The organism is Sphingobacteriaceae bacterium GW460-11-11-14-LB5 (assembly GCA_002151545.1).
Taxonomy (GTDB): Bacteria; Bacteroidota; Bacteroidia; order Sphingobacteriales; family Sphingobacteriaceae; genus Pedobacter.
In genome coordinates, this window is record CP021237.1 from 3,344,947 (window position 1) to 3,402,617 (window position 57,671).

The following is a 57,671-nucleotide window of genomic DNA, read 5'->3' on the forward strand; positions in this document are numbered from 1 at the left end:
TATACTGGAAGATTGCCTGCAGATGTTTTCGGAAACCGCTGAGCAAAAACAGATTACCACCCTATTGGAAAAGGAAAATCTAAAATCAGCCTTTTTATTATGCGATGCCTTTCAATTAAAAAAAGCCATTATTAACCTGCTGGCCAATGCCTACAAATTTACACAGAATGGCGGCCTGGTTAAACTCAGGATCAGCCAGACTTATCACGAGGTGACCATTACGATTGAAGATAACGGAAGGGGGATTTCGCAATCGCATTTAAACAAATTATTCGAAAATTACTATCAGGTTGCAGACCATGGTTTTCAAAATACAGGTTATGGTATAGGTCTGGCCCTGTCAAAAGCTATTGTTGAGCTTCATCAGGGTACGATTACGGTAACCAGCCGGTTGGAGACGATGAATGAGCCCGGACATACTTCCTTTACGATTTCATTACCGAAAAGACAAAAAGAAGCCTATGATTCGTTAGCAGCTTACAATGCTGAGCATACTTTCCCTGATCATGGGGATGAACAAACGCAGCATAAACCATTATTGCCCTTAACACAGGCTGATGAAAGCCAGAAACCAACCATTTTATTGGCGGAGGATAACCTTGAGCTTGCTACATTGCTGGATGATATCTTAAACCCTTATTATCATGTAATCATCAGCAGAAATGGAAAAGAAGCCTGGGAACAGGCAAAACGGCATATTCCCGATCTGATCATCAGTGATGTTATGATGCCTGAAATGTCGGGATTTGACTTTTGTGACCTGATCAAATCTAATGTGGCCACCAACCATATTCCTTTTATATTGCTAACGGCAAAAACACAGACCGAAGATGTAATAACCGGCTTATCTCATGGTGCTGATGTTTACCTCACTAAACCATTTACCCCGCAGGCTTTGCTGCTGCAGGTAAACAACCTTATTGTAGCCATACAGAACGTGCATACGCATGTTGGTCAGTTGCTGAACAAAAATTCAGAGCCGATTGATATCTTTAACCAGTTAATCCAAACCCAGCTTGGTACGGAGAGTAAGAAATTCATGAATCAATTGGTCGAAAACATCACAGCTTCCATAGAGAATCCTGAATTTGGTGTTAACGAACTGGCCAGGCTGATGAACATGAGTACGCCAATCCTTTACAAAAAAGTAAAATCGGTCACTGGTTCATCGGTAAATGATTTTATAAAAGGGCTACGCCTGAAAAAAGCGGCAGAACTACTGGAAACCAGGCTTTATACGGTTTATCAGGTTTCGTATATGGTGGGCTTTTTAGATAGTCGCTACTTTAGTAAAGAATTCAAGAAGTTCTTCGGGAAGTTACCTTCGGAGTGGATAGAGACCGACTAACACGAAGCTTAATGTATAGCCAGTAGTTACGCCTAACTACTGGCTTTTTTTAATTTGAATTGAAATCATTAAAAATCTACATGATAATCTTTGGAGAAGGGTTTTGCAGCCCAGGCTTTTTTCGAGGTCCATTCTGCCGCAGGTGCAGCCCAAAATTCATCGCTGGCCGGTAAACCCAAAGGAAGGAAGGATAAAGTAGCCATATACAGACTGCCTGTAGAGGTATAATAATCTGCTATTTCGGGATCATGCCCGCAAAAACCAAGCTGTAACCATCCTTTTGCATCAAAAGTTCCAGGGACATCATATATGTTCTGTTTAACTTTAGTTAAAGCAGAACGCACCTGAGCAGGCTGAATATTGGCCGGTAACTTATGCATGAGGGCAATCTGGCTTAAAGCCTGAAAAGCACCGGTACGGTAGGTAATTGAACGGCCAATTGGCGGATAGGTTCCTTCAGGAGAAATCATGCGCTCCTGCCCTACTACGTAACGCTGCATCCTTTTTACAGCAAGCTCATATCGTTCTTTTTTAATAAGCTTTTTATCCAGCATCACGGCAAGTGTATCCACCATCATCGGGTGAATCACAAAAGAGTTATAATAATCAAAAGCCATGTTTACGCCATCACCATACCAGCCATCGCCTTTATACCATGCGTTTAAGGTATCTACACCTTCATTTAATCGGGCTTCATCATGCGGTTCGCCAATCGACAATAAAAAGGCTTCTGTAATAGAACCGAATAACAACCAGTTATTTTTAAATGGCTTTCTATTTCTCAATGATTTAAACGAGGCAATAATTTCTTGCTTGGTTTCAGGTTTTAATGGCTCCCACAAAGCTTTAGGCGCCCTTAAAAAAGTTTGTGCCAGGTAGGCTGAATCTACAATCGGCTGATAATCTTTGCTAAAATTTAGTTTATCAGGACTGTTTTTTGCAAAACAGCTGTCCAATCCCTGAATGGCCTGTAATTTCAGCGTACTTCTTAAAACGCCTTCTTTTGTGGTATCATCAGGTAAGGAAAGCCAGGGCGCAATACCGGCATAGGTACGGCCAACAGCCTCCAAATAGGATACAGCAGGTGTTCTGGAGTCGAATTTTGGCGCCGTAACCACTGGCATATTTTTAATCAGTGTTCCATTGGCTAAATTGGAAACAACCGGGCTGGCAATTTTATATAGCAGTTTATACCAATATTCTCTGTCGTTTTTTGATTGGCCTTTTGCAGCATTATTAATTTTTGTTGCGGATAAAACTTCATTAGGATTAAATAACCCAAATACGCCAGTTAATGACAGCGCTCCTATAAATTTTCTTCTTTCCATTTTATGTGTGTTATAAATACCAGTTTTTATAGCGCATTAGCGCTTCGAGATAGTAATAATCGGCGTAACTAAGCGGAACGTCGACTTCCGATTTCAGTGGTAAAGCGCCAGTACTGTGCATGAGCAGAAAGCCACCATTTTCACCCAGTTTTGCACGATAGGTATCAGATGAAAGTGAAATAATCATTTTTTTTGCTTCGCTTACATATAATTTCTGCTCGCTTTTTGTTGCATACTGCCCTAATTCTAACAAACCTGATGCAATCACCGCCGCAGCAGAAGCATCACGGTAAGTATCAGGAATGTTCGGTGCGTTAAAGTCCCAATATGGAATCTGATCGGCAGGCATATTCGGATGATTGATGATAAATTTGGCGATGTTTTTTGCCTGATTAAGATAGTGTTTGTTTTTGGTAAAGCGGTACATCATCGTATAACCGTACAAGCCCCAGCCCTGGCCACGACTCCAGGCCGATTCGTCAGATGCCCCCTGGGCTGTACCTCTTCTCAGTACTTTGCCTGTAGTCATATCGTAATCTACCACGTGATAAGAGCTGTAGTTTGACCTGAAATGGTTTTTAAGCGAAGTATCGGCATGATTGATGGCAATTTTCTTGTATTTCGGATCGCCACCATGATCGGATACCCAGGCCAGTAACTCCAGGTTCATCATATTATCAATAATAACCGGGCCTTTCCATTGTTTACTGCTGTTCCACGATTGGATTACTTTAGCAGCCGGACGGTAGCGTGTAGCCAGCGAAGCAGCAGCCGTATCGATGGTTGGTTTATACAAAGCATTACCAGTTATGCGGTAGGCATTGCCAAAACTACAGAACATCATAAAACCTAAATCGTGGTTTCCGGTGTAATGTTTCTCCTTCTCTAGTACCGCAAGGCGTTTTTCTGCTTCTTTTAAGGTGCCGGAATCTTTTGTATACTCGTAAATATAAAGCAGCGAACCAGGATAAAAGCCACTGCACCACCATTTGGTGTCGCTCGTTTCCAGTTTATTATTTTTGGCATAATAGGTTTTTGGCATGCGGTCTGCCGGTGTATTTTTGGCCAGTAACTGATATTGTTTCTGTGCAAATGCAAACTGCTTGTCGAGCAGGTTTTTCATTGCTTTTTTATCATCAGCTGCCTGTTGTGCATTAGCCATTACTGCTGCAGCCAGAAAACATATGGCGAACAATAATTTTTTCATAGTTTAGGTAAATTTGTATTATTCATTTTGTGTTGAGCCTTAACATAGGCTTTGATGTTGGTTGCGGCAAATTTGTGCTTTTACAAGTTTAAAAGAGGGTGAAAATTATAAATGATAAGGTAGAAAATCTGAAATCAACTACCTTTTCAGGATATATTCCAACATCTTCCATTTTTAAGACCTCGTTTTTATACAGTCGACCGTTCTTTTTGAAAAAATACTGCCAACCAGATTTCTACATATTTTGAAATCCGTAAAAAAGGACTGTCCTCTCATTGAAGAACAGCCTTTTTGCAATCTCATCAATAGCCCTTAATCAGCTTGCTACATTCACTAATTAATCGTACTGGATTTCATGATTCTGATTTTGTTGTTGCCCTGATCGGCAATCAGGAAATAACCACCATAGGTATTGTATTTTATTGCCCAAGGGAGATTAAACCTGGCATTAGTGGCAGCGCCATCAACGTTTCCGGAAGTACCGGTTACCGCATTAACGCCGGTGATGCTATCGTCTGTACCCGATCCGGCCAGTAAACCAAATGTGGAATTGGTTGTTACTTCGCTTGTTACTCTTGCGATAGAATGTGCTTTCTCGCTACAAACAAAAATTACCCCTGCCTGGCTAATAAATATCCCTGAAGGATCGTTAAAATTGCTGGTTTTGGTTTGCTTTAATACAGTTCTCGCGCCCGACGAAACGGTCACCCTAAAGAGATAACTTTCAGTAGATCCGAAGGTATTTCCAAAGGCGCCTAAATAAAGTGATGTTTTATTCGGATTTAGGGCAATGGCATTTGGAGCATATATTGTAGCTGTACCAAGTGTACTAACCGTATTGGTATTTAATACTATTTTACGAATTCTGCCAACTGATGTACTTGCCGATAAATCTGACAGGTATAAGGCACCACCTGCTTCATCTAAATCAATCCCGCTAGGATTGGTAAATGTGGCCGCTGTTCCAACGGCATCTGCAGTACCTGCTGCACCACTACCTGCAATGGTGGTTACAGTAGCTGCCATATTGGTTGGATTAATGGTTATTTTCCTTACTTTATGACCTGAATATTCAGTTACATATAACTCGGTTCCAGCCTGGCTAAGTACCATCCCTTTTGGCTTGTTAAATGTAGCTGCTGTTCCGGTTCCATCTACGCTGCTGGCCGTACCACTTCCGGCTAAAACGGTGGTATTACCGTTTCTACTTACCCGTATAATGCGGTTGTTGTTCTGGTCGCAAATGTAAATATTGCCCCGCTTATCGTTTGCTACATCGGTAGGGGCGTTTAAACTAATTCCATTATTCAAAGTCAGTGAACTCACCATCAAATTCGAAAGTATGGGTTCAGGATAGGTTGCTGTTTTAAGCGTTAGCGGAAGACTAACCTGCTTGGCTGCCGAACCCGTATTTACTGCGGTAATGGATTTCGAAGCAAAATAAGTATCATTTACTACTTCAAATTTCATATCCCCAGAGAAACGTATCCGTACACTCAATTTTCCATTTTCATCGGTAACGGCAGTGGTATCTAATTTAAACGCGGTTTCGCCGGTAATTTTCGAACTCACATTAACCGTTACACCAGGTAAAATCTGATTATTTGCCTGATCGTAAACCAACACATCAACAGGGGCTTTGGGACTCAGTTTTTTCGATTTTAAGGTTACTTTTCGATTTTTTTCATAAGCCAGACGGGTAATTACAGAATCAGGGAAGAAATAAGAGGGATCTGTTGTTCTGATTTTCACCTCGCCTTCAAATGGAGCATTCAAAATCAACTTTCCATCGCTGCCGGTTGTGCCCAATAAGCCAATATCTTTAAAATCAGTTTCACCAGTCAGTTTTTGCAGAACGGCCACATCAATACCAGGCAGTAATGCATTATTATCCTTATCCAATACGGTAATCTCTAATGGAACGGTTAGGGGCTTAAGCCTGGCGATCAGATTTACAGCACCACCCTTCACATTTTTAAGCGTTGCCAAAAGTGTATCGGGAAAATACTTCATGGTATCGCCCACCACTACCCTTACCACATTTGGATAAGGTAACGATACCACCAGCTGTCCGTCAGTTCCTGCATGTTCTAAACCTCCGGTAGAAGTATAAGTGTCAGCGCCCGGTGCTTTGGTATCAATTAATAAAGGAAAGTTAGAAATACTTACATTTTGCTCATCCTTAACGGCTATGTTCAGTGGTGCCATACCAAACTTTGGGGTAGTGTGCAAAAGAATACTTGCAGCAGCATTAAAATAAACAGCCTGCTCACCTTTGTGATAATATGTGGTATCTACTTCTACCTTAATATTATTCGGATAGGGTAATTTTGTTTTGATCAGGCCGTCTTTATCGGTTCTAATGGTATCTACCTGCGTATAGGTGCCGGTTCCTGTAGTTTGGCGACTAATAATTACTTTAACCCCAGCCACTGGCAACTGGTCATCGTCATTAATCACTTTAATATCCAGCGTTTCTTTTGGTGTAGTGGTATCGTTCAGTGCTTCAGTGGCAAACTTTTTACAGGCAGCAAAGCACAGGGCAATACTCACAATGATGATATAGTATTTGTGTTTCATCTATATATTTTTTAGTAATGATGAATCTGCATAGCTAAAAAAGATGCAGATCCATCAATATTTATGATTTAAAATCTATTGTTGATTTACGGTTTATAAAATTCCACTTCGTAGAGTTTCAGCCACGATTTCCCGTTTAACTTCCATGAATCTTCTATATTAACCCCAAACCAATAAATAATCTGCGAAGCAATATCTGAATTGGAAACCGCCATAACCGTATTGCCTGATGGTGCAGTTGCGTTACATACCGGTTTTTCAAAGGCATTCCATGCGCCTCCATTTCCACTAAAAACAAGGTCTTTACCTGCCGCAACAGGTGCCTGATTAAGCAGCTTATTACCATTTACCTGTTTACAAGGCCAATACCCAATTAAATTTGGATCACCAACTGCAACACCATCACTACAGGTATAATTTTTAATTTCTGTATCTGAAAGGGCTTTATTGTATATGGCGATATCGTTTACGGCATATGATGAAGTATTTACTGCGGAGTTAATATTACCTAAAATCAGATCATAAGGTACCGTACCGATGTTCCTTCCTGTGATATCAACTGCTGTGCCTGGCACTCCATCCACATATAAAACAGCCATTCTTTTACCTGCATCTGTATAGATTTTTAGGGTTATGGCGTACCATTTATTCAGATCGAAATTAGCAGGTGCATATGCATAAATTAAGGTTGATGAATTATAGCCCATCACTACTCTAAACCTTCTGGTGGAGGTTGCACTCAGTTCTACCATGAACTCCCAGCCGTTAACAGTACCATATGAAGCGTTTAATTTCGACAATATCACAGCATGCTGATTTGCACCCGCAGTTGATTTTACCTGAGCTTTTATCTGAATGGTTTTATCGCCTGCGCTACCAATATCGTAAATGCTGGCATTAGCAGCACTTAGCACCGCCTTCACATCAGTAACGGCTTTAGCTGCCGGAAATAAAAAGGCATCAGTTAAAGACACATTATCTATTTCTACCTTTTTAAAAGCCGGGTTATAGTAAATATTGAAGGAGTTACGCTCCCGCTCCGTCTGGCTGGTAAAACCTTTGTTTATGCCACCATGATTGGAGGTAATGACCACTAACCATTCTTCATTCGCGTATGTTTTTCTGGCTTTAACAGCCTCCAGTAATTTACCAAGGTAAGTATCTACCTGCGCTACCGCGGCCTTATATTCTGGTACATCAGCAGAATAGCCATATTTAAGCCCGGCCTGGTTAACCTGGTTAAAGTTGACCACTATTAAATCGGCCTTATTAATCCCTATTTTTTTAACCGCCGTATCGGCTGCAGCGGCATCGTTGTTCACCGCAATCGGCTCATCAGCGTAAAGAAGTAAGCGATCAACCAGGGTGTTCCAGGGCGAAACCGCTACAGAATACCTCATTTTAGGGGTAGCCTGCAAACGTTCAATTAACGAGGGATACTCTACAACTGCATCGTGCTCGCTGGCACTTTCAGGAACGATAAAGGTACTATCCTGTATTTTATGGATGGTGGCGATCCCCGTCATGATATTTTTCCAGGTTCCGGCATCGCTTACGGGAGCATCGCTTCTGCTCTGCCATGAATATTTACTGTTGGGCAATATGGAAGCAATAACCGGAGGCATAATTTTTTTCACATCCTCTCCTGTAGCACCATCAATACCGATTAATAATACCTTTCTTTTTTTAACCGAAACAATCTCCTGTTTCTCGAAAACGGCCGGTGGATCATAATACTTTTTACAACCAAAAATAACGGCACAGAGCAGCAGCATGGTCAATACGCTGTATTTTTTTAAACAAAGTGAATAATTCTTCATTGTTGGTTTATTTTATTATTAACTATTATTTACTTGGATCAGACAACCAAACGGTTTCGGTTAGCAATGGATATTTTGCCTGAATTTTAGCTTTGGAAACCGCACTTACCGTAATCCCCCACTTGGTTAAAAAAGGCTCCATATCGGTTTTGGCAAACTCCGATAAACGTTCGTAAAAGAAATCGATCTTATCCTGGTTGTTGTTTGAGGTAAACCTTGCGTGCCTGGCTTCGGTAGCGAGGTAAGTGATAAAACTATATCCATAACGTTCCATCAACTGGATAAACATGCCTAGTTTAGCATCTTCTGATGCATTAGCGTATGATTTGGTACCAGTAGGTGTTACAAAAGCCAATGCAGCCGTCATCATGCGTTTATAATTACTGTGCTTATAACCATGGTACTTGGTTACCATTAAAGAAAAAATGTTGTTCGAAACCTCACCGTTACCGTCAAAGTTCCAGGTATTGTTCATCTGCATGTTGTGCCCCAGCTCGTGATAAGTACCCCAGTTCTGGCCCACCACCCCGCTTAACGTTACGGCCTGTGCGAAATAATTATCATTGGCCATTGCTACCACCGGGTAACCGCTATGCTGCGCCCCAACTGAAGGTTGGATGTCGTGTACAATTCGCCAGGGCAACATCGGATTTAAGTCTCTGGCATCAGCTGCATTTTCTGATAAACCATACCATTCCCAGTAGCAGTGTAAAATCTGCTCATCCCAGGTTTGCATTAAAGCGGTTGGACTGGCAATTGGGAATTTAGCCAGACGTGAAAGCGGCAAAGTAAAAATGATGCGTTTGCCACGCAGCTCGAAAAAAGGAACTGTTGTTTTGGCAATCATGGCTTTCCACTCTTCATCTGTGGTTTCGCCCAGCACAAAATCTGGCGATTTAACTGTTCCCGTGAAATAGAAATCTATTTTTCTGCCAAGCGCTCTTGGTGGAATGATATAAACCTGGCCACCATATAAATTGCGGATCAGGTTTTTACCTGGCGCAAGGTTATGGCGGGTGTAAATAACGGGGGCCCTTAACTTTGTCGTTAGGCTGGTTAAATCATCATCCCATGCTCCTATCTGGGCAATCATTCCATATTCGCCCGCCGGAACATCAATTTGGATGAGTTCGCCGGCAGGTGCATACATTCCCGTGCTGAACCATCCCTGCGGTGGTACAGAAATCCTGAGGTTGGCATTATTGGCATATACAAAATCAAAGTCGAGGGTTACCTTGGTATTTTTAATCCGAGGTTCAGAAATCGCCACCAAACCTGGAAAAACCCTCGCCAGGTTAAACTGTGTCCTATCAATCTTATATTTTGAGGTATCCAGGTCCTGGTTTCCAAAAGTATCTACTACTTCAGTTTTGCTATAGCCATCTTCAAAAGAGTAGCCATAATCCTTTTTACAGGATTGGGTAAGCAGCAAAAGAACTGCAAAAGCTGAGGTTAAGCCTATTATTTTTTTACTTCTCATGGCTCAGTTATTTTAAAATATTAGTGTAAATCGGTGTCCAAACTTTTCCATCGAGGTTAAAACCTGTTGCATTGATGTTCAGCCAGCCTAAAATAAATCGTGGTATATCGATGCCTCTTGGTACTATTTTATAAAGTTCTGGTGTTGGCTTGATACAGAATTTATTGTCGTAATCTTCAAAGCTCTGCCACTGGGTAGATTTTTGGAAAACAAAATCACTTTTCGATTTACTCTGGTCCTTAATCAGGGTCCCCGTGCCATCGAGTGCCGGCCAATAACCGATTAAATTGTTATAGTTGGGGTGTCTGCTATCTAAAAGCACCTGGCAGGCAAAATCTTTTATAACCGCATCGGGAACGGCGGCATTAAAAATCCTGATGTCGGTTATAAACTGTGTAGCACTATTGCCATATCCCGAACGATACCCGGCAACTAAAGGTTCAGTATTGTTTACATTCCTGCCCGTTATTACCGTTGGAGAACCAATTGGATCGCCATCCTGAAACATCTGCACATACCTCACGGTACCCACAAAGTAGATTTTAAAGCCTATATGATACCATTGATTAACTTCCATGGCTTTGGTGGTTGGGGTAGAGATCGCGGCAGAAGCCAAACCGCCCAGCCTCCAGGTACCATTCGATCCGTTATGGATAATCCACCAGCCAGTGGTTCCATTGGCCGGACTGGCTGTTTTAAAAAATATTGGTGCATTCTGTGTTCCGAAAGATTGAACTTTTAATTTAAACTCTACTGTATACTCGCCAGTGGTACCAAAATTATAGAGATTCGATTTGGCGGCATCAACACTGGCAATGGTATCGCCATTTAATTTTCCATAACTGCCTGAATAGGGCAATGAATTTAAATTAGCAGGTTTGTTATAAATGGTCGATTTGAAATTAGGGTTGTAAAGGATAACAAAGCCATTTAACAAGGGTTTACTATACAAGGTTTGATCCATTAAAGCCGGTATGACCGGGTAATCGCCCCCTTTGTTTGAAGCAATTACGATGAGCCAGTTTTCTTTGCTAAAATTAGGCCGTGCTTTGATGGCGGTATTTAGCTCGCCAATGTAAGTATCGATATTGCTTATGGCCGTTGCATATTGCGGTACACTGGCATCGTAACCATATTGTGCACCGGCCTTATCTACACCCTGAAATTCAGCCAGCACTACAGCCGCATCCTTATTGGCCAATTCGGCCAGTGTTGCTGTTTTTACGGCTTCATCGCTCGAAAATGAAGTGTTTACATCTGCGCTGGTAACCAGTTTGGTACTCAGTGCCGGAGATATGCTAAAAGCTGCTGTTCTTAAACTGGTATTGTCTTTAACCCGTTTAAAAAACATTGGATAATCGGCAAGTTTATTGTTCGAAAAATCCTCGCTAATTACCTTATGTTTGGTCTTGTCTACGCCCGTAAGCATATCGGCCCATGAAGTAGCGTTGAGGCCGTTTTCATCCGATACAGCATTGATGGTAAACATACCATTCTTGATCATTTTAGATAAATTGGGCGTTGGGGATTTAAAAACCGACTCTCCCCTGGCACCATCCACAATCACGTACAATACTTTTTGCTGCTGTGCATCAATAACATTGCCTCCGGTATTGTTAGAGAAATCCTTTCTGTCGGCTAATTCTTTATTACAAGAAATTATAGAAATCGTTAAAACGACTAAAACGGCCGTTAGTTTAACTATAAATGCTGACTTTTCTATTTTACTTTTCATTGTATGATTATTTAATAACAACATTATTTTATGGTTTAATAGAGATGCGGACAGCACCTGAAACCTGCTGGTTATCGAAAAGAGAAATTGCACCTGCAATAAGTGCGGTAGGGTTTCCGAAAATATCTACACTTTCGTACACATCGTTCACGATGCCCTGAAACTTACCAGTGTTATTGTATCCGGCAGCTAAACTTCCGTTTGGATTTAAGATCATAAAACCCTGTCTAACGATGCCGTCATACTTTTTAAAGGATCCAAACACCAATATCTTACCGCTTTTTAGCTGGTAGGCTTTACTGATGCTCCCCCCTTCGATTGACCTTAACACCAGGCTTTTATCTACCGTACCATCGGCATTTAACATCACCAGGCCTTTTGTGGCAAAACCATTGTAATTGTTAAATACTCCCGCAACAAGGTATTTGCCCGAAGTTGCACTATAGGTAATGGCGTTTATGGCATCATCGGCACCTGTTCCTGAGGGATAAGTTGGATCCACCAGCCCGTTTGTACCGATTCTTACAATCCGGTTGCCACTCAGGCCCTGATAATTGGTAAAAGAACCAACCAGGATAATTTTGCCGTCACTCTGCATTAAGGCATCGCTAATCGGTCCGTTACCACCAGCATATGGCAGGTTTGCCGTTTTATTGAAATTGTAGGTAGAGTCCATTTTACCCTCCATACTCATTTTTAACAAACCGTTTAATTTGGTATAGCCCACCACTTTATTATCTCTGGTTGAACGTTCGTAGAAATACTCAGCGTAGTTATTAAAGCTGCCCACCACATAAATGCTGTTGTTATAGTTAAAAACCTTATTCACCAAGCCCAATACCCCGCCGTTAAAAGTGGCTACGGTATCGTACGAACGATCTGAGCTTGTGCCCACTACTTCAACCTTCGAAGAATCTAAAGAACCGTTTGTATTTAATCTAGTGATACTGCTAATGCCATCACGATCGTTGTATTTGGTTAAGCTACCACCCACAATAAACTGACCTGTTGCCAGTCTGAAAATAGAAGATATAGAACCGTTGGCACCTTTTCCGGTTGAAAAACCTGAAGTAATAAAACCATTGGAATTGGTTAATACAATATTGTTTATGGGCTTTTTAACAGTGGCAGCAGCCATGTAGTTATTAAATGAGCCCACCATAACCAAGTTGCCATTGGGCAGGGGTAAAATCTGCCTGATAACGGTAGCGCTGGTATTGGCTGCAAAAGTGGCATCTGTTTCTACTTTACCTTCAACGCGGTAGGCCGGACCAAAAAAGATCTGATCATCAACCACCAGGGTAGTTCCGCCGGTACTCGCACCTACAGGAAAAAGCACCGTAATGGTTTTATCGGTTATTTTAGTAATGGTAGCTTCGGTATCGTTGATGTAGAATTTTACTTTATCCTTAAAAGGCATTAAACCATTTACCTCGAATGTGATCTGGGTTGCGCCATTTACATCTTCTGTATCGGATACATCTGATAAGAATTTTATACCCAATGTTTCTTTACCTCCGGCATAGGGATCTTCGCTAATGGGATTTTCCTTTTTGCATGATGAAACGGAAAGTACCAGCAATAACAAACAGGCCATCCACATGGTATTTTTACCAAAAATTTGTCTATTTCTTAACATATTGATGTTTTTATTGATTCCCAATTCCATTTTCTATTGCTATCGAATTAAAGTAGTTACTGCTAAATCCAAAAGAGTGCTTTTCGATTTTTAGCGCATGGACAATCCCATTTGTAGGATTGATATCGGATGAAGCCACCAGTGCATTTATCCAAAAGGCCTGTGGCCTTGATAAATCAGGGATATAAGAAATCATCAACTGTCTGTAGCCCGCATATTTCACCCTTACTTCTGAAGCACTGCCGGCATTGGTTACTGCATCATTATACACCACTCCAATGTTCATTGGCGTGCTATTGTAAGAAAGGTAGCCCTGGCCTTTATAGGTGTTCAGTGCCAGTGTATCAACCTGGCCATAATCTTTAAGCCGGTTGGTGCCCTTAAAGAGGTATAAAGAAAGTACGGTTTTCCATACGGCCGGTTTTATATCGGTTAGTTTGGTTACGGTATCTTTTCCTGTCGATAAGAGTTCTTTATTTAAGGTGCGGATCGCTTTGCCAATGGTTGGATCGGTGGGTGCAAAAAATGTTAGGTTATCATTGCTGAAAACACTTTCCATGCCCGCTATTTTAATCACCTGGGTAAGGGTATCAAAATGTAAGGGTTTAGATTGGAGATATTGTAATATGGTACCGTCAAACTTGGCTTCTTTTACCCCTCCATCTATATAATGTTCGTATTTTTTACAGCTAAAAGCTAAACCCACAACTATTGCGGCAAATGTTAGCAGTACTGTATTTTTATTAAACTTATTCATTGAATCTATTCTTTAATAGGTTAAATCTTATTATTTGCTTATTGCTTATTACCTCCAATAGTTATTCAAAGTCATATAAGGATTGTTTATCGTTGCACTCGGATCGATGGGCCAGGTCCATGCGCCTGCCTGAAATGCCGAAAACGAGAGTGGATTTGGCGTAAATTTTGGATCTATTATTTTTTTGGTGCGCACCAGGTCATAAAAATGATGCCCCTCGCCCATCAGTTCCTTACCTCTTTCTAAAAAGATGGCATCTTTTATCTTTCCCTCGCCCGGGTTGGCAGGGAAAAGATCAGCTCCAGCTCTTGCCCTGATCACATTGAGCAAAGTTGCCGCTTCGCCATCACGACCTAATTCGGCCAGGGCTTCTGCATGCAATAAGATGGCATCGGCCAGCCTGAAAATAATCGGGTTATCATCAAGAGATTGAACCAGCGCTGCCCTATTGAAAAATTTATAAAACTGCCATGTACCTGTTTCGTCATAAATAGTTTCATCAAACCAAACGGTTTTACGCTTATCGGTACCACCCTCGGGATAAATTTTCTTCATGTAGTCTGATTTATAAACCATTTCACTATAAGGTCTGTCGCTATTAAAAAACGGCACATGTACCACAGAGAAAGAGTATTTATATCTGGCATCATCTACCGATTCTCCTATGTTATCACTCAACTGAACCTCAAAAAGTCCCTCTTGCGATTTACCGAACATGATGAGATAAGTTTGCTCGATAGGCAATAAACGGTAGGCTTTTTCCTGGTCGACACCGATATTCTGCAACTCATTCCCCAGTTCATCAACCTGGTTGTAATAAGCAATGGCATTGGCGGCATCAAAACCCGCACACCACATATTCATGTGCATCATTAAATCTAAAGCACCGCCACGCATGGCCCTGATGCCTTTAAAAGTGGGATCGCTGTAGGTCCATGGTAAATCATTTTTAACTGCGCCCAAATCGGCCAAGCAGCCTTTTAAAACCTTAACCATATTGGTGCGGGGTAGCGCTTCCTGGTTGTAAGCATCGGTGTAGTAAGGCACATCACCAAATAACCTCACTAAAAAGAAATAAGATAAGCAGCGCATAAAAACGGCTTCAGCAATAAACTGTTTCTTTTTTACTGGTGAAATGGCGGCATCGGGCATGGCTTCTACTTCCTTTACCATAATATTGGCCGACTGGATTACTTTATAAAAAGGCATCCATTTTTGAATCAGATCATACCTCGATCTCAATTGAAACCATTCGTTAATGGCATTGGCTTCATAGCCAGGCAAAGAACGGTCGGCTCTTGCTGCGATGGCCATTTTTAGGTTATTCGTAGCCATATAAGCAAAATCGATACGAGGTGGATAACCTTTTGTTGACGGGATGACCCACCCACAACGGGTATCGCCGATTTCGAAAAGCACATTCTTCATCGAAGCTTCTCTAAACAGTCGATATAAACCCAGGTCGTAACCTTCTACATCCTTTTCATTTTTCCAGAAATTGTTACCAGACAGCTTACTTAGCGGCTCAACATTTAAGAATTTTTTGCAGCTAAAATTTACACTCAGCAGCAGTAATACTGATAGTATGTATATTATTTTTTTCATCGTTATCCTGTTTATAATTGAATGTTTAAGCCTAAAGCATATGTTCTCCTCACGGGGTAACCTCCGGAGTTATCTCTGCCCAGTGAACTCACATTTTCGGGGTCGGCGCCCGAATAAAAACTAAATGTGTGGATGTTATTGGCCGTACCATACACCCTTAAACTGGTGATACCTAAGCGTTTTGTTAATTCAGGCTTAAAAGTATAGCCCACGGTTACGGTAGCTAGTTTTAAATACGAGCCATCTTCCTGAAACAGGGTTTGGTTATACCTGAATGGCAAAAACTGGGTAGACTTATCGGTTGCCGAGTAACTGCCGTACCTTAAATAATCGTAAGGGTTCGGGTAGTTTGCAATATCGCCCGATTGACGCCAGATGTTATACTCCGTTATCGGCACTAAGTTGTTTGCCGAAAATGGTGAGGAGAAATTCTGGAAACTTGCCGCTAAAGGATTGTTCAGGATGTCACGGTGCCAGGTATAGGCCATAATTACATTAAGCGAAAAGCCTTTGTAAGAGGCATAACTGCTAATACCACCATTAATTAGCGGCTGAGAATTACCTGCTCCCACCATATCTTTAGCATCGAGTACATAATCGCCGTTGATATCTGCATAATAGGGATCTCCGGCTTTGAAATACACCGGGGTTGAACCATTAAAGGTGTGGTAACGCGTACCGTTTGCAGGGTTAACCGGAACATCATCATCAGTAGAAAATACCCCTTTAAAATTATACAGGATATTGGTTAACGAATTTCGGCCCAGCCTGTACAATATGGCCTGGCCAGTTGCGCCTCCATCTAGTAAAAGCTGTCTGGTTGCATCAGGAAGAGCCGTAATTTTCTCTTTATTGTAGGCTCCGTTTATACTAACAGACCAGTTAACTTTGCTGCTGGCTGGTAAAGGCCTAAAACTAAGCGCCAGTTCGTAACCATAGTTAACATTGCTTACTTCGTTGGTTTTTAACTTGGTAAAGGCATTATGGGTGGTAATGTTTTTCTCCCATAACTGGTTGTCAACCATTTTATAATAGGTATCGAAATTTAGGGTGATCCTGTTTTTAAACAGATTTAAATCTAAACCTGCATTGTATTGTGTGGTTGTGGTTGGTAGTAATTTAATGTTTGGAAGGTTATTAAAATCGACTGCGGTGGTAGGTATACCGTTATAATTGCCATAATAATCGTATGTTCCGTTGGCATCAAATACGTTACCAACCGGTGCAATATTTCTACCCCATGAAAGTCTTAACATACCTACATCAAGCCATTTAGAATCGGCCAGGAAATTTTCTTTATTGAAGTTCCATTTCAAGGCTAATGAAGGATTTTTAGCCCATGGTGCATTAAGGCCCGTGCTTGAGGTTCCATCCAAACGGAATGTAGCTTCAATCAGATATTTGGTTTGGTAGTTGTAAGATAAACTTGCGGCCAGTGAAGCGGCTCTCGAATCAGAATAATTATCCAATACCCCACCACCCGAACTTGCCGAAGCACTACCGAATGGCCCCTGGTACTGATCGTTGGTATACTGATCCTGCTGAATAGCATGCGCCTGAAAATTCCGCACATAAACTTCAGAGAAAACATAAGCGCCAATATTATGAACATCCTTTTGGAGCGATTTATTGAAACTAACCATCGCCCTGTTGTAAAGTGTGCTCCGCTTATCGTTATAAGAATAAACACCTGCAACGTTGTTATTCAAGATGGCCGGATTAAAGGTTTCTGTTGTGCCCATCGAATAATCGTAACTGGTAATATTGGAAACCGCCAGACCAGTAAGAAACTCGTACCTGGCCTCTACACTCGTTTTAATATTGCCGGCTTTGTTGTCGTTATCAACAATTAATGCCCCCAGGGCAGCATTGCTGTTAATTAAATTTGGACCAGGTAATAGTGAAGATGAACCTGCCCCTGAAGCAACACCAGTTTGCAGAATACCGTTACCACTTCCTTTCTGGCTATTGCCCAAGCTACTGGAAAGAATGAGGTTGACATTAAATTTCGGACTCGGTTTGTAGCGGGTATTCATGCTTAGCGAGTACCGGGTAAAACCTGTATTCTCCTGTATACCTTTTTCGTCGTAATAACCCAGGTTAATTTTATAGTTAAAAGAGTCATCACCACCGCTTGCATTTACGTTATGCTGCTGGTTGTAGGTAGAGCGGTAAAAAATGCTCTGCCAGTCTGTAGAGTTATTATAAAAAGCATTTAAACTATCGGCCAGCATGGGGGTATTATCAACACTCTGCCTGGCCGAGTAGATGTTGGCACCATAGGTGTAAATTTCCCAGAGTCTTAAATTGCTTTCTGCAGCGCCCCCAATCACCTGACGTAGTTTAGGTGGGGTATTAAAGAAAAAATTAGTAGAATACTGGATAATCGGGGTTTTCGATTTACCTCTTCGGGTATTGATCAAAATTACACCGTAAGCGCCCTGCGCACCATACAATGCGGTTGCGCTTGCATCTTTTAAGAAAAGGATTTCGTCTATATCTTCGGCAGGGATTAATGATAATGGACTAATACCCGGACCATTGCTGGAAAATCCGTACTGATAGTCGGTATTTAAATCAACAGGTACCCCATCAATCACAAACAACGGCGAAGTAGGAGTTAAAAATGCATTATCGCCTGATCCGGTTACACTAATGCCTGATAAACCCCGCATGTTAATGCTAGGCGCTGCACCCGGGCTACCCGTGTTGTTCTGGATGTTTAAGCCTGGTACTTTGGCCTGAAAAAGCTCGGCAACATTACTCACCGGAACATCCTGTATATCTTTCCCCCTTAACGAAGTAACTGCCCCCATTACGGTTTCTTTGGTTTTTTGACCGTAACCAACCGTAATTTTAACTTCTTCTAAAGTGGTCAGATCTTCAACCATTACGATCTTCAGATCGTTTTTACCGTTTAACTTTATCGTAACATCTTTATAATTGAGGTATTTAAAGGTTAAGGTTGCGTTATCGGGTACGCTTACGGTAAATGTACCATCATCTCTGGTCATTCCTATTGCCCGGGTTGCGGTGCTCGCCATAATGGTTACGGCAGGTATTCCTGAGCCATCTCCCTTATCTACAACCTTGCCCCTTACGCTAATCAGGTTTTGGGCCCATGCTGAACTGCCCAATACCGTTAACGTCATTAACAGCAATAAATTTAATATGTATTTTTTAGCCATATCTGTATAATAAAAACTCATGTTCAACTTATTTTTCTGGTGCTAATCGTTAGTAAACTTGGGGTTATCCTTGTTAAACCAGATCACGATTTCCCAATCCCCCTTTTCGAAAATGGCAAAGTCTAAACCGAGGTTTGCCTCTACCCTAAAGCCTCCAAAACCAATCCGGTCGTACGAAAAAGCTACACGGGCCCTCGACCCTGCAGCATTGGTATAAGGGGTTGGAATCTGTACCAGGGGAATTGGGTAAGCCACATCGTATTTGACAGATGTTGGTGTCATCTTCATGTTGAAACCATGCACCAGCTTAGTCCAGTTGGTCAGTTTAAATTTTGCAGGGTCAATAGGTTTTAACAGGGTATCTAAAAACTTAAAGGAAAGCGAATTACCCTCGCCTGTTTTATTAAACAATATGGTAACATCGCCGGCGCTTAAAGGCTGACCCGATTTTTCACCGAAAATGCCTGCTATAGTAGAGGGCGTAATGGTACCTCCGGTATTGGCCCCTGTTAACGGATTTATTCTGTTTGGCTCGTAAGGCAATTCCCTTTGTGGTTGTAATACCAGATTATTAAAATACTTACGACCACCATTATTAGAAACCTCCACATCAAAAACATAACCTGAATCGGGAAGCGCTTTAACAATATTGCTCTTAGCCTCAGCCCACATAATAAATTCGCCAGAGTGTTCGCCTACCTCAAATAAACTGTGTTGCTCTGTGGTGCGTTTATTTTCAATTTCCTGAATAGATTTTTCGCTTCCATCGTAGGCTTTTTTCCATACCAGCACAGGAAAAGGTTTTAAAAGTTCAGGGCTGGTCTGGCCGTCGCCATTGCGCATCGCCACGATTTTGAAAGTTAAGGGCAAGGAAGAACTTTCGATATTAAAATTATCGCCCATGAGGGTTGTACGCCCCAGTATAGGCCTGTAGGTGGTTTGTTTAAAACCTGCATCTTTATTAAATGCATCACTATCGCTCGGTAATAATTTTTTGCAGCTAAATATGGCCAGTATGCCAATAGCGACAAAGAATAAGACAAATGATTTATTTTTTGATATCATATCATTCATGATTTATTTATTTAACCTGATTAAGAATTCGCCAAAACCGAATTCGTGAGAAGCAGAAAGCACGTGTATAATTGCATTATTGGTTGCAATATTTACCGCCTGTGTAGTAGCCGATTTCCATTCTTTGGTATACTGTGAGTTTTTAATATCGCTGTACACCACTCCTTTTGGTCCGCCAAAAACATACCCGCTGGCATTTGAGTTTAACTCCTGCGCATTCATACCGTAATTAAAATGTGTACTGGTTAAAAATGCACCATCGGCAAAGTGTAAGCTATCGGTGGTTATTTTATTTCTAACAATGTAACGGTCTAACAAAATCCCCAGCTGGTCTACATCCAGGTTAGAAATGCCCACAGCTTTTTTATTCTGACTTAACCTTAAATTATTAAGGGCATTTAAGGCAATTGAAAAGTTTCGGTTGGTGAGCGAAAAAAAAGTAATCGCTTTGCTGTTTGTTAAGGTATCTTTTGCCCAGGTAATGCGGTCGCATACTTTTAGTAGCGAATCGTACTGTCCGGTTTGCGCTTTTAGGTAAGCATAGGCATTACCATCGAACACATTTGCCTCATTTTCGTAATTGTATGCCCCGTCATCTTCCTTTTTGCAGGAAAGTATAAACAGTGTTATGGCCATACAGAATGCTATATTTTTAATACTTTTTATCATCATTACCTCCAATATTCGTTTTGTGTAATTTTTGCATTGGTGCTCAATACCTCTTCATCAATAGGCCAGTATATCCCTCCCTTTTTGATCAGGTCTAAAAACTTTGCATCATTGTTTTTCAGCTTATTATACCTCACCAAATCGTACCATCTCCAGCCTTCGCCCATTAATTCTCTTCTGCGTTCTGCAAAAATGGCGTCGATCAACCCTGCATTGGTACCTTTGTAAAGACCTATTCCCCTATTGTTCCGGACAATATCTAAAGCATCAGTAGCATCTTCCATACTGCCTATTGCAGCCAATGACTCGGCATAAAGCAGGGTAATTTCTTCTATCCTGGTAAATATTAAAGCTGAACTGTAAATGGCCAGTGAGCCATCGGTTGAGGCATTTCTAATGCATTTTATTTTGCTGAATACGGTATTAGAAGTTCCGTATCCGCTGAAATAATCAGATACCGGCAAACCGGTAAGCGGATCGAACCTAAACCTCAGGTCGTTGGGTTCGTTAAAGATGGACGCAATTACATCATCGGGCATTTTAATCTGTGGAACAGCTTTAGCGATAATGGGTGCAGCCAGCGCCAGATCTTCCATATGGCCTATGGTGCTCATTTCAGTTGTGTTGTAGTTAAAAGGAAAACCAACCAACTGGGCGGCATTATTGCCATAAAACAGGCCATCTACCTTGGTTAAGTTGGTCGTTGTGGTATATACACCACCGCTTAGGCCAAAATTGGTCATCACAAACTTTGAATACGCTACCGCATCGAGGTATTTTCCCTGCCAGGCAGCAATATGCGCCAGAATTGAATAGGCAGAAATCCGGTTGAATAAAATGCCGTCCCAATAAGGGGCTACTTTTCCATAATAGTTTTGCTGATTGAAACCATTCTCAATTGCACCATAGCGGTAAGGCAGATTATTTACAATGCTTAACAGTTCATTGGTCGCAAACTGCAGTACAATTTCGCCTGCTATTCTCGGGCGTTCTGTAAAATTACCATCCGTTGAAGCGGTAATCAGGGGAATATCGCCCCATATACGAACCATATAAAAATAAGTAAATGCCCTTAAAGCCTTCATTTGGGCAACATCTACCTTATAGTTTTCTTCGGTATACTGTTTGTCGTTTTTTAAAATCTCTCCCGCACGGTCGATAAAAACCGTACAGCTGTTAATTACGGCATAAAACTTACGCCAGTTGCTCAACGATTTTACAACCGGATATGGCGCGTTTAAATTATTTTCGGTAATGGCTTTTAAATCCAGCCTGGAAGTGGCTTTAAAATCACCCATACGCACATCGCCATATAACCAATGCGCATTATTATCGGCCAGTGCCGCTCTTAACAGGCCATAAGAGCCCAATAATGCGGAGCGTGCATCAGCTAAACTCTTCCAGTTATTGCTTTCATTTACCAGGTGTGTCGAATCGATATCCAGTTTTTTATTACAGGCCGATATAAACAGGGTACTGAACAGCATAAACAAGACTGTGAATATCCTTCTTGATGGTATTACTTTATTATTCATGATCATTTTATGCTTATAAATCAATTTTTAAACCTAGTGTGAATGTTCTCGGCAAGGGCAGGCCATAACCTGTGTCTTCACCCACATAGTTAACCAGCTCTGGATCACCTCCGGTATAACTTTTCAGGGTATATACATTAAGCGCCGAGGCGTACACATAAATTTTCTTGAAATTTTTGCTGAAGTATTTGAATCTGGAAATGTCGTACCCTAAAGAAACAGACCTTAGTTTTGCATACGATCCGTTTTCAACAAAAATATCCTGATCGGTGCGGTACGATTGAACAGCACTCCATGGATTATAGGTCGGGTAATCGGCAACATCAATTCCTTTTTGCCAAAAAGTAATCTCATTTACAGAATTGATGTTGTTATTTCCGGTTTTGTTAATGAAATCGAGCTGATTTGCAGCAGATTGATTGATGATACTTCTTTTTAAGGCGAAATAGATGTTAAAATCAAGATTAAAACCTTTGTAACTCAGCGTACTGTTAAAATTTCCCACGATCCTTGGCAAATAACCGCCCATGGCCACTTTATCGTTTTCATCAATTACATAATCCCCATTCTGGTCTTTCCATTTAGGGTCACCACCATGAAGTTTCAGCCCTTTGTAGCTCATCATCTGAAAATTGGCGGGATTTACAGGAACATCAACATCGGTTTGGTAAACACCCTGACTTTGCAGCACCAGAATCTGATCAATCGGTTTTCCAACGGTTAGTTTTTGTGTTCCGATGGTTATTTCCTGAAGGTTGTTCGGCAATGCTTTCAGCGTATTTTTATTAAAAGCAATGTTAAAGTCTGTTGTCCAGCCTATTTTATTGGCTCTGGCTTTTAATATTTCGGCCGAAACTGCAAGTTCGATTCCTTTGTTATTTACATCTAATCCGCTTTTGTACTCTTTGGTATATCCCGATTCGGCATTAACCGGCACACCCAAAATCATCCGTTTATTGTTTTTAGAATAGAAGGATAATCTGGTTTGCAACCTGTTGTTAAAAAAGGCACCGTCTACACCAAGATCAAGCTCTTCTACATAAGCCCATGGAATATCATAACCAATCCAGCCCGAGCTATACGGTCTGGATAAAGTACCAATACCGCCATACGAGCCTACTGATTTATTAGAACTCCAGCCTAAATCGGTTACATACTGAGGACCAGCACCATACTGATCGGTAATATTAAGGGTGCCCAACCGACCATATGAGGCATTAAGACTTAAACTGCTGAGAATCGATTTTCCGGCTTTAATATATTTTGTAATGTCCCATTTGGTACTTAACGACGGTGAAAAAAACCACCTGTTATTGGCCTGCATATTCGATGCACCATCGGTACGGGCAATTACAGTAGCAAAAAACTCGTTGTTTAAGGTATAATCAAAGCTGCTGTAAAGAGAACTGACATTGATTTTCTGCTTGTCGGTAAACTTTTTGGTATAAAAACCTTCAGGCTGTAAATAATCGCTATGGCTAATGTCGCCGTCAACACTATTGATCCTGATGTAATCGCTGGTGCCTTTGTAACCTTGCAGGTAATTGTACTTGTTCACATCGAGCGAAATTGTATGCCCAAACAATGCTTTAAAAACATGGGTTTTATTTAGTGTAAAATTGTAAGCCAGCGAGTTATCTACATTTAAACGTTGGTTATAAGCATAAAAATTGGATACATAATTATTCCCGTCCATTAAAGTTGTAGGATAGAATAAATCTCTCATTCCCTCATTGTAATCGAATGATATCCGGGTAATGAAATCGAAGTTTTTATATTTTGCATTGGCAGAGAACGAGCCCTGAATTACATTATTGATGTTATTATCGATGGTTTTATTTTCATATTCGCTTAAATAGTTGCCATAAATATTTTTGTTGGGTGCTATCGGACTAATCAGATCGGGTATATATTGCATTTCGGCAAAACGATCTCTTAACGAACGGTTTCTATCACGGTTTAACCGCGTAGCATTAACCATGGTTGATATGGTAAGCCATTTTAGAGGAAGTACATTAATAAAAAAAGATGCATTGTACCTATTGAGTCGTGTATCGTCAGCATTACCTGCATTAGAAGTGTTACCGGCAAAAAACCTGAAATTAGATCTCGACGTTCCGCCTGTTATACTGGCATTTATGGTGTGTAAGGCCGAATTTTTATAGTAAAGATCGGTCCAGTCTGATCTGCCATAATAATTTTCGTTAGTGGCATCAGCCAGATACGAAGGGTATTTATCAAAATCTTCGGCAGTGGCATATTTATTATAAAAAATACGGCGTAAAAGGCTTTCGTCCCGACCATTGGTGGTGGTTATCTTATTTTTGGTTGCATAGCCGTAATAACTGTTAATAGAAATTTCACGGTTACCCTGATGGGCATTTTTGGTGGTAATTAATATTGCACCATTTGCAGCACGTGGGCCATAGATAGATAAAGCAGCCAAATTGCTGACCACGTTTATGGATTGAATATTATCGAGATCGATAGAAGACAATAAATTGGTGGCTGGCCCAATTGGGGAGAAATCATACTCCTGGATGGTATAAACAAAGGGATTATCGCCGATTAAGGGAATCCCATTGATAAAAACAGCGGGTTGTGCTTCGGCAATATTGGTTTTCGAAAGCAAAGGCCTGCTTAAGCCCCTTAACAACATCGATTGATCTGCGCTGCCAGGTTCCCCGGTAATTTCCTGTACATATAAGCCCTTCGAGTTACTCTTTAATGCTTGCTGTAAAGAAATAAAAGGATAAATACTAATGTTGCTGAGTTTTACGGTATCTACATTTCTCTTCGATACATAACTCACCAACACAACCGAATCGATAGAAACGGGCTGTTTTGCTTTTTTTGTCGTATCCTGAAAATAGCTGTTATTGGAAACGGCTCTAAGGTAATCTGTTTCTTTTCCGTACGACTTAAGGCTAAGTATACCGGTAAACATGATCGATGCCATTAAAAATAAGGCCATCTTTCCTGGTATGTTTTTAAGTGACCAGACCTGGGAAAGCTTTTTAATGTAATGATCCAATTCTTGATTTTTTTCGTTCATTTTAAATAATGTTTGTTGGCTTAACTATTTAAAAACAGCAATACAATCCCATCCAAACCTTTCGGTTTAGGCAAATAAATTCCCACACCATTTTTATGGCAATGCTTCAGGAAAAGAAATGACAAAGTCTAATGGGGCTGCTCTCCATCAAGTTCTGTTGTTCTTTTTCTTTGGGCTGGAAACTGTTTAGCTGTTTTTACCTTTGTAATTTTGTGCCGGGCTTTAATTCGGAATTAAATGTTGACCTGGAAATGAAAAGTATTTGACATGATCAAATTTTAGTGTTACCAGGATCATTTTAGGATAAGGCAGCACATTAAACATTTCGGTTAAAGCTTTAAGGTGTAGCAGTAAGGGGGAACGGAAAAACGCAGCGGAGACACAGCGTTTAATTTGCTCCGGATTAACCTTCAAAAGATCTAGCTTGTGAAGTAGTTGTTTTTTCATCATTGTTGGTTTTGGTTAATTGCTTATAAACATGCTTTAGGTAGACATACTTATAACGTTCTCATATCTTCCTGAAGCCAGGAAGGATACGTGTTTGGTTAAATCAAAACTGGTGTATTATCCGTTAAAAAAGGGTGAAAATTGTTAAAGAAAGGATAGAAAATTGGACACAATCAACTAAATATCAAGCTATTTAGCTTAAAACCAGAGATAGGAATATTTTATGCAAGGTGTTTATGTTTAACAACCGCATCGAATGTAACCGCCACCTATATCATAAAAAGGAGCATGCAACTAACAGCGGAAAACACAGGTGTTTACCCATTAAAGGGTATCGTAAGTAAGAGGAGATTCTTTTTTGAGTGAATTAATTCAATTTAACTGGGTATAATGTTTAATAAACCAGGTTAAGGCCGGGTTTTTATTCGATTCTTTATAAGCCAGTACCACTTCAGTATTAACGGGAATAGCATCAAATTCAATAAAAGATACTTTCAACTGTGCATATTGCTTTTTTAACGACAAGGGCAAAATAGATACACCCAAACCTGCTTCTACCAATTGTAATATAGAGTGCACATTGTTAGCCTCATGGGTAATGTCGGGGCTAAAGCCCATCCGCTGGCAAATCTCCATCAGTTTCTGGTTATACTGGGGTGCAAAATCTTTATTAAAGAAGATAAACGGACTTTTCTTCAAGAAATCGGCGAGTCCGTTTTTTGCATCAATTTTTTGATCCGTTAAAGGAATAACCACTACAAAGGGATCAAAAAATAAAGATTCTACTTTTAATTTTTCCGATAAAACCGGAGCTCTTAAAATTCCCACATCTAAACCACCATGTTCTAACTCTTTAATTTGGGCGAGTGTAGGTACTTCGAATAAACTTGTTTTCAGGTAAGGAAATTCCTGATGCATCAATTTTAAAATTTCGGCAAGCTGCGATTGATAAACCGAACTGATATAACCAATCTTTAATTCGCCGCTAACGCCCCCATGAATCTTACGAACCACTTCTTTACTTTCTTCCAGTTTGGCAAACATGGCGTCTACTTCAACCTTAAAATACCTGCCTGCATTGGTTAATGCAACCCGCTTATTATTCCGAACAAATAACTGTACACCAAGTTCTTCTTCAAGCTCTTTAATCTGCCTGCTCAAAGGAGGTTGCGAGATAAAAAGTTTGCTTGCTGCTTTGGTAAAATGAAGTTCTTCCGCAACAGTTTTAAAATACAGCAGATGTCTGAGTTCCATATTTATAATACCTTTAAAGTATCGTTTTATGCTAAAATTGATATTTTACAAATATGATTAACCGCACTAACTTTACAAAAAAAATTTAAAGCAATGAATAAAGATTTTTCGCACAAGGCAACCAATGAAGAGATTAAAACCAGGTTTGATAACGATGTAGAACGTTTCTCGAACTTAGAGAGCGGACAACAAACCACCATCGATGCACCACTTACCATGGAGCTTTGCACCGGAGCGGCTAAATATATTAATCCTAATGCGAAAGAACTGCTGGATATTGGATGTGGTGCAGGCAATTATACCTTAAAAATGCTCAGTAAAATTCCAAACCTTAACTGTACCCTTAACGATTTGAGTTTACCAATGCTGGAACGTGCAAGAGACAGGGTATCGGCACAAACGACCGGAAAAATAACCATTGTGCAGGATGATATGCGCAACCTGAATTTACCCGATAATCATTTCGATATTATACTTGCTGCTGCAACATTTCATCATTTGCGAACCGATGCCGACTGGGAACTCGTTTTTTCTAAAGTTTACCAGGCTTTAAAACCCGGAGGCAGCATCTGGATTTCGGACCTTATTGCGCACGATTCGGTATTAATTGATCATCTTTTTAAAGATCAATACGGGGCCTATCTCGAAACCCTTGGTGGTGCCGCATATAAACAGCAGGTATTTGATTATATTGAATATGAAGATACGCCACGCTCTTTAAACTATCAACTGGCTTTATTGCAAAAAGTTGGGTTTAGCGTTACCGAGATCTTACACAAAAACTCTTATTTTGCGGCATTTGGTGCAATAAAATAAAGAAAGATGATGATAGGTGATATTTAACCAGTATTACCTATCATCATCACCCGGGCAAATACTCAAACTGATCTGATGCGGTCTAATGTCCTATAAGTCCTTTTCAGGAACAGCAAATTAAATATCCCTCTTGTAAATTGTCATTCACTGATTTGATGTGATTTTCTGCCAAGTACCCAGCGGTTACGCATGCACCGGTAACACCGGTAACGTTTCATAGGTAACCAGAAAAACAGGGTTTTCATGATAAATGTCCGTGGAATTCTTTCCAAATCCGATTTATCGCCCTTACCGCAAGGACATACACCTTGCAAATGGTCGTTCCCGGCTGATTCGATTACTGCTGTCATGACACAAAAAATTGAAAACTTATACTAAACACATGGATAAGCAAAAATATAGCGCAAATGTTAATATAAAATAACCTGTTGAATATCAAAACAAGCTTCAGCGCTCTGTATCTGGAAAATTCCGCTGTTATTTCCTGATCTTTCTATAATACCTGGCTATTTTTTTAGCATCTTTTTTAAATGTTTTTATACAATCTTCTATTTCCTTCTTCGATCATATTTCCACCCTGGCCTTAACCACCTGCTTAAAACGACCTACTGTAAGCAGCTGGTTTTTACTATCGCGAAATTTCACATTCGGAAAAAGTTCTATAATATGACGTTTATTTCTTTCCCTGATTTCGCTTAGTTTGGTAAAAGATCTTGACTTTGTATCGCTGTTACAATGTTCAAATCCATATTTACTTTTGTTTCAGTTAAATATACCAGTTTGTGTTTAAAACACACCCTGCTAAATAAAATATATAACTCAATAAACCAATCAAGGTTAGCAGTTTATGCAGGCTATAAAAACCAAAGCGATGTAATTTTTTGCCTGATCGTTCCTATAGATGTAACCACATTATTTCATAGCTTTACGAGCAAACAATACAACATGATGAACTTAGTGATGTCAATTATCGGATGGTGTGGAGTGGTATTTTGTACGCTTGGCTATCTTTTCTTAAGCATGAAATTAATCCGTGCCGATTCACTCGCTTTTCAGGCTCTCAATATATTGGGTGGTTTGTGTTTAGCCATAACCGCGTTAGACACCCACGATCTGCCAAATGCCGCAGCAAATGTCCTCTGGATGTCTATTGGTTTATATGCTTTAAGCAGGCAGTTTAGCAAGCGGGAGCAGAAGCAGCCTTAAGGGGCGAGATAGAAAGGGCATCGTATGCTTTTTGTTTATAATAAGCCAAACGATCTAAATAGGCTTTTTTATCGCTTTCCATTGAAAGGTAAAAATAAGCACCATCTACCAGTACAAAAATAAAATCAGCAGCAACCTGTGGGTTCTCCACATTCGTAATGTGCTGTTCATTACATTGTTCAATCATCAGGGCCAGACCATTGCGAAGTGCATCTAAAATAAGTTTATACTTCAGCTTGATCTTTTTCTCCCTAAATGCCAAAGCATAGAAGGTGTAAAACAATCCGTCATCAAAAAGCAGGTTCCACTTTTTAGAAAACAGCATTTCAATTGTGGCTTGTAAATCGGCTAAGTTTGCTTTCCCTTTATTCTTTATGGTATAGATCAGTAAATACCGGTCGAGTATGTGGTCGATCAGTTCATAAGTCAGTCCTTCTTTCGTTTCAAAATAGTGGATAATCAGGCTTGGGTTAATATCCATTACCTTCGCAATCTTGGCAATAGAGGTATTTTCGTAGCCCTCTTTCTTCGCTACCTGGTAAAATACCTTGATAATTTCCAGTCGTCTTGTCTCTTTTAGGCTTTTGCGTCCCATCGTGCAGTTAATTTAATTAGGCAAACTAATCAAAAGTAGCTGTATTGTGCAAATTTATTTTTTTAAATAGATTGAATGAACATTCAATTAATATATTAATTTAGTCTTAACTTAACCTTAATATGATATGTTCAATTTAGCGCCGCTGAAAAGCACCTATCATTCCAAATCAAACAACTAAATAATTAAGAAAAATGAAAAAAAAGTTACTCTGGATCTTTTCCTTACTGATCCTATCCGCCAGTGGCTTTGCCCAGGGGATCGCCATTAAAGGGGTGGTTTCTGATGCAAAGACGGGCGAAACGCTCCCTGCTGTAAACATTACTGTTAAAGGAACAAACTTACACATCGCCACCAACAGCAGCGGCGTGTACAGCTTAAGCAGCGTAAAACCAGACGCTACGCTTATTTTTTCCTACATCGGCTACAAACAACAGGAAATTGCCGTTGGTGGCAGAACAAAAATTGATGTTTCGCTATCTCCTGACTTTGCCAACCTCGATGAGGTGGTGGTAGTTGGCTTTGGAACCAAGAAAAAAATCAATGTTGCCGGTGCAATTGATCAGATTTCGGGAAAACAGCTCGAATCGAGACCGGTAACCAACGTATTACAGGGTTTACAGGGTATCAGTCCCGGGTTGAATATCACTTATGCAGGTGGTGCACCGGGCAGTGTACCCAACATCAACATCAGGGGATATACTTCCATTAACGGTGGCTCGCCACTAGTGGTTATTGATGGGATTCCTGCTACCAGCAATGATGATATGTTACGCTTAACCCCATCTGATATCACTTCGTTTACGGTATTACGTGATGCGGCATCGGCAGCCATTTATGGGGCACGTGCCGCATTTGGCGTAATTCTGATTACCACTAAACAAGGTGCTGCAGGCAATAATGTTATTAGCTACAATACCACGCAATCATGGGGAAAACCAACCTTATTACCTAAACCGGTAACCGATCCGTATATTTTTTCGAGGGTTTTGGAAACCTCTACCGATAATACACCATGGGATTATGTGAATTATAACGATGAATATTATCGCTGGGCAAAAGAAAGATCTGATAACCCTTCTATAGCCGATACCCGATTAAATCCAACCGATCCTACCAAATGGGCTTACATGGGCAGCAACGATTGGTATAATTACTTTTTCAATAACGCCAGTTTATCTAAAAGCCATACCCTTACCTTTTCAGGTGGTGCAGCCGTAAACGAAAAACCTTTAACCTACTATCTTTCGGCAGATTACAGCCGGGATAACGGGCTAAACAAACTTACTGCCGATTATTGGGACCGCTATGGTTTAAGGTCAAAAGTGGGCTTTTCTCCGCTTTCCTGGCTTAAAGTGGATAATAACCTGAATATTTATCAAACCAAACGGGCGCTTCCCAACGGAAACATTACCGATCTGTATTACCTCATGCCTACTGATGTAGCTACAAACCCTGATGGCACCTGGGCAAATACGGCTGCCGGTAAACTGGCTGCAAAACTTGTTGATGGCGGAAATAACCTTCAGAATATGTTCGGTTTCCAGAATATTACCAGCGCTACGGCTTTATTTTTAAAAGGCGATCTTCAGGTAAATGCAGATGCATCTTTCAAGCGTGAACTCTGGAAAACACATAACGACAGTAAAAAATACAAAATTGGCTATGGCCCGAATGATATCCGCGAAGAAGGTGGAACAGGTTCAGTAACCGAAAACAATGGTTACCTGTATAACAATGCCTTTAACATATACAGTACATACAAAAAAACCTTAGGCGATCATTTTTTCAGTGCCATGGTAGGCTTTAACAGCGAAGATTATAGCTATTCTACCGTAAATGCGAGTAAAGACATACTCATTTCTTCTTCTCTGCCCTATTTATCGCTTACCAGCGGTACGGCAACAGCCAGCGCAGGTTATTCGGCTTATGCAACCAACAGTGCATTTTCGAGATTAAATTACACCTACAAAAACAGGTACATCCTGGAAGCGACCGGGAGGTATGATGGTTCATCGCGTTTCCCGATAGACAGACGCTGGGGATTTTTCCCTTCGGCATCGCTTGCCTGGATAGCAAGTGCTGAAGATTTCTTTAAACCATTATTATCTACCGTTTCTTCTTTCAAACTCCGTACCTCATACGGTGATCTTGGAAACCAGAATGTGGGCGATTTTGGTTATATCCAATCTCTGGTACCAGGTACTTCAGGTTATTTAATTGGTGGCAATGGCCAGAATCAGGTGATTAATGGCGCTCCGGGACTAAGCGTTGATCCTCAAACTTATACATGGGAAAGGGTTTCTACCTTGAATATGGGTACCGATATTGGCCTGCTGAACGATAAACTTTCTTTCACTTTCGATTATTATATCCGCGATACCAAAGGCATGCTTACTGCCGGTCAGGAACTGCCGGGTGTGCTGGGTACAGGTGTGCCACGCCAGAATTCGGCCGATCTGCGCACCAAGGGATGGGAGCTTTCGGTAACCTACAGAGACCGGTTTGATCTCGGTTCGAAACCTTTCAGCTTTGATGCAAAAGTATTCCTGGCTGATTCTAAAGCCAAAATTACCAAGTTCAAAAATGACCAGAACCTGTTTTCAAATTACCGCGAAGGACAGGTTCTTGGAGAAATATGGGGATTACAAAATGATGGCGTTTTCCGCAGTAAAGCAGAAATTGCCGCTTTAGATGAATCTGCACTTATTCCATGGGGTGCCCTTTCTATTGTTGAGGGATGGCCAAAATATATAGATCTTGACGGCAACAAAAAAATAGAAAAAGGACTGAGCTCAAACGATCCAAAGGATTTAAAAATCATTGGAAACAGCTCCGATCGTTATACCATTGGTGCCAACCTGAATATGGATTGGGGTGGTTTCGATCTTGCCATATTTTTACAGGGCGTACTAAAAAGAGATTTTTACCCTCACCACTATCTTTTCTGGGGACCATATCAACAACCTTATGCTAACGTTTATCCATGGAACCTTGATTTTTACCGTGGAGCAGCCGATTCGCCTGAACAAAGAGCCAAACACTCGGCTTCCTATATTGCTGCCGGACTTGCTGATGCCAATACCGACTCGCAGTATCCGGTATTACAATCGTGGCTTGCTGATGCCAATTATGGATCGGGTTTAGATATTCCCCAAACTAAATATTTGTTAAATGGTGCTTACCTGAGGATCAAAAATGTATCGCTTGGTTATACCCTACCGGTTCAATGGACTAAAAAGTTTCATGTAAACCGTCTTCGTGTATTTGTTACCGGCGAAAACCTGTATGAGTTTTCTTCCATCAAGAAATTCATCGACCCGGAAGCGGTTAACCAGGGGCCAAGTGCCTGGGCATATCCTTATCAACGCAGATATGCTTTCGGTTTAAACCTCGATTTTTAACCTAAGCCCTCACATTTAAATCATTTTAAAATGAAAAAGTATATATATATCGTATTTATTGCAGCTGTGGGTATGCTCGCCGCCTGTAAAAAAGCTGGTCTGGACCGTTTTCCACAAACCTCCATCTCTCCTAACCTGTTCTTTAATACCGAAAGTGATCTTTCACTTTATGTAAATGGTTTGCTCTCTCAACCAGACCGCAATACTTATCTAAACGATCAGAGTACCGATAACGTAGCCACTACCGCCGCAGTTGAGGTGAAAAACATGATGGCGGGTAACGCGAATGCCCAGAATATTACCACCGGCTGGAGCTGGAGCAGATTAAGAAACATTAACTACTTTCTGGAGAATTACGGAAAAGCGCAGGTTTCTGCTGCCGTTAAAAATCACTACGCAGGTTTAGCCCGGTATTACCGCGCTGAATTCTATTTAGACAAAGTAAAACGTTTCTCTGATGTACCCTGGTATTCGGGCACCCTGGAGCCAGGTGATGAGGAATTGTACAAAGCCCGTGATCCGAGAACAATGATTGCCGATAGTATCATGGCAGATCTGGATTTTGCCTATAAAAATGTAAGGGAAAGTGTTCCGGTGGGTACCCCGGGAAAATGGGCCGTTGCTACGTTATATGCACGGGCGGCACTTTACGAGGGTACTTATCGCAAATATCACAATGAGCTGAATTTAAGCAGCTCGGCAAATACTTTTTTAGAAACCGCAGCCAGAATTTCCGGGGAGATCATCGCTGGCAAAAAGTTTAACATTTACAACACCGGAAAACCGGAACAGGATTATGCCACACTTTTCTCCAGTCAGGATTTAACAGCCAATAACGAAGTGATTTTGGTTAATATCTTTGATTTGAGTAAGAGCAAAAGCCAGAATGTGAACGGGACAGTATTTGGCGATTATGAGCAGGCACCAGCCAAAGACCTCTTGCAAACGTATTTAATGAAAGATGGAAGTAGGTTTACCGATGTTGCCAATTATGCTCAACTGGGTTTTGTGGCAGAATTTAAAAACCGCGATCCGCGAATGTCGCAAACCATGGTTTATCCGGGATGGATCAGGGTACCCGATCCTACGCCCTATATCCAACGCTTAAACAAAAACTTTACCGGCTACCACCAGCTAAAGGGTTATGTAAACAGTACCGATAATGCGATTTTAAACGGTGTAGATTTTCCGGTATACCGCTATGCAGAAGTGCTGTTAACCTATGCGGAAGCGCTTGCTGAATTAGGTACTTTAAGTCAAACACAGCTCGACCAATCGGTAAATCTGCTTCGTAAAAGAGCGGGTCTGCCTGATCTCAATCTGGCAACAGCTAACGCTAATCCCGATCCCGCATTACAATTGCAATATCCAAATGTTACGGCTAATGCAGGTGTTATCCTGGAAATTAGAAGGGAGCGCAGGGTAGAATATGCTTTTGAAAACATGAGGTTTGATGATTTAATGCGCTGGAAAGTGGGCAAACTGCTTACTAAAAGCCCTGAAGGCATGTTTTTCGCCGGACTGGGCAAGTACGACCTTACCGGTGATGGTGTTGATGATATCATTTTGATCGACAGAACAGCAACTATTCCCGGTGAAGATCAGAAAGAAAAGAATTCACTTGGGGTAAAACTTATTTATTACCGTGCTGGATTAATCGGAACGGATGCAACGGTTTATTTAAAGAACGGCAATACCGGGGGAAATATCGTAACAGAAAATGCGACCAGAAACTTTGAGGAACCAAAATTCTATTATCGTCCTGTTCCGCAGCAACAAGTAATCCTGAACCCGAAACTGAAACAAATTTTTGGCTGGTAAGATGGCAGAAATAAAAAGAAGGTCTTTACTAAAGGCCATAGGACTATCAGCAGGTGCTGCATTTTCAGGCACACTCCCTGCCCTGGCTTCGGAAACACTGCTGGAAAAACCAAAAGGCAAAAAACTGGTCCTTACTGTACCGCATATTACTGATGTGCACATCCGTATTGGAGACAATGCCCCTGAGCGGTTTAAAGCATGTTTAAAACAGATTATCGGCAAACATAAAGTTGATTTCTTCTTAAACGGAGGCGACTCGATCAACGATGCTTCCTACGATAATGTGCTGCGCAACCAGGTAACCGAACAATGGGCTATTTGGGATGACTGCATTAAAACAATTGATCAATACGAAGTACACAGCTGTATCGGCAACCACGATACCTGGTGGAAGGCGCCAACAAAAGACGATGAAATGTATGGAAAGAACTATGTGGTAAAAAGGCTGAAAATCCCTAAACGTTATTATAGTTTCTCCAAAAAGAACTGGCATTTCATTATCCTTGACGGGAATAACAGTAAAATTTCGCTTGATGATGAGCAATATAACTGGCTTGAGCAGGAGTTAAAAAACCTGCCTGCCGGTACGCCTACCCTGCTGATGTCGCACTATCCAATTCTGGGCACTACCCAGGTATTGGTTGGTGGCGGCCATTCGGATTGTAAAAAGCTGAAAGATCTTTTCTACAAACACCGCGATAAGGTAAAAATCTGCCTGAGTGGTCATAATCATCTTTCCGATCAAACCGTTTACAATGGTGTTCGATACTGCTGCAATGGGGCCATGAGTGGTTTTTGGTGGGGCAAGGGCGATGCAGAATCGGCAGGCCCAGGCTATTACCTCGAAACGCCACCCGGATATGCATTACTTAAAATGTATGATGACGGAACAGTTGAAAATGAATATTTCCCACACACTTTCTAATCAAGGACAGAACCATGTTATTAAGAACAATTATTTTCGCCTGCTGTGTTTCTTTATCTCTGCCGGTACTTGCCCAAAACAGGACGCGTAAAGTCGTCTATGTAATCGCCGATGGTATCCCTGCCGATGTAATGGAACGTTTGAACTTACCGAATTTCAAAAAGATCATCTCAGCAGGATCCTATTCGCGCATGCATGTGGGTGGCGATAAAGCCAGTTATAACGAGACACCAACCATTTCGGCCGTGGGCTACAACAGTTTACTTACCGGTACCTGGGTGAATAAACATAACGTGCCCGATAATGATATAAAAGCGCCTAATTACAATTATCAGCACATTTTCAGGCTGTTTAAAAATCAGTATCCGCAGAAAAAAACAGCGATTTTCTCCAGCTGGACCGATAACCGGACCAAACTCCTTGGCGATGATCTTGCTGAAACCGGCAACTTTAAGCCCGATTTTGTAGCAGACGGTTACGAGTTAGATACAGCGCGCTTTAAACATGATAAAAATTCGGCCTACATGCACCTTATTGATGAGGAAGTGGTTAAACAGGCAGCCAGCATCATTCACGATAAAGCGCCGGATCTTTCGTGGGTATACCTCGAATATACCGATGATATGGGACACCGTTATGGTGATAGTCCGGAGTTTTATAAAGCTATTGAGATGCTGGACAAACAAATGGGCCAGATTTGGGATGCCATTACTTACCGTCAACAGCAATTTAAAGAAGACTGGTTGATCGTCATCACAACCGATCATGGACGTGATGAAAAAACCGGCCGCGGACATGGCGGACAATCTGAGCGTCAACGTTCAACCTGGATGGTGAGCAATTATAAAAACCTGAATACTTATGCCCAGTACTTCGATCTTGGTGTAGTAGACATTATGCCTTCAATTGCCCGTTTTCTCCAGGTAAAACTACCCGAAAATGTAGCACAGGAAATTGATGGCACACCATTTATCGGACCGGTATCCATAGCAGGATTAAAATTAAATCATGTACAAAACCATCTCGACATTAGCTGGAAAGCACTGGAAAAGAAAGGTAAAGTAAAAATTTGGCTGGCAACGACGAATAATTTTAAAACTGGTGAAAAAGACAATTATCAGCTTTTGGCCGAAGTAGATGCCAGTCAGCAGCACTACCTTGCTGATCTTAAAAATTATCCTTCAACTTTTTATAAAATACTACTCGAAGCACCAGATAATATGCTCAACAAGTGGATAACGGTTAAGTAATCCGTTTCATTTTATCCTAAGCCCAATAGCTGATCGTTTAAGATCGGGTATTGGGCTTTTTAATTACCAATGGCCCTTATCATATTCGCAACCAGGTGTTTTAACCGGGTATGATGTATTAAATAATGGAAAGAAATGATCCCCAAAAGCGCACAGCTTAATCCAGCCAATACATCAAGCGTATAATGATGGCTGGTATAAACAGCCGAAAACCATATGCCTAACATTACCGTAAAAAAGAAAATATTGATTTTGCCCAGACGGTTTTTTAAACCATAATAAACAACAATAACAGGGTATGATGAATGTAGCGATGGCATCGCTGCAAATACATTAGAGCCTTTGCTGTATATCCCCTGAAAAAGCGTAATGTTAAAATAATGATCGAACCGGGCTAATCCGGCAGTATTTCCTGCGGTTTTGGCTATAAATTCGAAGCCATGTTCCTGCACATACCAGGGTGGTGCTGCCGGAAAAGCATAATAAACCACAAAACCCAATAAGTTTACCCACACAAAGGTGAGCGAAAACTGAACAAACTGCTCTTTATTTTTAAAGAAAAGATAAGTGGCAAAAGCCAGCGGAACCGGTACCCACATCAGATAGAAAAAGCCTGTCAATACATCTAAAAATGTAGTGCTGTTCATCTTCCAATACTCGTTAGGGCTAAGTATTAATCCATGATGATGAATACCAAATAGTTTTTTTTCCAGCTCATATAAATCTTTAATATGTACCTCGTTAAACAGATAGTTTGGGAAGGCTTTCATGTAATCAAACAGAATCCAGTAAACAATAAAGATTGAAAAACCTAAGATAAAGCGCCTTGCTCCCGCGGAGATGAAGAATAAGGCATTAAAAATAAAAATCAGTACCAGCTGATCGGTTTTAAAGCCGACCAGAAGTATCGATAACAATAGGTATCCAACAGATAAAGCAGCTGTTAGATAAATAGTCCGAAGATTATAAAAGTTGTTTTTAAGCAATACTTCTTGCTGCATTTTATTTTTTATCAAAATTAGACCTAAAAATATGGTCCCAAAAAGTCCAGCTTACCCCATAACCTTTGGTAGAATCGGAATAGTGGTGAAGCATGTGGTGGTGTTTTAATTTTTTCCAGAAACCGCTTTTAAAATTGGCGTGATGAAGCGCATAATGCACCATGTCGTAAAAGAGATAACCGATCATAAAACCGGAGAAAAATGGGTAAACTACCGTATCGGGCAATAACCAATCGAAAAGAAAGTAAAAACCCAAAGCCATGGGAATACTTGCCGAAGGCGGCATCACTAACCTTTTGGCATCGTTGGGATAATCGTGGTGTACACCATGAAAAATGAAATGGATCTTTTTGCCCCACTCCGCTTCCGGTTCGAAATGGAAAACATAGCGGTGTAAAATGTATTCGGTGATGGTCCAGATACCCAGGCCAAGTAAAAACCAAGCTGCAAAATTTAAAACGGGCATTTCGATTTCCACTAATGCTTTCCAAAAAAGAAAGGCAATCACCGGAACATAAACAATCAAGGGTACATAAAACCGAACTTTGGATAAACTTTCCAAAAAGTCATGTTTAAACATCCTGATGGATGCGGTGGAATTTGAAACAAAATTCTTTTTCATTTGGTAAAATTATTTAAACTGGTCTTCGACTCTGTTCACCATTAATCGTCATCCTGAACTTGTTTCAGGATCTTTATAATGAACGAATCGCTAAAAGGTCTTCGAATCCGTTCAGACAGACAAATCATATAATCGATCGTCATTCCCGCGCAGGCGGGAATCTTAAAGCTTATCGCATTACGATCCTCAATCAAGTTGGGAATGACGACCTAATAAAGGTCTTCGGCTCCTCCTTGGTTCGTCATCTCGACTGAAGCGAAGCGGAACGGAGAGATCTTTGAATATAGATTTCTCGGCTACGTTGCACTCCGCTCGAAATGACGAACAGCCAGGAAACGCTACCCGCATAACGCCCTCCGCTAAACCTTAATCCTTTCAATCAATACTTTTGAAGGTTCCGAAGCATCAAAACCTTTTATTTCTACATATTTCACATTCGGGAACCAAAAGGTACCGCCTTCAATCCGAAGGAATATCCGCTCCAGTTGCATTTTTTTATTATTAATGGTGGCAAAAACGTGGTATTTTTTATCTGCGCCAGATTTATTTAAGTACATCGGCAGTTTTTTATGTGAGGTAAACCGAAGTTCGAACTGACCATTACCCAGATTTTTGCTGATGATACCATAGGCAAATTTCCGCTGGATATAACTTAAATCTTTCTTTTCACCATTATCCCCGTACCGCATCCAAAATACATTTACAGGCTGATCTTTATCTACCACACCATGTTTATCTACATTTAACTGGCAGATAATGGTGTTGGTATTCGGATCGCGCTGTAAATAAAACAACTGATTACTGATGTCTTTCGGCGTAGGGAAAGTAATCGGAGAAGGATCAGCGGCCTGTGCATTTGCGTTGAAGGAAAACATGCCACCTAAACTCGTCATCAACACCAAACCTGCAATTAACGCAGCTTTGTGATTTCCTTTTCGCTCATTAAACTCCTGTGCTTCGAGTCCTCTTTTTGCCTCTTGTAACCGTTTAACCGCCGTAATATTGGTTAACACGGCCATTACTGTAATGGGCATGGTAAAAATCGACATCGTTTCGAAAACATGGAATGAAATACCTGGCACATAAACCTTATAATCGCCCCCCATAAAATGACCCGCAATACCACAGGCAATGGCAAAAACACCAATGGTTACCACACGCTCTGGTCGCTGCATTAAACCACCTTTACACTCCACGCCCAAACCTTCGGCCCTTGCACGGGTATAACTCACCATCATCGAGCCAATCAGCGCGATAAAGGCAAACAAGGAACTTAAGAAATAATGATGCGCTACGAGATAATAACAGATCCCCAAAAACATAATCATCTCACTATAACGATCAAGCACCGAATCGTAAAGCGCACCAAACTTCGAGCTCATGTTGCCCAAACGGGCCACCTGACCATCGAGCATATCGAACAGGCCGGCAAAAAGCACCAGCGCCCCGCCCCAACCAATGTATGACATGTCGCCGCGGTTAGATTTTTCGGCACCCAATACAAAAATAACCGCTACACCAATATTCAGGATCAAACCTATGGTGGTTACGGCATTAGGTGTTAAACCTATTTTAATCAATCCCTTTACAAAAGGATTGATCACTTTATATATGCCCTGTTGCAGACTGTCCCTTAATTTTTTTTCCATAGCTTTTTTCTTAAAAATCAAATTTTACCCTGGCCCTTATTCCCCATTCCGAAACTTCCGGATTATTGAGGTAGTTGAACCGTTTCACCAGATCGACCCTCAATAATTTAAAGATGTTACCTACACCAACACTGCCTTCCATATAGGGTTCGTTGCCCAAAGCATAAGTTCGCTGTGCGCCATTTTCGTAAACCGGCAATTGATATAATCCTGACTGAAAATTCGGATTGTTTTCATTTCGCAGACCGCCGTATAGTGCTTTAAACGACACTACTTCTCTTAATTTCAATCGTTTAATTAAGGGCACTTTATTAAAAAAGAAGCCGTTAAAATTGTGGTCTATATTAATGCTCACATAATGATCGCTCACAAACTCCAGGAAGTTCATTAGGTTATACGAATTAAGCTGATAGGCATAAGTTTGGTTGGCGCGGTGTATAGCCAATAAAGGGAAAGGCACTTTTCCGGCAATATAGCTACCTTCGAAAGTCACATCGCTATAGCCTAACTGTGATAAATAGAAACGTTTATCGATGCTTCCCATTAAGTTATGGTAATTGTATTCGCCGCCAAAAACACCCTTTAAACCTGCGGTATAACGTAAATTAAATACGGGATAACGGTCGGCAATGGGTACACGATAAATTTTGCCCTGATAAAATTTTTCGTTTGGTGCGTATCTTAATTGTAAAGAAATTTCACTGGTGCTTAACCTGTTAACAGATTGATTATTCGAGTTGATATAGTTCAATCCACCGGCAGGCGTTTGACTCCATTTTTTAAAACCAAGGTTATAAGAAAAGTGATTTTCGAACTCTTTTACATAATCCAAACGGTAAAAATCGTTGTACAACAACATATCGTTTACCCCACGTTTAAACGAAAGCAGAAAATTATCTTCCTGTACAAACTGAAGCTCTTGTCCAGGTATTTTGGTATCGCGTTGAAAACTGGCCCTCACGTAGTTCTGAGGAAATTCGTAGATCGATTTATTGTTCAGCGAATAAGTTCCGGAAAGGAAAAACTTCCATTTTTCATCTTTAATCCCGTAGGCTAAATAATTTTCGAAATAATAGCGTTTGCTGAGCTCGGGCGTTGTTCGGCCACCCACACGCAGCCTTAAACCTTCTACATTGTTAAAACTGTAAAAGGTATTTACGGGGCCAATTTCGTAAGGGCCTAAGTTCTGATAACCGGCAAATAAAAGGGTAACGATTTTCATTGTCCGTTTGAAGGATGGGAGGTTTTGCAGGGTATCGATATTGCCATAAATTTTCAGCTGGTTTTTCGAAATGCTATCCAACCTGTTTTTCTCCCAGAATTTATCGTCCTTTTTAGCAGCATCGGCTAATACGACAGTACTTTTCCCCTCAAAAATGGTATCGGGCAAAACCGTATCGAACTGGTAATTTTTAAAGGTAACGGTACGTTCGCCGGTAAAACCAATGCCTTTTGTTTTGCCAATCCCAAAATCGGCCAATAGGTTACTTTTGCTTAAACTGTATTTGCCTTTATCGTTTGCTTCAAAATCAAGGTCGATTTTTAGCGCACGCACAAAGTTGAGGTTAATGTTTTTATTCACCCCAAATGAAGCGCCGGTAATCGCATAATGGCTATCATTGGTTACATAAATCTTTCCCTCAAATAACATATCATTTGTATTCCGGGGCGTAAAAGACAGCTCAATAACCTGAGGTTTTTGATTTTTTAGTGTATCGGTAATAAAAAACTTATAAAAAGCAGGTGCACCATCTGCAATCGGGCTTAAAAATTCGTTACTGATGACCGAGATGTTGTTTTTATAGATATCGATATCCTGGTACATCCGATCGAAATAGGTTTTCAATCCTTTATTATCAATATACCGGCTGTCAAATTGAACCTGTTTTTCACCAATTACGATGGTTTTGTTCTTTTCGGGATTTTTACTCAGGTAGCTATCCGAAAGTTTTTCCTGAATATAAACCGGCAAAAGGTTTTTCCCACCAATCAAGGTCGAATCCTGCTCCTGAAATAAAAACTGATAATTCCGGAACATTCTTTTGTTCTTAAACTTATCCGAAACATTGCTCAGCGAGAACAACATCTTCTCATATTGTCTGAAGGATGCTGTATTATAACTTTTAATGCGGTTTTCTTCTTTATGGGCAATCACCTGGCGGATCAATTCGACCGCCGGATTATCCTTATTGCGGTATTTTATCTTTTTACCACCCACAATAACCACTTCATCCAGGGCCCTCGAATCGGGAACCAGGGCAACATCAAGCTCCTGTGTTGCAGCTGCCATTATATTTTTAAAAACAGTCCGATAACCCACATAATTAAAACTGATTTCACCTTGAGGATCGGGAGAAACCAGTGTGTACTTTCCGTTTATATCGGTCTGTATCCCGATCCTGGTATCTTTAAAAAAAACGGAAACGTTGGGCAGTGTTTCTTTGGTTACGGCATCGCGCACTGTACCAGATACTGTTGTCCTTTGGGCAAAGGCATTTACCTGCAAAATAAAACTGAGCAACACGAGGAGAAAAAATGAATAGATCGGTTTCATTTAACTTGTAAAAATAAACTGCTTTTGCATGATATAATTGTAGCTTAACCCGGTTAAAACCGAGCTAAACACCTTCGCGAGTACGTAATTGAGATTAAAAAAACGAGTGAGGATAAACACCCCTGCGGTTACGATGATCAGGTTGCCTGCCCATACCAAAATGTATTTCAATAGCTGCCATTTAATAGCTTTTGACTCACTTTCGAAAACCCATTTCCGGTTTACGTAAAAATTAACAAGCCCACCGCTAACCGTACCGCTTATACTTGCCGCCAGATACCACCAGCCAAAAAGATTTACGGCAATGATCGTCACACCGAAATCTGTAGCCGAGGCGACTAGAGATGATGCCTGTGCTTTTAGGTAAGTGAACATCATGGATTAAAACAGTGCTAAAACCACCACCAGCTGGAGAATCACATTTGCGTAAATGCCAGCCAGCACATCATCGGCCATCACGCCCCAACCACCTGGCAATTCTTCCATTTTACGGATATAAAAGGGTTTAAGTATATCAAAAAACCTAAAAAGAACAAGTCCGATAAGCGTATATTGCCATTTTAAAGGCACAAATAACAGGGTAATACACATTCCCGCTACTTCATCGATCACCACCCTTTGATGGTCTTTTCCCCAAATTTCTTCCACCCGATCGGCACTCATTATCCCCAACATCACGATAAACATGGTGATCAGTACCGGCCATAAATATGGGTTACTATAAGGGCTCTGGGAAAGGTGCCAGCAGATACAGGTTGCTATTGCAGCATATGTACCGGCACCTTTGCCGATATAACCTATTCCCAGAGCCGTTGAAAGAAATTTGTGGATAAACACTATACCGTTTCTATCAGTTCTTCTTCATAATCCTGACCTAAATGGGTAATCAATTCTTCGCCCATGATGTAACGTAAGGTATTCTGAAGTTTTATCAATTGTTTAAAAATGTCGTTTTCTGCAGGTACACCCGGAATTGTTTGTGGCGATTTCAGGTAGAATGACAACCATTCCTGAATGCCCGATAGGTTTGCACGTTTAGCCAGATCGATAAACAAAGCCAGATCCAATACAATTGGTGCGGCTAAAATGGAATCGCGGCAAAGGAAATTGATTTTGATCTGCATTTTATAACCTAACCAGCCGAAAATATCGATGTTATCCCAGCTTTCTTTGTTATCACCGTGCGGCGGATAATAGTTGATCCTGATTTTGTGGTACATATCGCCATACAAATCAGGGTTAACTTCTGGTTTAAAGATATCTTCCAATACCCCCAGTTTTGATACTTCTTTGGTCTTAAAGTTATCCGGATCATCCAATACCAAACCATCTCGGTTACCCAAAATATTATCAGAGAACCAACCATTTACGCCTAACGAACGTGCCGCTAAACCAGGCGCTAAAATGGTTTTCATTAAAGTTTGACCGGTTTTAAAATCTTTACCCGCAATTGGGGTATCGGTTTCTTTAGCCAGTTCGATTAAGGCAGGAATATCAACCGTTAAGTTTGGTGCACCGTTAGCGAAAGGAATTCCTAATTTTAATGCAGCATAGGCATAAATCATACTTGGTGCAATACGCGAATCGTTGTCTCTTAAACCTTGCTCAAAGGCAGCTAATGATTCGTGCACCTCAGATGGTTCGAAATAAATTTCGGTAGAACCACACCAAACCAATACGATACGATCGCAATTGTTTTCTGCTTTGAAGTTTTTAATATCCTCCATTACGGCTAAAGCCAGTTCGTAACGGTTATCGATATCTTTTACATATTTTCCATCCAGGTTTTTTACGTAATTTCTGTCGAAAGCCGCACGCATTGGTTTAATGGCCTGCAGTTCTTCACGCACATCGCGCAAAAGGTTAGCATCTAATACACGGGCATTCATTGCCGCTTCGTAAACGTTATCTTCGTACACATCCCAGCCACCAAATACCAGATCCTCAAGACCAGCCAGCGGCACAAAATCTTTAATTTTTGGTTGTTTATTCTCCGTTCTTTTGCCCAAACGGATGGTTCCCATCTGTGTTAACGAACCGATCGGTTTCGATATTCCTTTTTTAATTGCAGCAACGCCGGCAATCATGGTTGTTGCTACAGCACCTAATCCCGGCATTAATATTCCCAGCTTGCCTTCAGCTGCTTTTACTTGTTGTTTCATTCTATTTTATTTAAAATCTTATAACCAATTGTTTTTACGGTACCAGTTTATGGTTTCATTCAGTCCTTGTTCCAATCCGAACTGGGGTACAAAACCAAAGTCGTTCTGAATATTTTTAATATCACAGCCCCAATTGAGGGCGGTGAGTTCTTTTATCTTATCTACATTTAAGGCGGGTATTTTATTGAATACGCCATACAACCTTTCCATCGACCAGGCAAGGCCCTTGATCATTTGCACAGGTACATTCAAGGTCAATGTTTTTTTGTTTAAAGCCTTCCGCACATGGGCTGCCAGTGCAGAACGGTTATAAACTGCCCCGTCTGAAATGTTATAACTTTTGCCAACCACATCAGATGCGAGTGCTTTTATAATGATATCGGCCAGATCGGTGGCGTATACAAAGCTCAGTTCCTGTTCCTGCTTACCGATGTACAGCTCAAACCCTGCTTTAATCGTTTTAATCAATATGAAAATGTCTTTCTCCCGCGGACCGTAAACGGCTGTTGGTCTGAAGGTAATTAAGGGCAGATTCTGAATCTGAGCCAAATAGGTCTCGGCAAGTGCTTTGCTGATCCCATAATTGGTTACCGGATTTGATGCCCCTTTATCGGTCAGTTTTTCATTTTTTTGATTTAAAGGTCCCAGAGCGGCCAAACTGCTGATAAATACAAATTTCTTAATCGGGTGTTCTGATTTCGAAGCTGCCAGCGCCAGATTTCGGGTATAAATGGCGTTTACCTGATTGTAATCATCGAGTTTTTTCGCCTTGGTTACCGCAGCGGCATGCACGATATAATCGTATTTTTTTTCTTCTATGTTTTCTTTTAACAGGTATATCGAAGAAAGATCAAGATCTACGTAATTAATCTGAAAATCTTTAAGATGATCTGCAGCAGCTGACCGGCGCACATTTGCATAGACTTCCAGATCGCTGGCTAAAGCAGCTTTAATCAGGTGATAGCCCACAAATCCGGTTGCTCCTGTTATCAATACCCGCTTTTTCATATCGTTTTCTCCAAAATCCTGTATTTGCGGTATAACTTCCCGCCAATATCTTCAATGGGTTTATTGATCAGGTCGTTATGATCTAAAGTCCAGCTGGCCTCTGCATATTTCATATTTTTAGCCTTGAAATGTTTGATGATACGGCCGTAAAGACAGGCCTCAATGCCCATTTTTCGGTAACCATCGACCACGCCAAGCAATAAAATACGGATGCCGTCAATTTTCTTTTTATTGGCTAAAAGTTTGATTAATCCTGTAGGAAACAACCTGCCGCGTTTAATTTTGATCAGGATCTGGTTGATATCGGGTATAGCCAGTGCAAACCCCACGATCTTGCCATGCTGCTCGGCCAGGATGCAAAATTCAGGATCGAGGATCAGTTTTAAATCGTTCGCCGTATAGTCGAATTCTTTATCTGTCATGGGCACAAAACCAAGGTTTTTATCCCATGCTTTATTGTACACCTCTCTTACCGCGTTGCATTCCTCCCTGAATTTCTTCATGTTGATTTTTCGGAGTACAATATCATTCCGGAGCAGCCGTTCTTCTATCCTATCCAGCAGTTTAACCGATCTTTCGCTATAATTCCCTGCGGTATAACGGTAGGCCCTTAAATCGACATTTTTCTGGAAACCCGTTTGCTCCAGAAGCGACAGATAATATTGGGCGTTGTAAGGCATCATGGCTACAGGCGGTCCGTCGAAACCTTCAATCAGTAAGCCGCATACCTCATTGGTAGAGAAATTTACCGGACCTAAAACTTTCGTCAATCCCCGATCTGATAACCAATCCTGTACTGCGTTTAAAAGCGCCTGCGCAACTTTCACATCATTAATACAATCGAAAAAACCAAAGAAACCATCATGCCCGCCGTAAACCTTATTGTGGTTGGTATTGTTAATTGCAGCAATCCGGCCCACTATTTTACCCTCATCATAAAGCAAAAAAAGCTGGATTTCCGAATGTTCGTAAAAAGGATGTTTACCCGGGGTAAGCAAATCGCGCTGGGCAATAAATAACTCAGGAACATAGTTTACATCATCCGCATACAATTGGTGCGGAAAATCAACAAAGGACTTTAATGCTTTTTTACCAGAAACCTTTACCAGTTCTCTCATGATTGGCTTCCTACTAATTCTACGTTAACGGCCTTAAAAGCTGCACTTAGTTTGGCGATGGCCGATTCAATCTGCTCGAAAGTATGCGTGGCCATTAAAGAAAACCTGATCAAAGACGAATCGGAAGGCACTGCCGGCGAAACAACCGGATTTACAAATACCCCATTTTGCTGAAGGATATTGGTAATCATAAAGGTTTTGATGTTATCGCGGATGTAAACGGGAATAATCGGACTATTGCTGTGCCCGATATCGAAACCGGCCTCGAGCAAAAGTTTTTTCGCATATTCTGTATTGGCCCAAAGTTTATCTATCCGTTCTGGCTCCGATTCGATAATATCTAATGCAGCAATTACACTTGCCACAGCAGATGGCGGCATACTTGCGCTGAACATGAGTGAGCGGGCGCGGTGTTTGATATATTCGATGGTTTCGGTACTGCCAGCAATAAAACCGCCTAATGAGGCCAGCGATTTGCTAAAAGTGCCCATAATCAGGTCTACATCCTCCGTGAGATTAAAATGTGATGCTGTTCCCGACCCATTAAAGCCAATTACGCCAAGGCTATGTGCATCATCCATCATGATATTGGCGCCAAATTCGTTGGCAATGTCTACCATTTCAGGAAGGTTAACTAAATCGCCTTCCATACTGAAAATACCATCTGAAACAATCAATTTGGCCGAATCTTCCGGTAACCGGCTTAATTTGCGGCGTAAATCTTGCATATCGTTGTGGGCATACTTAATCGTCCGCGAAAAGGCTAAACGGCTACCATCAATAATAGAGGCATGATCGTATTCATCCAGCAACAGGTAATCGTTACGATCCAATAAACAAGATATTACCCCCAGGTTAACCTGAAAACCCGTGCTAAAAAGTACTGCAGCTTCTTTACCTACATACTCGGCCAACCGGTTTTCCAATTCGAGGTGAATATCGAGCGAACCGTTCAGAAACCTCGATCCTGCACAGCCGGTTCCATATTTTTCGATGGCTGCTTTGGCGGCTTCTTTTATTTTGGGATGATTGGTTAAGCCTAAATAGGAGTTTGAACCAAACATGAGTACCTTTTTTCCATTGATCACCACCTCGGTATCCTGGCCAGATTCTATCGACCTGAAATAAGGATACAATCCCTTTTCTTTTATCACCGCCGCATCCTTAAAAGAGGCAATTCTATCTTGTAATTTTTTACGCATGCTGAACACTTATATTCTTCAGTTTTTTAAAACCCTGTTCTGAAAATTTGGTCTGCACCCGAATACTATTTGTAGATATTAAAATCAACGATATAGATTAAGGCCGCATTAACCGAACGATTTGATAACACAATTTTAACGCGGAATTGAAGCCAAAAAAAGGTTCAAATGTGGGATATATTGGTCAAAAAGTTGGATTGGTAAAATGTGACATTCAGATGAATTGACTAATTGACATTCTGACTTTTATTATAAAATAGTAAAAAGGTTAAAAACAGCCAAAAAAGCATTAAAAACAACATAAATACCTGTATTTAAGCATAATACAGCAATACAATTTCTTAATCAAAAACACAAAAATCAATCAGAAATTAGTCATTTTAAAAAAATGTTCTTGCAAAACTGATCCCGAACATTACATTTGCCATAGCAAAATCCGACAGATAAAGGGCGAAAAACTATCCGTAAAAGGGTGGCTAAAATTGTGGTGCAAAAGATGATCGAATCTGTTAAGAAATTATTAAAAAACGCTGAACGATTTTATGCAACAAGAGTTACTCAATAAAACTTTTTCAGAAAAAAACCATGAGGAAGCGCTTTCTTTAAATGATGGATTGATGGCAAAAATCCACCATAGCAGCGATCCGCATTATTGCAGTTCGGAACCTTTCCGCGTATCGAGTTATGCTTTAATTCTGATCACCAAGGGAAAGATGAACCTTCGGATAAATTTTGTGGAGCATGTATTAAACCAGAGGGATATTCTACTCATTTTTCCACATGCCGTTTATGAGATTAAGGATAACAGCGATGTTTCTTTCATCAGCATCCATTTCAACAAAAGTTATTTAAAAACCAAAGGGGTATTCTTTAACAGCGGAGAAGCTTACCGGATGTTCCAGAACGACCCCACGCATAAATTTTCATTGTCAAAAGAGGAATATACATTCATTTATTATGATATGCTTGCCCTGCACAAAAAGCTGAATGTATCGAAAGATACCCCGCAGATTAAAAACATTGTGCATAATAGCTTTCTGGAACTGCTTTATGACCTCTTTCTGCTAAAAAACAAACAGAAAGATGCCTTACCTTTTGTTCACGATAGCAGGACAGAACTCACCAATCGTTTTTTATCACTGGTATCAGAAAACTTTAAGAAGGAAAAACGTGTAATTTATTATGCCAATTGTTTACGCATTACGCCAAGGCATTTATCGCAGGTGGTTAAACAGGTAACCGATAGAACGGCGGGTGCAATTATTGATGAAATGGTGATCAGAGAAGCGAAACTACTGTTAACCAGCCATGTAATGAACATCTCGGAGGTTGCCATGGAGCTGCGCTTTAGCAACTCCTCTTTTTTTGGCAAGTATTTTAAAAAACAGACGGGCATTACCCCGTCTGAATATAAATTATCGAATAATATCGCGGTATAGACCGATGAATTGTTGTTATGACTGAAGTCAAGCCGATTTAAGCATTTGTTTAATGTTCCAGAGGAACTCATTTGGAGGAGAAATCTTTCAATATCGACTTCTATACTCCACAGTGCCACTCTCAATGACATATTCCAAAAATCGGCGTCATCTCGACCGGAGCAACGCGCAGTGGAGAGATCTTTGGACTATATTGACAGATCTCTCCACTACGGTCGAGATGACGATTCATTGTAAATCTGTCAGCTAACTTCTTTGTTGCAACCTACCTATTTACGTCGAGTTTTTTACCGGCCAGATCTTCCCATCTGTAAAAATGAAAGGTCTTATCATCGCTCATGGCCACCAGCAACCCGTGTTTAAAATCGTTATTTAGAGGAACTGAAACTACATCAATACCATCTGTTTGATTAGCGGAATACTTAATGGTGGTTAACAGCGGGTGTGGCCGGGCAGTATTGGCTTTAGCCACCCGATCGTACACTTTTAACTGTTTAGCGCCCTGATCGGATACGATGATATAACCTTTATTTCCTGATGTTTTATAAATAGCGATTCCTTCATTGTCGACAGCAAAATCGCCTTGTCCGAATAGCGCCAATTCTGTATTCCCTTTGGCCGGATCAGCGTAATATTTACGCACACCAACCTGCTCATCGCAATAGTAAACATAACCCAGTTCGTTATCTACAGCAATGGCTTCTATTTCCTTTTTGCCACTATACTGGCCAAATTTCCTCACCAAATCTGCTTTAACATTACCTTTTCCATCATCAGTCAACAGGTATTGCCAAAGGTAACTTCCGTTTTTAGGTCCTGTTTTACGGCCAACAATGGCATAGATTTTTCCACTCGGATCGGTATACATCGAAATTCCCATCAAATCGCGGTACTCTGCACCAGTTTCGCCTACAAAAACCGCAATTCCACCATTATCGATGGCTTTCATATCGGGAAGAGAAAATATCCGCAGTTGATGCGTGTAACGTTCTGTTGTAACTGCAATATCTGTCTTTTTCCCGGCCAGTTGCAAACCATAAGCAATATCAACATTATCTGGTCGTTTTAAACCCTTTACCGTTTTTGATTTAATGATTTTACCTTTCAGGTCGAAAACATACAGGCCACCACTGCTATCTTTATCCGTACCGATCACCAAAGACTGCGCTGGATCATTCGGATTTACCCAGATCGCAGGATCATCGGTATCAAAATCGACAGGATCAGATACATACAGGGGTTTTACTGCTGTATCATTTCCGCTTGGTGTACCTCCATTACAAGAAATGGCCAGGCTTAAAACCACAAAAGCGGCAAGGTTTAATATATTGTTGTGCTTCATTTTATATTTTAGTTCCGTATGCACCAACAAATGTTGATGGTGAAGGTGAGACATAGGTGATACCATTTTTCATTATAATTCCAGTCTGGTGATGGCGGCTAAAGTTAGTGATACCTTTACCCAAGGCTGGTGAGTTGCCCTGCAGGTGGAAATCCCATGCGGTATTAAAATCGGCATTCGTCACGGCTGTATTTAAAGGATAATTCACAAATTTAGGATCATTTGCACCGGCAACATTGCTAATGACATCGTTTTTACCGCCCACAATATCGCCAGTTGGCTGAAACTGATTTACTGTGGTCTGGTCGAAACCATAATACCAGTTATTGCTGTAAACAGAACGGCTGTCTTCAGGTTTTTTCGGATCTCTTTTCACACCAAAACGGGTATTGGCAAAAAGATTATTGTACAGATCGGCACGAACCGTACTTTCCAGCCAGATCGATCCGCCTTTCGCCGTTGGCCTTCTCCAGCCCGTATTTACCATGGTATTGTTATAGGCAATAATATAGGCTTGTGGTGTTTTATCTCCGGTGTTAGATAATTTTAAAGCATTGGTATTGGTGCTATAAACCAGGTTATAAGCCACATCTGCCAAACAGCCCGATTTAAAGTTCATGGCCTCTCCTCCTGTTACTCCAGTAGTATAAAACACATTATTGGCAAAAATGATTCTTCCACCTTCAATATAAGTACAATCTTCCTGAAAATTTCTGATGGTACTATTTTGAACCACCAATCTGCCCCTGGCATTGGCAAACCAAAGGGCGGGTAAACTTTCGCCGGCAACAGCTTTGTACAAGCCCATTTTTACCGAAGTAGAAGCATCGGAAGTTTTAGCACCGCCATATTCGAGAATGACATGATCGAGCACCAGTTCCTCACATGTCGGACCAGCTAAAATACCACCCCAAAGTTTACCAAACTTGGTCAATGGCGTTTTGTAAAAATCATTTACGGTAAATTTGATGGGGTTCTCTGTGGTGCCCAAAGCATACAGATTACCTTTTATAATCATTTCGGGTTTCGCAACCGTATCCATCAGTACCGTTACGCCTTCTTCAATAGTGAGCGTTTTCCCTTCCGGAATGACAATATCACCTTTAATGACCTGTGTACTGCCTTTAGCCCAAACCCCTGAAACTTCGCCAATTGCCGAACCATCAACAGCGGTGGTATCGACATCGATATTGGCTTTTTCACATCCTATTAAGGTCAGCGCCATCAGGATCATCAATTTAAAAATCTGATTCGATTTCATGTCTTTGTATCTTTAAATTCTAATTAATTAAACTTATATCTGAAGCCAAGCAGGTAGTTCTGGCCATAATAATCACTTCTGATCAATGTATTTCCGTTTTTAACCAGGTCTTCATTGATATTGTTATTCTCAGGATTTGTACCTTTTATAAATAACTTTGTGGGGGTATTTAAGATGTTATTGGCTTTGATAAAAACACTGATGCCACCTTTAAAACGTTTCTCAGCAGAAGCATCCATCTGTACAAATCCTTCCTGCCACAAATCGTTATTTAGGAATTGAGAAACCGTGTTGATGCGTGGCCCTGTATAAGCACCTGCAACCTGAACATCCCAGCCTTTTTTAGTGTCTTTAAACAATAGCGATAAGTTGGCAATATGCGCTGACTGGCCATAAAGCGGACGCTCCTGATTAACATTAGCCGGTTCAGTATCTCCTGTAGTAGGATTAATAACCCTGGTGGTTTTAGTGGTATTGATGCGTGAATGGGTATAGGTATAATTGGCTTTCAGACCTATTTTGCTGAAATATTTGATGTAATCTACTTCTGCACCATAGTTATTGGCGGTACCAAAGTTTCCTGGGGTATAAAAAGTGTCTTGTCCACGAATGGCATCGGCCTGAAAGGTATATTCAATAGGATTTTTAATGCGTTTATAAAAAGCGCCAACCAATAATTGCTCTGAAGCACCGGGAAAAAGTTCGTAGCGCAAATCGAAATTATCGGCTAAAGCACGTTGCAGGTTCACATTACCACGTTCTACAAATTCTTCGTTTTTCACTCTTCCAGGTACAATTTCATAAAATCCCGGACGGTTGAGGGCCTTGTAATAAGAAGCATGTAATTGCGCTTTTGGACTTAAGAAGTATTTTGCAGTTAAACTGGGTAGCAGATCAGTATAAATCTGATTTCCTTTTGGAAAAGCCTCACCTGCAGGAAAAAGCAGATTATAACCCTGGTTGGTATGTTCTACCCTTAACCCTCCGATTACTTCCAATTTAGCTGAGTTATATTTAAACATACCGTATCCGGCCGCTATTTTTTCGCTTGCATCGTAGGTTAGTGCATTAGACACTGCACCTGTAGGATTACTCACCACGAGGTTTAAATCGGTATAATTTTGAAAATTCACACCGTAAAGATCAAATGCATTGGCTGCACTTGGGGCAAGGTTGTAATTGTTAAAGAAACTGCTTCTTTGTTTATCGCGGTATAAACCTCCGGCCATAATATCCAGTTTGTGCTCATCGACTAAAACATGATAAGTCAGATCAAGATATCCTGCCAAATCCTCATCAGTACTGCGCTCCCATCTGCGGGTAACCGGATCGGTATTAACCAAGCTGGTCCTTTTGCTTTGAAAATTCTGCTGTATCCCGTTTAAACTGATGCTGGTATTTTCGGGCACATCATTTTTAGCCGAAGAATAAACAGCCGACCATTGTACTTTAAATTTATCATCAAAGAATTTATGGTCGCCATGAAGTGTCGTATTGTAAATCTGTTGCTCCGTTAAGCGGCTGCGCGTATCGTAAACCAATTCAGCATTCCCTGCGGTTGGATTATAAACCCCATTATAGGTAGTGGTTACCGCATCTCTAACCTGCTGATTTTTTAGGTTAACATACACATTATATAAACTGATCTGGTGATCTTTATTAAAAACATAATCAATTTTTCCATGTAAACCTGTTCGTTGCTGCTGCTCGGAATACTCACGGTAACTTTTACTGGTAATTTTGGCATAAGGATCGATACCTACCACTGCGTTGTTGTAAAAAGTACTGTTGCTACCACGGTAAGTATTCTGATAACTTCCTGCCAGCACCACCCCGAGTTTATTATCCAAAAAGCGTTTACTTAAGGATAAACTCCCGATTAAATTGGGTGCAGGATTTTTATATTTATAATCGAGTGTCCCTTTGGTAAAATCGCTTTGAGTAGCATTGTAGTTTTTCCCGTTTACTTCGTAAGGCGATTTGTAATTAATACCTGAAGCATTGTAACTGGTAAACTTCCGGTCAAAAAACAACTGGTTATAACCTGTAGAAACATTGGCATTTACCTGTAATAAACCAGGCGCATTTTTCATCACCATATTAATGGCACCGCCAATGGCATCGCCCTCTAAATTGGGGGTAAGCGTTTTATACACTTCTAAACGATCGAGTAAATCAGAAGGAAAAAGATCAAGCGGAACATAACGGTATTTATTATCCGGACTTGGAATTTTCACACCATTGACCAAAGTATAGTTGTAGCGTTTATCCATTCCCCTTAATATGGCGTACTGCCCGTCGCCATTGCTATTGCGCTCTATAGACACACCCGAAATGCGTTGCATCACATTGGCTACCGTTAAATCAGGCGAAATCTCAATCGATCTTCCTGAAACGATATTCATCAGCTGTGGCGCATTTTTTTCCAGGCGTCTTGCCCCCTGGTCGGTAGAACTCACCGCATTCGATTTAATGGTGATATCATCAAGACTTTTCGAATCGCTCTCCATGTAGAACTTTAAGTGATCATTATCCTCTTTCAGTATCACTAAGGTTTTCTCGATGGTTTTGTAGGTAATGTAGCTTACACTAATTTTGGCTGAACCTACTTTTACATCCTTAAATTCGAAAGTGCCATCCAATCCGGTATTGGTTGTGCGCCTTGGGTTTTCTAAAACCACTGTTGCGCCTACAATGGCCTCTCCTGTTTGCTTATCGTAAACATGGCCTTTCAGTTTTGTGGCATTTGCAGTGCCTGCACAAAAAAGAAATAAAAACAGAATTTGTAATCGTTTATTCATCGTGTTTGGTAATGTCTTTTTATTATCGACGGGGCAAAGGTGTATACACCATTTTACACCAGGAAATTATCGAGGTTACATAAAGGCAACAGCGTTACAACAGGCATAGATCAAAAAGCAACACAAAAATACAACACAATGATTATCAACAAATTAAGCATACACAAAAACGCCGTTATGCTTTTATTACCGTTACATTAACAAATTGTTAAGCGGTAAAAAACACCAAAAAACAGGTAATTTATTACAGCTGATGTAACGATTATAGCGCCTGGATAAATGCAGATAAATTATCGCCTTGCGCCATATTCAGCTTTTTTCTGAGCCTATATCTCGATACCCTTAAACTATCGGTGGATATACCGAGCAAGGTTGCAATATCGCCTGAATCGAGATTCATTTTTAATAGTGCAATCAGGCGCATATCGGCTGAAGTAAGTTCATTGCTATATTTTTTCAGGCTTTCGAGAAATTGATGATGCACCTGTTCGAAAGCCACTGTAAATTCTTTCCAGTTGCGTTCGTGGTTAAAGCTCTGGTTAATCTCGGTGAGGATCTGGTTCATCTGCTTTTTCTGATCGCGTTTATCCTCCTTTACCATCGTCTGTAAGGTTGCTCTAAGGTTTTCGAGGAACTGGTTGTGTTTGATCAGATTTAAGGTATGGGTAGATAATTCCCTGCTTTTAACCTCCAGCAACTGCTTCAGGTGCTGTTCTTCGAGCTGAAGATTTTTGAGTTCGAGGCTGGTCATATCATGTTCTATTGCCTTCTGCCGCGCCAGCATCTGTTGATCTTTCAACTTTAACCGTTGTCTGCTAAAAATAACAAAACCTAAAACGACCAATAATATCACCACAATTGTGGCTGAAAAAGCAATAATCCGGTTCACCTTCCGGTCGTTTTTCAGTTTATTAATCTCATCCGATTTTTTATTGATATCGTAAAGCACCTGTAAAAAAGCGACCTGCCGGGCACCATCTTCCGAATACAGATCGATGGTATATTTATAACCCAGTTTTACGTAATGATAGGCACTATCCATATTATTCAGCAGTTCGTAAGCCTTCCCCAAATCTCTGCAACAGGAGCTTAACTGATAAATATTGCCCATTTTTTCGGCCAGCTTTAATGCAGTTTCAGTTTGCACAATACTTTCTTTATACCGGCCGGTTTTACGGAGGATATCGCCCAGATTATTAATCACCTCAATGCTGCCCAGGTCATTATGATCTTGCTGATATAAATCCAACGACTGTTTAAAGTGCACATAAGCAGAGTCGTAACGCTCCAGATCTTCATATATACTGCCCAGGTTTTCGTGTATTTTTGCCTCCCCACTTTTATCGTTAACCTGTTCGTTTATTTTTAAAGCGAGTTTTTGATAGTAAAATGCACTGTCGTAAAGCTGCCTTTTTTCGTATAACTGCCCGATATTACCCAAAACGGTTGCCTGGCCAGTTAAATTATTCGCTCGTTTATAAATGCCAATGGCTTTATTATAGCTATTTAAGGCCTTATCTTTTTGCTTCATGTAGTAGTACAGTACACCGGCATCGTTAAGATTGGCGGCCAGCAAAAGCGATTGATTGGCAGTATTGAATATTTTATCTGCTTTTAAAAAGAACTCTAACGATTGACTAAAATGCCCCTGTGTATAACAAACCTTGCCCATTTGCTGTAAACATTTACCTTCCAAAAGCTCATCATTATCGTCGATAGATTTGGCGTATATTTTTTTTAACTGAGCCAGCGCTGCAGTGGGGTCTTTTTGATTGAGCGCAATAATCGATTCGAATTTTTCTTCCTGCGCATTTACATTTGAAATGAAAAGCAGCAAAAGTAAAAGAACACTAAAAGGTTTGATCATGTTAAAGCATCTATATATCAGGCAATGCTGAACAAAGAAAGAGCGTATATGTTAACTTAAGGTTAAGTTGAAAAATTAACTGATGGGGATGAATGCCAACTTTAAGTTCGCGGCTGATTTTATATTAGCCCGTTAAATGATATTTTGTAATTTAGAGGTTAACGGCTTGTAAAAAGCGAAACCGTAAAATGACCACAGATGAAAAAGATTATTCTCGACCTTGCTGTTACCCTTGATGGGTATATTGAAGGCCCAAATGGCGAAATTGACTGGTGTATTATGGATGGGGATGCCAATTTTAACGATTTTTTAGATGGCATAGATTCTATTTTTTATGGACGGATCAGCTACGATCTCTGGGGAAATTACCAGCCCGGAGAAGAAGAAAACGATTTGATGAAATCGATCTCCGAAAATATCAACAGCAAGAAAAAGTATGTTTTTTCGCATACCAAAACCGACGATGGTACGGGTGCAACCTTTATCCAGTCGGATATTGTGGGAAGGGTTAACGAGATTAAAAAACTGCCGGGTAAGGACATATGGCTATATGGTGGTGCAAAGTTAATATCTTCGTTTTTAAATGCAGGCCTGGTTGATGAACTGCAGCTCGCTGTACACCCGGTAATATTAGGTGGAGGAAAATTATTGTTTAGCGAAATAACCAATCGGGTTTGGCTAAGCCTAAAAGAAACCAAAAGTGCTCCATCGGGTGTTGCGCAGCTTATATATGATGTGAAGGATAAATGAGCTGATTAGTTTAGAGTTAAGGGTTTGGCGTTTAGAGTCAACTTAACCTTGAACTGTACCAATGACTAGTGAACGAATGACAAATGAACCAATGAGCAAAAATCAAAAGACAATTTACAGTGGGCAGTTATCAATGGTCAGTATGCAATGACCAATG

At 40.7% G+C, this 57,671-nt stretch carries 39 protein-coding genes and 1 pseudogene (1 of these 40 running past the window's edge); 9 read left to right on the forward strand and 31 right to left on the reverse strand.

Annotation, left to right across the window (positions count from 1 at the left end; genetic code table 11):
- On the forward strand, positions 1–1,348 hold the 3' portion of the coding sequence (locus tag CA265_13415) for a hypothetical protein (GenBank protein ID ARS40603.1). 2,696 nt of this gene lie to the left of the window's left edge; only the last 1,348 of its 4,044 coding nucleotides appear in the window; its start codon lies off the left edge, out of view; the stop codon is at positions 1,346–1,348.
- A 68-nt stretch (positions 1,349–1,416) separates the two neighbouring features.
- Here CA265_13415 and CA265_13420 read toward each other — a convergent pair whose 3' ends face one another.
- The 16 genes from CA265_13420 to CA265_13495 all read right to left on the reverse strand — a co-directional run bounded on the left by CA265_13420 (position 1,417) and on the right by CA265_13495 (position 26,721).
- The gene (locus tag CA265_13420; GenBank protein ARS40604.1) at positions 1,417–2,676 is read right to left on the reverse strand and encodes a hypothetical protein; all 1,260 of its coding nucleotides are present in this window, start codon (positions 2,674–2,676) and stop codon (positions 1,417–1,419) included.
- 10 nt (positions 2,677–2,686) lie between these two features.
- Complete coding sequence (locus tag CA265_13425; protein ID ARS40605.1) at positions 2,687–3,883, reverse strand: glucuronyl hydrolase; 1,197 nt, start codon at positions 3,881–3,883, stop codon at positions 2,687–2,689.
- A gap of 333 nt (positions 3,884–4,216) precedes the next feature.
- Positions 4,217–6,463: a hypothetical protein gene (locus tag CA265_13430; protein ARS40606.1), complete on the reverse strand. Its 2,247-nt coding sequence runs from the start codon at positions 6,461–6,463 to the stop codon at positions 4,217–4,219.
- Between the two features lie 86 nt (positions 6,464–6,549).
- Positions 6,550–8,283, reverse strand: a complete 1,734-nt coding sequence (locus CA265_13435) for a hypothetical protein (protein ID ARS40607.1) — start codon at positions 8,281–8,283, stop codon at positions 6,550–6,552.
- Between the two features lie 25 nt (positions 8,284–8,308).
- Positions 8,309–9,763, reverse strand: a complete 1,455-nt coding sequence (locus tag CA265_13440; protein ID ARS40608.1) for a hypothetical protein — start codon at positions 9,761–9,763, stop codon at positions 8,309–8,311.
- Positions 9,764–9,770: 7 nt separating this feature from the next.
- Complete coding sequence (locus CA265_13445) at positions 9,771–11,522, reverse strand: hypothetical protein (protein ID ARS40609.1); 1,752 nt, start codon at positions 11,520–11,522, stop codon at positions 9,771–9,773.
- Positions 11,523–11,526: 4 nt separating this feature from the next.
- Positions 11,527–13,167, reverse strand: a complete 1,641-nt coding sequence (locus CA265_13450) for a hypothetical protein (protein ID ARS40610.1) — start codon at positions 13,165–13,167, stop codon at positions 11,527–11,529.
- A complete protein-coding gene (locus CA265_13455) occupies positions 13,148–13,894 on the reverse strand; it encodes a hypothetical protein (GenBank protein ID ARS40611.1) in 747 nt (248 codons plus the stop codon). Before CA265_13455 ends, CA265_13450 begins: the two co-directional genes overlap by 20 nt.
- Positions 13,895–13,942: 48 nt before the next feature.
- Positions 13,943–15,499, reverse strand: a complete 1,557-nt coding sequence (locus tag CA265_13460; GenBank protein ARS40612.1) for a hypothetical protein — start codon at positions 15,497–15,499, stop codon at positions 13,943–13,945.
- Positions 15,500–15,510: 11 nt separating this feature from the next.
- Positions 15,511–18,708 carry a hypothetical protein gene (locus CA265_13465; GenBank protein ARS40613.1) on the reverse strand — a complete coding sequence of 1,066 codons (3,198 nt, stop codon included), beginning with the start codon at positions 18,706–18,708 and terminating at the stop codon, positions 15,511–15,513.
- Positions 18,709–18,729: 21 nt separating this feature from the next.
- Positions 18,730–19,761, reverse strand: a complete 1,032-nt coding sequence (locus CA265_13470) for a hypothetical protein (GenBank protein ID ARS40614.1) — start codon at positions 19,759–19,761, stop codon at positions 18,730–18,732.
- A gap of 3 nt (positions 19,762–19,764) precedes the next feature.
- Entirely contained in the window at positions 19,765–20,433 is a 669-nt protein-coding gene (locus tag CA265_13475) for a hypothetical protein (protein ARS40615.1), read from the reverse strand.
- On the reverse strand, positions 20,433–21,917 hold the full coding sequence (locus CA265_13480; protein ARS40616.1) for a hypothetical protein: 1,485 nt from the start codon (positions 21,915–21,917) through the stop codon (positions 20,433–20,435). The genes CA265_13475 and CA265_13480 overlap by 1 nt, the downstream gene beginning before the upstream one ends.
- 61 nt (positions 21,918–21,978) lie before the next feature.
- The gene (locus tag CA265_13485) at positions 21,979–25,020 is read right to left on the reverse strand and encodes a hypothetical protein (protein ARS40617.1); all 3,042 of its coding nucleotides are present in this window, start codon (positions 25,018–25,020) and stop codon (positions 21,979–21,981) included.
- A 222-nt stretch (positions 25,021–25,242) separates the two neighbouring features.
- Positions 25,243–25,470, reverse strand: a complete 228-nt coding sequence (locus tag CA265_13490; GenBank protein ID ARS40618.1) for a hypothetical protein — start codon at positions 25,468–25,470, stop codon at positions 25,243–25,245.
- 369 nt (positions 25,471–25,839) lie between these two features.
- The gene (locus tag CA265_13495) at positions 25,840–26,721 is read right to left on the reverse strand and encodes a LysR family transcriptional regulator (GenBank protein ID ARS40619.1); all 882 of its coding nucleotides are present in this window, start codon (positions 26,719–26,721) and stop codon (positions 25,840–25,842) included.
- Positions 26,722–26,814: 93 nt separating this feature from the next.
- On the opposite strand from CA265_13495, the gene CA265_13500 reads away from it, so the two are divergent.
- A complete protein-coding gene (locus tag CA265_13500) occupies positions 26,815–27,537 on the forward strand; it encodes an SAM-dependent methyltransferase (GenBank protein ARS40620.1) in 723 nt (240 codons plus the stop codon).
- Between the two features lie 140 nt (positions 27,538–27,677).
- Here the strand turns inward: CA265_13500 and CA265_13505 are convergent, their stop codons facing one another.
- Positions 27,678–27,887 (reverse strand): hypothetical protein, encoded by a 210-nt coding sequence (locus CA265_13505; GenBank protein ARS40621.1) that lies wholly within the window; start codon positions 27,885–27,887, stop codon positions 27,678–27,680.
- A 385-nt stretch (positions 27,888–28,272) separates the two neighbouring features.
- Between CA265_13505 and CA265_13510 the strand changes: the two genes are divergently transcribed.
- On the forward strand, positions 28,273–28,743 hold the full coding sequence (locus CA265_13510) for a hypothetical protein (protein ARS40622.1): 471 nt from the start codon (positions 28,273–28,275) through the stop codon (positions 28,741–28,743).
- On the opposite strand, the gene CA265_13515 is transcribed toward CA265_13510, so the two are convergent.
- On the reverse strand, positions 28,715–29,338 hold the full coding sequence (locus tag CA265_13515) for a TetR family transcriptional regulator (GenBank protein ID ARS40623.1): 624 nt from the start codon (positions 29,336–29,338) through the stop codon (positions 28,715–28,717). The genes CA265_13510 and CA265_13515 overlap by 29 nt on opposite strands.
- Positions 29,339–29,532: 194 nt before the next feature.
- Between CA265_13515 and CA265_13520 the strand changes: the two genes are divergently transcribed.
- Genes CA265_13520 through CA265_13535 form a run of 4 tightly spaced genes read left to right on the forward strand, consistent with a single transcriptional unit; the run spans position 29,533 to position 36,738 of the window.
- The gene (locus CA265_13520) at positions 29,533–32,742 is read left to right on the forward strand and encodes a SusC/RagA family protein (GenBank protein ID ARS40624.1); all 3,210 of its coding nucleotides are present in this window, start codon (positions 29,533–29,535) and stop codon (positions 32,740–32,742) included.
- Positions 32,743–32,772: 30 nt separating this feature from the next.
- Positions 32,773–34,563: a RagB/SusD family nutrient uptake outer membrane protein gene (locus CA265_13525; protein ID ARS40625.1), complete on the forward strand. Its 1,791-nt coding sequence runs from the start codon at positions 32,773–32,775 to the stop codon at positions 34,561–34,563.
- A gap of 10 nt (positions 34,564–34,573) precedes the next feature.
- Positions 34,574–35,488 carry a metallophosphoesterase gene (locus CA265_13530; protein ID ARS42984.1) on the forward strand — a complete coding sequence of 305 codons (915 nt, stop codon included), beginning with the start codon at positions 34,574–34,576 and terminating at the stop codon, positions 35,486–35,488.
- A 14-nt stretch (positions 35,489–35,502) separates the two neighbouring features.
- Positions 35,503–36,738, forward strand: a complete 1,236-nt coding sequence (locus tag CA265_13535) for a nucleotide pyrophosphatase (protein ARS40626.1) — start codon at positions 35,503–35,505, stop codon at positions 36,736–36,738.
- Positions 36,739–36,797: 59 nt separating this feature from the next.
- Here the strand turns inward: CA265_13535 and CA265_13540 are convergent, their stop codons facing one another.
- The 9 genes and pseudogenes from CA265_13540 to CA265_13580 all read right to left on the reverse strand — a co-directional run bounded on the left by CA265_13540 (position 36,798) and on the right by CA265_13580 (position 48,054).
- Positions 36,798–37,739 (reverse strand): PA-phosphatase, encoded by a 942-nt coding sequence (locus CA265_13540; protein ID ARS40627.1) that lies wholly within the window; start codon positions 37,737–37,739, stop codon positions 36,798–36,800.
- Between the two features lies 1 nt (position 37,740).
- Entirely contained in the window at positions 37,741–38,361 is a 621-nt protein-coding gene (locus CA265_13545) for a fatty acid hydroxylase (protein ID ARS40628.1), read from the reverse strand.
- Positions 38,362–38,720: 359 nt separating this feature from the next.
- Complete coding sequence (locus tag CA265_13550; protein ID ARS40629.1) at positions 38,721–40,010, reverse strand: CDP-alcohol phosphatidyltransferase; 1,290 nt, start codon at positions 40,008–40,010, stop codon at positions 38,721–38,723.
- A 10-nt stretch (positions 40,011–40,020) separates the two neighbouring features.
- Positions 40,021–42,942: pseudogene (locus CA265_13555) on the reverse strand (hypothetical protein).
- A gap of 3 nt (positions 42,943–42,945) precedes the next feature.
- Complete coding sequence (locus CA265_13560) at positions 42,946–43,404, reverse strand: phosphatidylglycerophosphatase A (GenBank protein ARS40630.1); 459 nt, start codon at positions 43,402–43,404, stop codon at positions 42,946–42,948.
- Positions 43,401–44,726: an inositol-3-phosphate synthase gene (locus CA265_13565; GenBank protein ID ARS40631.1), complete on the reverse strand. Its 1,326-nt coding sequence runs from the start codon at positions 44,724–44,726 to the stop codon at positions 43,401–43,403. Before CA265_13565 ends, CA265_13560 begins: the two co-directional genes overlap by 4 nt.
- 18 nt (positions 44,727–44,744) lie before the next feature.
- Entirely contained in the window at positions 44,745–45,734 is a 990-nt protein-coding gene (locus CA265_13570) for a UDP-glucose 4-epimerase (protein ID ARS40632.1), read from the reverse strand.
- The gene (locus tag CA265_13575; GenBank protein ARS40633.1) at positions 45,731–46,852 is read right to left on the reverse strand and encodes a hypothetical protein; all 1,122 of its coding nucleotides are present in this window, start codon (positions 46,850–46,852) and stop codon (positions 45,731–45,733) included. Before CA265_13575 ends, CA265_13570 begins: the two co-directional genes overlap by 4 nt.
- Positions 46,849–48,054 carry an 8-amino-7-oxononanoate synthase gene (locus CA265_13580; protein ID ARS40634.1) on the reverse strand — a complete coding sequence of 402 codons (1,206 nt, stop codon included), beginning with the start codon at positions 48,052–48,054 and terminating at the stop codon, positions 46,849–46,851. The genes CA265_13575 and CA265_13580 overlap by 4 nt, the downstream gene beginning before the upstream one ends.
- Positions 48,055–48,596: 542 nt before the next feature.
- Between CA265_13580 and CA265_13585 the strand changes: the two genes are divergently transcribed.
- On the forward strand, positions 48,597–49,493 hold the full coding sequence (locus CA265_13585; GenBank protein ARS40635.1) for a hypothetical protein: 897 nt from the start codon (positions 48,597–48,599) through the stop codon (positions 49,491–49,493).
- Between the two features lie 265 nt (positions 49,494–49,758).
- Here the strand turns inward: CA265_13585 and CA265_13590 are convergent, their stop codons facing one another.
- From CA265_13590 to CA265_13605, 4 genes are all read right to left on the reverse strand, one after another.
- A complete protein-coding gene (locus CA265_13590; GenBank protein ID ARS40636.1) occupies positions 49,759–50,835 on the reverse strand; it encodes a 3-phytase in 1,077 nt (358 codons plus the stop codon).
- 1 nt (position 50,836) lies between these two features.
- A complete protein-coding gene (locus CA265_13595; protein ARS42985.1) occupies positions 50,837–52,069 on the reverse strand; it encodes a hypothetical protein in 1,233 nt (410 codons plus the stop codon).
- A gap of 50 nt (positions 52,070–52,119) precedes the next feature.
- Positions 52,120–54,897 carry a TonB-dependent receptor gene (locus CA265_13600; GenBank protein ID ARS40637.1) on the reverse strand — a complete coding sequence of 926 codons (2,778 nt, stop codon included), beginning with the start codon at positions 54,895–54,897 and terminating at the stop codon, positions 52,120–52,122.
- Between the two features lie 262 nt (positions 54,898–55,159).
- On the reverse strand, positions 55,160–56,764 hold the full coding sequence (locus CA265_13605) for a hypothetical protein (GenBank protein ID ARS40638.1): 1,605 nt from the start codon (positions 56,762–56,764) through the stop codon (positions 55,160–55,162).
- A 198-nt stretch (positions 56,765–56,962) separates the two neighbouring features.
- Between CA265_13605 and CA265_13610 the strand changes: the two genes are divergently transcribed.
- On the forward strand, positions 56,963–57,514 hold the full coding sequence (locus CA265_13610) for a hypothetical protein (GenBank protein ID ARS40639.1): 552 nt from the start codon (positions 56,963–56,965) through the stop codon (positions 57,512–57,514).
- Positions 57,515–57,671 lie beyond the last annotated feature (157 nt).

Excerpts from the sequence above, each read along its gene's own strand:
- CA265_13420 (ARS40604.1), bottom strand. The coding sequence starts at position 2,676 with ATGGAAAGAAGAAAATTTATAGGAGCGCTGTCATTAACTGGCGTATTT.
- CA265_13425 (ARS40605.1), bottom strand. The coding sequence starts at position 3,883 with ATGAAAAAATTATTGTTCGCCATATGTTTTCTGGCTGCAGCAGTAATG.
- CA265_13430 (ARS40606.1), bottom strand. The coding sequence starts at position 6,463 with ATGAAACACAAATACTATATCATCATTGTGAGTATTGCCCTGTGCTTT.
- CA265_13435 (ARS40607.1), bottom strand. The coding sequence starts at position 8,283 with ATGAAGAATTATTCACTTTGTTTAAAAAAATACAGCGTATTGACCATG.
- CA265_13440 (ARS40608.1), bottom strand. The coding sequence starts at position 9,763 with ATGAGAAGTAAAAAAATAATAGGCTTAACCTCAGCTTTTGCAGTTCTT.
- CA265_13445 (ARS40609.1), bottom strand. The coding sequence starts at position 11,522 with ATGTTGTTATTAAATAATCATACAATGAAAAGTAAAATAGAAAAGTCA.
- CA265_13450 (ARS40610.1), bottom strand. The coding sequence starts at position 13,167 with ATGGAATTGGGAATCAATAAAAACATCAATATGTTAAGAAATAGACAA.
- CA265_13455 (ARS40611.1), bottom strand. The coding sequence starts at position 13,894 with ATGAATAAGTTTAATAAAAATACAGTACTGCTAACATTTGCCGCAATA.
- CA265_13460 (ARS40612.1), bottom strand. The coding sequence starts at position 15,499 with ATGAAAAAAATAATATACATACTATCAGTATTACTGCTGCTGAGTGTA.
- CA265_13465 (ARS40613.1), bottom strand. The coding sequence starts at position 18,708 with ATGAGTTTTTATTATACAGATATGGCTAAAAAATACATATTAAATTTA.
- CA265_13470 (ARS40614.1), bottom strand. The coding sequence starts at position 19,761 with ATGAATGATATGATATCAAAAAATAAATCATTTGTCTTATTCTTTGTC.
- CA265_13475 (ARS40615.1), bottom strand. The coding sequence starts at position 20,433 with ATGATGATAAAAAGTATTAAAAATATAGCATTCTGTATGGCCATAACA.
- CA265_13480 (ARS40616.1), bottom strand. The coding sequence starts at position 21,917 with ATGCTGTTCAGTACCCTGTTTATATCGGCCTGTAATAAAAAACTGGAT.
- CA265_13485 (ARS40617.1), bottom strand. The coding sequence starts at position 25,020 with ATGAACGAAAAAAATCAAGAATTGGATCATTACATTAAAAAGCTTTCC.
- CA265_13490 (ARS40618.1), bottom strand. The coding sequence starts at position 25,470 with ATGATGAAAAAACAACTACTTCACAAGCTAGATCTTTTGAAGGTTAAT.
- CA265_13495 (ARS40619.1), bottom strand. The coding sequence starts at position 26,721 with ATGGAACTCAGACATCTGCTGTATTTTAAAACTGTTGCGGAAGAACTT.
- CA265_13500 (ARS40620.1), top strand. The coding sequence starts at position 26,815 with ATGAATAAAGATTTTTCGCACAAGGCAACCAATGAAGAGATTAAAACC.
- CA265_13505 (ARS40621.1), bottom strand. The coding sequence starts at position 27,887 with ATGACAGCAGTAATCGAATCAGCCGGGAACGACCATTTGCAAGGTGTA.
- CA265_13510 (ARS40622.1), top strand. The coding sequence starts at position 28,273 with ATGTTCAAATCCATATTTACTTTTGTTTCAGTTAAATATACCAGTTTG.
- CA265_13515 (ARS40623.1), bottom strand. The coding sequence starts at position 29,338 with ATGGGACGCAAAAGCCTAAAAGAGACAAGACGACTGGAAATTATCAAG.
- CA265_13520 (ARS40624.1), top strand. The coding sequence starts at position 29,533 with ATGAAAAAAAAGTTACTCTGGATCTTTTCCTTACTGATCCTATCCGCC.
- CA265_13525 (ARS40625.1), top strand. The coding sequence starts at position 32,773 with ATGAAAAAGTATATATATATCGTATTTATTGCAGCTGTGGGTATGCTC.
- CA265_13535 (ARS40626.1), top strand. The coding sequence starts at position 35,503 with ATGTTATTAAGAACAATTATTTTCGCCTGCTGTGTTTCTTTATCTCTG.
- CA265_13540 (ARS40627.1), bottom strand. The coding sequence starts at position 37,739 with ATGCAGCAAGAAGTATTGCTTAAAAACAACTTTTATAATCTTCGGACT.
- CA265_13545 (ARS40628.1), bottom strand. The coding sequence starts at position 38,361 with ATGAAAAAGAATTTTGTTTCAAATTCCACCGCATCCATCAGGATGTTT.
- CA265_13550 (ARS40629.1), bottom strand. The coding sequence starts at position 40,010 with ATGGAAAAAAAATTAAGGGACAGTCTGCAACAGGGCATATATAAAGTG.
- CA265_13565 (ARS40631.1), bottom strand. The coding sequence starts at position 44,726 with ATGAAACAACAAGTAAAAGCAGCTGAAGGCAAGCTGGGAATATTAATG.
- CA265_13570 (ARS40632.1), bottom strand. The coding sequence starts at position 45,734 with ATGAAAAAGCGGGTATTGATAACAGGAGCAACCGGATTTGTGGGCTAT.
- CA265_13575 (ARS40633.1), bottom strand. The coding sequence starts at position 46,852 with ATGAGAGAACTGGTAAAGGTTTCTGGTAAAAAAGCATTAAAGTCCTTT.
- CA265_13580 (ARS40634.1), bottom strand. The coding sequence starts at position 48,054 with ATGCGTAAAAAATTACAAGATAGAATTGCCTCTTTTAAGGATGCGGCG.
- CA265_13585 (ARS40635.1), top strand. The coding sequence starts at position 48,597 with ATGCAACAAGAGTTACTCAATAAAACTTTTTCAGAAAAAAACCATGAG.
- CA265_13590 (ARS40636.1), bottom strand. The coding sequence starts at position 50,835 with ATGAAGCACAACAATATATTAAACCTTGCCGCTTTTGTGGTTTTAAGC.
- CA265_13595 (ARS42985.1), bottom strand. The coding sequence starts at position 52,069 with ATGATCCTGATGGCGCTGACCTTAATAGGATGTGAAAAAGCCAATATC.
- CA265_13600 (ARS40637.1), bottom strand. The coding sequence starts at position 54,897 with ATGAATAAACGATTACAAATTCTGTTTTTATTTCTTTTTTGTGCAGGC.
- CA265_13605 (ARS40638.1), bottom strand. The coding sequence starts at position 56,764 with ATGATCAAACCTTTTAGTGTTCTTTTACTTTTGCTGCTTTTCATTTCA.
- CA265_13610 (ARS40639.1), top strand. The coding sequence starts at position 56,963 with ATGAAAAAGATTATTCTCGACCTTGCTGTTACCCTTGATGGGTATATT.